Below are 46,490 nucleotides of genomic sequence, written 5' to 3'. Positions count from 1 at the left end.
GCCCACAACGGATCTCGGCGCACCCCGGACCGCGTGTCGTTTACATCATCGACAGGACGCTGAGAACCTCAGATAACCAATGCGATTTTCAAGACGGCGTCGGCTTTCTCCGCGGCCGAGCTCGACCTGCCAACACACTAATCACCCAGTTCATCGCCGATCATCACGGTCACCGCGATGGCCCTGATGGTTTGCGGTGGGGTGTCGAGTCGATCTGCACACAGCTGACCGAGCTGGGTATGCCGATCGCCCCATCGACCTATTACGACCACATCAACCGCGAGCCCAGCCGCCGCGAACGCCGTGACGACGAACTCAAAGAACAGATCAGCCGGCTCTACGCCGCCAACTACGGCGTGTACGGTGCCCACAAGGTGTGGCTGGCGCTCAACCGCGAGGGCACTCCAGTGGCCAGATGCACCGTCGAGCAGGGTTTGCCTACGTCGCTTTCGCCACCGACGCCTACGCGCGGCGGGATGCTGGGCTGGCGGGTCGCTTCCACGATGGCCACCTCGATGGTCCTCGATGCGATCGAGCAAGCCATCTAGAACCGTCAACAAGAAGGTGTACTGATCTCAAAGACGTTGTCCACCAGACGGATCGGGGATCGCAGTCAATACACCTCGATCAGGTTCAGCGAACGGCACGCAGAAGCGGGCATCCAGTCCTCGGTCCGAGCGGTCGGCAGCTCCTATGACTGTGAGAATGTTGGCGGCTGTCTGGTCGCCTGACTCGTGTTATGACTGACCCAGCGGTATGGGTGTCCTGGCTGTTGATCTGTCGTCCAACGGGCGGTCGTTCCACCTCGTGCTGACCGAGCGGGCAGTGACCTCATAGAAGCCTGACCACACCAGGTCCCATCGCAGTCCCGTCACCCGACCGGCCAGCCTCAACAACCCGCTGAAGGTCGCAATGACAAGCATGGCAACCACACCTCGCCGCGGTCGAGTCGTGATCGGTGTTGATACCCACAAGTTCGTTCATGTCGCCGCCGCGTTCGACGACTTCGGCGCGGTGCTTGACACCGGAACGTTCCAAGCCGACCGCGCCGGCTATGCCGAGCTGATCGAATGGGCTAGCCACCCGGGCCACATCCTGACCTTCGCCATCGAAGGCACCGGCTCCTACGGAGCCGGCCTGACCGCAGCCGTGCGTCGCAGCGACATCGGTGTCGTGGAGGTAATGCGCACCGACCGGCGCGACCGGCGGCTGCGCGGCAAGTCCGACTTCCTGGACGCCGAAAACGCCGCCCGTGCCGTGCTTGGTAGCCATGCCACCGCCACCCCGAAGACCGCCGATGACACCGTGGATATGATCCGACAGATCAAAATCGCCAAAAATATTGCGGTCAAAGCCCGTTCGGCAGCGATGATCTCGCTGAAGACGGTCATCGTTAACGCCCCAGACGAGCTGCGTGAACAACTGCAGCCCTTGTCCAAGATGGCCCTAATCCGCCGCTACGCCGGCCTGAGGCCAGCTGGCATCAGCACGGTCGAAGCCGCAACCAAGCACACCCTGCGCTCGATCGCCCGCCGCTGGCAGCATCTCAACGAGGAGATCACTGAACACGAGAAACTACTCGCCCAATTGGTCACCGAGATCGCGCCAGAGTTGACCGCAGCATTCGGCATCGGCGCCGACACCGCCGCCGAGATGCTCATCGTCGCCGGCGACAACCCCGACCGGATCCGTATTGAAGCCGCGTGGACCAAGCTGTGCGGCGTGTGCCCGATCCCAGCCTCCACCGGCAAAACCGTTCGCCACCTGCTCAACTGGGATGGCCACCGCCAGGCTAATGCGGCGATCTACCGCACCGTCATCGTGGGCATGCAACACCATCAACCCACCCAGGCGTACCTCGCAAGACGCACCGCCGAAGGCAAGTCCAAGGCCGAAATCATCCGGTGCTTAAAACGCTTCCTTGCCCGTGAGATATGGGCCTCGTGCATCCACTGCGCACCACTCCACAAGCCGAAAAACCAGCCGCTTGACGGATATAGGAGCATCAATGCACTAGCCGAGACGGTCAACGGCCTGTACAAGACCGAGCTGATCAAGCCCGGCAAGCCCTGGCGCTCCATCAAGGACGTCGAGCTGGCCACCGCACGGCGGATCGACTGGTTCAACCACCGTCGCCTCTACGAATACTGCGGCGATATCCCCACCAGTTGAACTCGAAGCCGCCTATTGCACTCCACGCCAGAGACCAGCCGCTGGCTGAAATCTCACATCAGAAAGTCTCCGGACTCACCGGGGCGATTCAGGTGGCGGACAGATCCCTGCCGCCGAACGCGGCGACTTCGTCTTGCCACTGGGCGGTCAGCCGGGTAATCGTGGCTGCCGACAACCCGGCCCCCGACCCAGGAACTGCTCCAGGGCTCCGGCCTGAAATCCCCGCTGGATCGCCCATGCAGGTACAGCAACGGCAACACCTCGGCCATCTGCGGCGACTTACGCGCTTACGCCGGCACGATCGTCGACGAGAACCGCTGCCGCTCAACGGTATCGGGATCAATACGTTTGTCATTGACCCGCGGGGCCTGCACCTTGACCGCCCCCCCGCGGTCAGCACGTCGCGGGGCTAGCGTTGCGCACCCTGTCGCTTCGCAGTACTGTAACGCCCGACACCCTGTACTGTCAGTATCCGAAACTAGAAGTTCGGGGAAAAGGTAACCTTCGTGGTCGACGGGGGCACAGGCTAGATATATAGGGGGTCGTGACCACTATGAGTGCACCGAGTGGGGTCTCGGTATCCGAGGACTCGGCGGATATGTTTCTCGGTGGGGGGAGGGCAGCAACTATTATCGTGGATGACGACATCATCTTCAGCCACTTTCTGGCGAACTTGTCGGGGTCGTTCCCGCCGGGGGAGGAGTTGTTCATTCGGTCGGTGCGCCGGTTTGCCGATGAGGTCACCGATCCTGGGTTGAAGAAGCGGGTGGCCGGGTTTATCGGTCAGGAATCGGTGCATGGCCAGCAGCATCGGGCGCTCAATGACAAGCTCGTTGACATGGGGTATCCGATTGGGTGGTGGGATTCCGAAAAGTTTGTTGATTGGGTGAAACGCATCGAGGAGGTGCTGCCGGCCCGGATTCCGCTGGCGGTGACAGCAGCCGCAGAACACTTCACCGTGGGTTCGCGACCTATGGATGACCCGGTGATCACGGCCAGAGTCATTCTCGTCGAAGACGTCCGGGATCAGACCTTTTCCAGCGTTGGGAGCTGGCGGCGTGTTTTCGCAGATGCCATTTCAATTCGGCAAAAGGCCGTGCTGAGAGGCCGTTCCAATGGTTTGAGTTCATCGTCCAAGTTGCGGTTTTTGATGCAGATGTCGACCCTGCCAACCATCGCAGCTTCTTCGTCCCTGGCGGCGCTAAGCATCTTCACGCTCAACGTGTTGTTGTGCAACGTCGGCACAACGGACATCTCTGGCGCGAGCGATGGGTTGAGCGCTACCACCCAGTATGGTCTGCTGGTCACGGTTTCGGCGGTCGCGCTGTACGTTGATCGGCTGCTGCAGCGCGACGCACGTGGTGCTGTTGTCGAGGGGCATCGGTGACGGCATCCAACGGTTTGTCGGTATACCTTCGTGAACAACTGCGGAAACCGCTAGGGCAGGTGGCCAGCTTCACTCAGATGTGTGTGCTAACCGGCAAGGCGCTTGCACGTCCGTTCCAATGGCGCGAATTCATCCTACAGGGTTGGTTTCTACTCGGTGTGTCGTTCCTGCCAACCGTTATGGTCGCAATTCCGCTCACCGTGCTAATCATCTTTACGCTGAATATCTTATTGGCCGAATTTGGGGCCGCCGACGTCTCCGGCGCTGGGGCTGCGCTCGGCGCCGTCACTCAACTGGGCCCCCTTGTGACGGTGCTCGTGGTCGCTGGCGCAGGTTCTACTGCGATTTGTGCGGATTTGGGCGCTAGGACTATTCGCGAGGAGATCGATGCGATGGAGGTGTTGGGCATCGACCCGATTCATCGACTGGTAGTTCCCAGGGTGGTTGCATCGACCATTGTAGCCCTGCTGCTCAATGGCGCGGTGATCAGTATCGGGCTGGTCGGCGGGTTCTTGTTCGGTGTGTATATCCAGAATGTTTCGGCCGGCGCATACGTTTCGACCCTAACCTTGATTACTGGATTGCCCGAGGTGCTGATCTCGATTGTGAAGGCCACCTTATTCGGGCTTATTGCCGGGCTGGTGGGTTGCTACCGCGGGTTGACAGCCGGCGGGGGAGCCAAAGGGGTGGGCACAGCAGTCAACGAAACGTTGGTTCTTGCGGTGGTCGCATTATTTGCGGTCAACGTGGTGCTGACTACCATTGGTGTGCGGTTCGGAACGGGGCGTTGAGATTGGCTTCCCCGACGGTCGTGCAATCACGTTTCCCACGCGCTTGGAAGCTAGGCGCCGGATGGGTCGGCGCTCCTGGCCGTGCGCTCGACGCCTCTGGTGATGTCGCGCTGTTCGTCGGCGAAGTGCTCCGTTATCTCGGGTTTACCCTAAAGAATTACCGAAAGGAAGTCTTGCGCCTGATCGCCGAGATCGGCATGGGCACTGGCGCAATGGCCGCCGTCGGCGGCACGGTGGCGATCATCGGCTTTGTGACGCTATCGGCCGGTTCGCTGATTGCGATTCAAGGGTTCGCCTCGCTAGGCAATATCGGCGTTGAGGCGTTCACCGGTTTCTTCGCCGCGCTAGCGAATGTGCGTGTGGTGGCGCCAATCGTAACTGGCACTGCTTTAGCCGCGACCGTCGGGGCCGGTGCTACAGCGCAATTGGGCGCCATGCGGATCAGCGAGGAGATTGATGCGCTTGAGGTGATGGGAATCAAATCAGTTTCGTATTTGGTATCTACCCGAGTTATTGGCGCCTTCATCGTCACTATCCCACTATATTCGGTCGCGGTCCTCCTCTCGTTCTTTTCCGCCCAGCTGGTGACAACTTTGTTCTATGCGCAATCAATCGGAACGTATGACCATTACTTCAACACTTTCCTGAGGGTTAACGACTTCTGGTACTCTCTTGCGGAGACGGTCGCCATTTCGGCAGTCGTGATGTTGAACCACTGCTACTACGGATACAACGCCAGCGGCGGTCCGGTTGGAGTCGGCGTGGCAGTCGGGAGATCGATGCGCGCATCGCTAATCGCCATCGTAATGGTCGTGCTAATGGCTTCGTTAGCGATTTACGGCGTCAACCCCAACTTCAATCTCACGGTGTAAATTATTATGGCAACCACAAGCAAGCGGCTACGGCGACTTATTTCGGTCCGAAAGTTAGCGGGGCTGGCTTTGTGGCTCATCACCGCGGTCGTGCTGATCGTCGTCTGGGTCCAGTTCCGGGGTGGCTTCACACCCAAGATAACCTTAACAGCATTGGCTAGCCGGTCGGGTTTGGTCTTGGATCGGGGGGCGAAAGTCACTTACAACGGGGTGGAGATCGGCCGGGTGGGCAGCATCAGCGAGGTGGAGCGTGACGGAAAGCCGGCGGCCAAGCTGCTGCTGGAAATTGCGCCAAAATACGCCGGGCTGATCGCGCTAAACGTAAATGCCGAAATTACAGCCACCACGGTGTTTGGCAACAAGTACGTGTCGTTGAGTTCGCCCAAACAACCTGTGGCCCGGAAGGTTACACCGGCTGACATAATTGTGGTGAGGTCGGAAACAACGGAGTTTAACACGTTGTTCGAGACGGTCATGCAGATTTCAGAGAAGGTGGATCCGGTCAAGGTGAACTTAACGCTTTCGGCGGTGGCTGCAGCGTTAAATGGGCAAGGCGATAAATTCGGGGCTTCGATCATCAATGGAAACACCATACTCGATGACATCAACCCGCAGATGCCTCAAATCCGCCATGATATTCAACGGTTGGCGGATTTAGCCGATATCTACGGGGATGCCTCGCCGGATCTTTGGAGCGCCCTCGATAACGCAGTCACCACGGCGCGTACCTTCAACCAGCAAAAGAAGGATCTGGACGCCGCACTCTTGGCCGCGGTGGGGGTTGGAAACACCGGTGCCGACATCATTGACCAGAGCAGATCGGACCTGCAGCATGCGGTCAGCGACCTGGTGCCGGTGACTCAACTGCTTGACACCTACAGTCCGGAGCTTTACTGCCTTTTTCACCATGGCGCTAATGTGCTACCGAAAGTGACGGATGGGGAGAGCGGCAACGGTTACTCGGTAAGGTTAACAGGCACGATCTTGGGAGGAACAAATGCGTACGTCTATCCTGACAACTTGCCGCGAGTGAATGCTCACGGCGGACCGGGCGGGAAACCGGGATGCTGGAAGACCATTACCCGCGATCTGTGGCCTGCTCCGTACTTGGTAACGGATAGCGGTTCCAGCATCGCGCCATACACCCACTTTGGAATCCCGCAACCGCAGGCCAATGAATACGTGTGGGGCCGCCAGTGGGGGGAGAACACGATCAACCCATGAAAAAAATCACCGCTACGGCAGTGAAGTTTAGTACTGCCGTATTAACTTTAATTGCCGTGACGGTCATCATTGTCGTGGTGTTCGCCCAGTTGCGCTTTAACAAGACCTCCAGCTACACGGCCGAATTCAGTACTGCGAGCGGCTTGCGCGCCGGCCAGTTTGTCCGTGCCTCCGGGGTGGAGATCGGCAAAGTAAGCAGCGTACGGATCACGGAGGGCGGTCATCGGGTGCGTGTGGACTTCGAAGTAGACCGTTCGGTGCCGCTTTATCAGTCGACGACCGCGTCCATTCGCTATGCCGACCTACTTGGGCAGCGCTACGTAGAACTTAAGCGCGGCGACGGTGAAGGGATGGATCGGGTGTTGCCGCCGGGTGGGTTTATCCCGCTGTCACGTACGGAGCCAGCCCTGGATTTAGATGCACTGATCGGTGGTTTCAAGCCGGTGTTTCGCGCGCTCGATCCCGACAAAGTCAATACGATTGCGACCGCGATCGTCACTGTGTTTCAGGGCCAAGGTGGCACGATCAACGATATCTTGGACCAGACGGCGCAACTAACCGCGCAGATCGCTGGACGTGACCAGGCAATCGGTGAAGTCATCTCAAACCTTAACGTCGTGCTAGAGACCACGGTCAAGCATCGCAAGGAATTCGACCAAACGATCGACAACGTCGATAAGTTGATCACCGGGTTGAGCAATCAAGCCGATCCGCTCGCGGCCAATGTCGCGCACATCGGTAATGTGGCCGGCACGCTGGCGGATCTGTTGTCAGACAATCGGCCACTGCTGCAGAAGGCCGTTGGCTATGTGCAGAATACCCTCCAACCGCTAATTGACCGGCTCGACTACGTCGACGGGGTGTTACGGGACGCCCCACAATCTGCGAAGCGTGTCGCGGGTATCGGGGGGCTTTATGGCGACTTCTTCAATTTCTACGCGTGCGACGTCACGCTGAAGGTTGATGGCCTGCAGCCTGGCGGGCCCGTCCGTACCGTGAAGCTTTGGAGTCAGCCGACGGGGAGGTGCACTCCGAAGTGAGAACCCTTCAAGCAATCAATCCGTATCGGATGGGGGCGATGGGAATCATCGTTGCAGCGGTGGTGACCGGAGTAGGGCAAAGCTTCACCAGCATTCCGATGTTGTTTGCCCAGGCAACCTATTACGGAGAGTTCAAAGACACAGGCGGGCTGAACAAGGGCGATAAAGTTCGCATCGCTGGGGTAAATGTCGGCGAAGTGCAGGGATTTACGATCAATGGCAACCATGTAGTCATGAAGTTTTCCATCGGCTCCAATACAATCGGATCTAAAAGCCGTCTTGCGATCCGTACCGATACCATCCTGGGGAAGAAAGTGCTCGAGATCGATCCCCAAGGCTCCCGCGTGCTCCAACCAAATGCGACACTCCCGCTTGGGCAAACCACCAGCCCGTACCAGATCTACGACGCGTTCTTCGACGTCACGAAGGCGGCTACCGGCTGGGACATCAATACAGTCAAACGCTCCCTGAATGTGCTGTCGCAGACAGTTGAGCAGACTTACCCGCATCTGAGTGCAGCACTGGATGGTGTGGCCAAGTTCTCTGACACGCTAGGGAAACGCGACGAGCAAATCCAACGGCTGCTTGCTGACGCTAGGAAGGTGGCAAGCATACTCGGTGATCGCAGCAAGCAAATCGATCGGATTTTGGTTAACACGCAGATCGTTCTGGCGGCGTTCAACGAGCGCAAGAGTGCCATCGACGGCTTGCTGGGCAATATCGCCGCCGTTTCCGCCCAGTTGAAGGGTTTGATCGATGACAACCCGAATCTGCATAACGTTGTCGAGCAATTGAGGACGATTAGCGATCTGCTACTCAAACACAAAAAAGATCTCGTCGAGTGGGCGCCTAACGTAAGCTATTATGCGTCGGCTTTGGCGGAGTCGGTAGCGTCGGGTCCCTACTTTAAGGTGGCTCTGCTGAATCTTGCACCTTTTTGGATGACTCAGCCTTGGGTCGACGCGGCGTTCAAGAAACGTGGGATCGACCCTGAACAATTCTGGCGCAGCGCTGGTTTGCCCGCCTACCAGTTCCCCGATCCTAACGGCACCCGGTTTCCCAATGGCGCGCCACCGCCAGCTCCGCCGGTAAGGGAGGGCACCCCGGACCATCCAGGACCGGCGGTTCCGCCAGGCGCGTCGTGCGCTTACACCCCCGCAGAGGACGGTTTGCCGCGGCCATGGAACCCGCTTCCCTGCATGGGTTTGGGCGCCGGCCCTTTCGGTGGCCCGTCGACGATCGCGCCGTTTGACGTCCAAACGTCACCTCCCGACCCTAATGGGCTGCCACCAACACCCGGTATCCCGATTGCCGGACGACCTGACGAGCCCCCGCCGAATGTGCCAGGCACTCCGGTGCGGCTTCCCGTAAAAGCTCCACCAGGCGCGCGTACCGAGAACCTGGCGCCGGCCGGCCCGACATCACCGCCGTCGACCTTCGCGCCAGGACTCCCCCCGGGACCACCATTCCCGCCGGGCCCGGGCCCGCAGCTGCCGGGCCCATTCATCACCCCGGGCGGAACAGGAGGCAGCGGCGCTGCGACGGGAGGCAGCCAGAATTGAGTACTGTTTTCGATATACGCAAAATTCAACTCCCGAAGTTTTCGCGAACTGCAATCATCGTTGGGTCCTTGGTGATACTGCTGGCGTCTATTACGACGCTGGCTGCTCGGGATTTCTACGAAAAAATGACCAATAACACGGTGGTTGCGTATTTCCCGGAGGCAAACGCGCTTTATGTCGGGGACAAGGTCCAGATAATGGGTGTGCGAGTGGGCGCGATCGACAAGGTCGAGCCGTCGGGTGACAAGATGAAGGTGACTTTCCACTACGAGAAAAAATACAAAGTGCCCGCTGACGCCTCTGCGGTGATCCTCAATCCCGCGCTGGTCGCCTCGCGCGTCATTCAGCTGGAACCGCCCTATGAAGGCGGCCCATCGCTAGGAAATCATGCGGTGATCCCCATCGAACGAACACAGGTGCCGGTGGAATGGGATCAGTTGCGCAATGGTATCACGGACATTATCTCGAAGCTGGGACCTACGCCCGAGCAGCCCAAGGGGCCTTTCGGCGAAGTCATCGAATCTTTCGCGGACGGCTTGGCCGGCAAAGGCAAAGAGATCAACAGTACTTTGACCGGGCTTTCGCAAGCGTTGACCGCGCTAAATGACGGGCGTGCCGATTTCTTTGCCGTGCTGCGCAGCATGGCCTTATTCGTCAACGCGCTATATAAAGATGATCGGAATTTCGTCGCTTTAAATAAGGACCTCGCCGTATTTACCAGTTCACTTACCAGCTCAGATCCCGGGCTTGCGAAGGCACTGCAACAGGTAGACGATATGCTTCCCGCATTGCGAAAGCTTCTAGCGGACAATCGTGATGGGCTAACCCACGACATCAACACCCTCGCCGATGTGACCACCGCGCTGGTTCAACCCGAGCCGCTGAATGCGCTTGAAACGGCGCTGCATGTCTTCCCCCATTTTGCCGCCAACGCCCTCGCAATCTATGAGCCGGCGCACGGCGCGCTGACAGGTGCAATAGCCCTGCCAAACTTTGCCAACCCATTGCAGTTCATCTGCAGCGCGATGCAGGCCGGCAGCCGTATGGGATACCAAGAGTCTGCCGAACTGTGCGCACAATACTTGACGCCGGTTTTGGATGCGATCAAGTTCAATGGACCCCCGGCTGGCATCAACCTGTACCAAACTCCTGCTGTACTGCCCAAACATATCGCATATTCCGAGCCTCGGTTACAGCCTCCGCCGGGGTTCAAGGACACCACGGTCCCCGGGATTTGGGCGCCGGACTCGCCGTTGTCACATGGTAACCACGAGCCCGGCTGGGTCGTAGCGCCCGGTGAGCAAGGCCTCACAGTGGGACCGGCTACCGAAAGCTTGCTGACACCGGACTCGCTCGCTGAGCTGATGGGAGGCCCGGACACGACACCGCCGCCATCAAGGTTTCAGACGCCGCCGGGGCCGCCCAACGCCTATTCCAATATGGGTCCACCGCCGCCGGGCCCGCCACCCGCCGCTGACGCAGCATCAGTCGCGACAGGATCCGGCCAGTGAGCATGCGGGCGGGAATGTCACGGTTCGTGGCGCTATTTGCGGCCGCTACAGTACTTACCTCGTGTGCTAGCTGGCGAGGTATCGCTAATGTGCCACTGCCTGGTGGCCCGGGAAGCGAATCCGGCTCTTATACGATTTATGTGCAGATGCCGGAAACGCTGGCTTTGAATGCCAATAGTCGGGTACGCGTCGCCGACGTTTTTGTCGGCAGGGTACGCGCAATCGGCCTGAAAAACTGGATCGCGACGTTGACCTTGGATCTAGAAAAGGGCGTCAAGCTACCGAAGAACGCCACCGCGAAGATCGGGCAGACCAGCCTGCTCGGCTCACAGCATGTGGAGCTGGCGTCGCCAGCCAACCCATCACCGCAACTATTGAAGAACGGCGACATCATCCCGCTGCAGAATGCGTCCGCCTATCCCACCACCGAGCGGGTCCTGGCCAGTTTTGCCGCGGTGCTGCGCGGTGGCGGCATCCCTAACGTCGAAGTGATCGCAAGTGAAGTCCGTAACATGCTGACTGGGCGGGCCGATCAGATACATGATTTCCTCAAGAAGCTCGACACCTTCACCGCCCGACTAAACGAGCAACGTGATGACATCACTCGCGCTATCGACTCCACAGACCGGCTGTTGACTTATGTAGCCAAGCAATCAGACACCCTGGACCACGTTCTCACCGAGTTTCCCCCATTGGCAAAGCATTTCGCTGAACAACGACAGCCGTTCCTCGATGCGACCAATGCGTTGGGCCGGTTTAGCGACGTCCTCAATCAGACCTTGACGGCGGCGCGTCCCGACTTGGATAAAGACGTGCGCCAACTGCAGCGTCCCCTGAAACAACTCAGCCGGGCTTCGATGGATCTGGTCGAGACGCTAAAGATTGCCTTGACCCTCCCGTTCAGCGCCGACGCCATCCCGAAGGTGGTACACGGCGACTCAATGAATGTTTCGATAACCTTGGACCTCACCTTGAGTGCAATCGATAATGCGCTCCTCACCGGAACCGGGTTCTCCGGCGCACTGCGAGCGCTTGAGCAATCGTGGGGCCGCGATCCGAACACCATGCTTCCCGATGTCAGGTTCGCACCCAACCCCGCCGACGAACCCCCCGAGCGTGACGAGGAGTAGGCAGCATGTTGACTCGACGCCTTCGCCTTCAGCTAACCGTGTTCACTATCGTCACGATGCTCGCCATGAGCGTTCTTGGGTGGCATTATCTGAGGTTGCCGAGCGTCGTTGGGATGGGCCAGTACAGTTTGGAGGTGGATTTACCCACGTCGGGAGGGCTTTATCCCACTGCAAACGTCACCTACCGCGGAATCACCGTGGGAAAGGTAACTCGGGTAGAGCCGACCGAACAAGGAGTTCGGGCCACATTGCGTATCAGCGACCAGTACAAAATCCCAATTGACTCCTCGGCGAACGTGCATTCGGTGTCGGCGGTCGGCGAACAATACATAGACCTAGTATCCGCGCAGAATCCGGCCAAGTATTTCTCGCCCGGCCAGACCATCACTAACAGCACGGTGCCTAAACGAATTGGCCCGACCCTGGATACCGTTAACCATACATTGGACGTCCTGCCCAAAGACAAGATCGCCGGACTACTCGATGAGACAGCTCAAGCGGTCGGCGGCCTGGGCCCAGCCCTGCAGCGGCTAGTCGACTCGACCCAATCGATCGTTGGGGATTTCAAAACAAACCTTAGCGACGTCAACGATATCGTCCAAAACGCAGCACCGATCATCGACAGCCAGGCCAACTCGCGTGATCCCATCGAGCGGTGGGCGCACAACTTAAATACTCTCGACGCGCAGGCCGCGGAAAAGGACAAACAGCTCAAGAGCATCCTGGGCCAGGTTGCGCCGACCGCCGATCAGATTAAAGCCGTGCTCGGCGACGTTCGCGAAACTTTGCCGCAGACCCTAGCAAATGTTGCGATTGTGGCCGATCTGCTCAAGCGGTACAACAAGAATGTAGAGCAATTGCTGGTCATACTTCCGCAAATTCCCGCATTCGGTGAGACAGTGACCGCTGCTTACCCACATACGTTTTCTCTTTCGTTCCAAACGCCAATAAATATGACCCCTGCTTGCCTGACGGGGTTCTTGCCGGCATCGCAATGGCGATCCTTTGTGGACGAGACTCCCGGGCTTTTGACCACGCGATACTGCAAGATTCCGATGGAGGCACAAAACGCGGTCCGCGGCGCGCGTAATTATCCCTGTGTCGATGTTCCCGGCAAGCGCGCGGCCACGCCGCGCGAATGCCGCAGCAAAGAGCCGTATGTCCCGCTGGGGACCAATCCTTGGTACGGGGATCCGAACCAGATTCTAAGCTGCCCCGCACCTGCGGCGCGCTGTGATCAGCCGGTGAAACCCGGCTTGGTCATACCGGCTCCGTCGGTCGATACCGGCATCAATCCGCTTCCTTCCGACCGGGTGACGGGGACGCCTCCTCCACGAAGCGATCCACTGCAACGGCCAGGTTCTGGGAGCGTCCAGTGCAACGGTCAGCAGCCGAACCCGTGCATTTACATTCCTAGCGGTGCTGCAGCTATCTATAGTCCGCAAAGCGGCGAGTTCCTAGGGCCCGATGGCGTCAAATACACCATCGAAGATTCGGCCAAAATAGGAGACGACGGTTGGAAGGAGATGTTAGGACCTCAACCTCGGTGAAGCGGCCGCCCATCGGTGGTGACATCGAACTGGAAGTCGACCGCCCACACCCGGTTGGCCGCATCGGCGACCGTGGTCGGCGCGGTGGAACTGCCGCGGCGGTTGCGTCGTCACCGCTGCGGTACGCGCAGTCCTTCTTCACGCCAAAGCGGCTCTTCGTAATTCAGAGTGCGTTGACGAGTGAGTGCAGGGCTCCGCTGTGCAGCAGTGAGCGTCATCGGTAGTGGGTTAGGTTTCTGAATCCCAGCGCGTTGCGGCGCAGTGCTTCCAGTCGGCCGTTGATCGCTTCGGTGGGGCCGTTGAGGCGTGGTGGTCGAAGAAGGCCAGGATGTCGTTGCGGCGGCGCCATAGAGTGCGGCCGAGTTGGGCCAGTTCCTCGAGCTCGTCGGGGACGCCATGGCGCAGGGTGTTGATGATCGTGGTCATCATGGTTTTGCCGCGGCGGCGGTCGGGGTGGGCGTAGGCGGCGATCAGGCGTTGGTAGAAGCTCCAGCACAGTTGGACCGCGAGGTGGGCCTCATCGGTGAAAACGGCTTCCAGTCGGGCTTTTTGGTGCGCATTGAGCAGCGGATAGCGGGTGCGCAACGTGCCCCGCACAAGGTAAGCGGGTCACCCGTGCGGCCGCGGTGCCCGCATGTCTGTTGTTGGATGCGCTGGCGGCACAGGTCGAGCTTGGCGCCGGCCAGCGCGACGACATGGAAGGGGTCCATGACCGCGGTGGCCTCAGGCAGCTGATCTGTCGCCGCGGTCTTGTAGCCGCCGAACCCGTCCATCGCCACGACCTGCACCTGTTCGCGAAACGCTTAGCTCTGCTCAGACAGCCAGCTGCTCAAGGCGGCTGCCGAACGTCCGGGGACCAGGTCGAGCAGCCGCGCACGGCCGGTGCCATCGAGCACGGGAGTCAGGTCGATGATGACGGTGACGTAGCCCTCTGAGTCGGGTCGACGCACATGTGACCAGCGATGCTCATCAACCCCGATGACCCGCACGCCGTCGAGTCGGCCGGTGTCGTTGGCCACGATCAGCTGGGTGGCGTCCATGGCGATGGTGTTGACAGTGTCCCAGGACAGGCCGAGCTCGCGGGCGACCGCGGCGACGGTGGCGTGGTCGATCATCAGCCGGTGACAGATGTAGCGGGCGCATCTGCGGGTGGTCGACCATCCTGGCCGCGCTAGCGCAGAGGTGTTGTGGGCGAACACTTCCCGCTCACAGGCGGTGTCGACACAGCGGTAGCGCGGCACCCGCAGGCGAAGTGGATGCCCGACCACCGGCACATCAGTCACGTTGCGGATCACAGTGTCACGGTTGACGTCTCGACGGCAGCCCGGACAATGCCGCTGGCCATCATCGAGCAAGTTGCAAAACACCACCGTGGCCTCGCCGTCGACAGCAGCATCGGTGATCGTCACCCCAAGTTCGACCGTGCGCACGATCGTGTCGGCAACAACAGCAGCAGAACAAGACGTAGGCTCGGACACAGGACTCCCCAGAAGGCAGACGACAAAGGTGTAGGAACCTGCATCCTCTGCCCGCCGCCCGTATTAGCTCACCGACACGACCCAATCAACAAGTCGCCGCAGCGTTTACCTGCACTCCATTTCCGGAAGAGCCGGCAAACGGTTCGCTGACCCCCAGCCGGCACCGACGATCAGAACGGTCGATTGATCGGTCACTTGGAAACCGGTTCGTATGTCATGTCCCCAGCCCAGGAGGGCAGTTTGCCGAACACCTGGACGGGGAAATGGTCGACAAGGGTACCTAGCCCCTGGGAAAAGAAATGGAAAGGTTGAGCGCGGTTGATAGTCGCAGACATGTGCGTCCGAAGGATGTGATAAGCGGGAATTCGGCGGGTGAACTCGCTTCGATCGCCGATATTCGAGTAGCGTGTGACCGCGTTGTATAGCTTCTCCTCCGAGAGGCCCCACGCAGTGAGGTTAGCCATCATCCTGGTGAGCAGCGGTATATACATTAGGGAGCCGAGGAGAATTCTCGGATCAATAATGGACCCCACCGTCTCGATCACGTGCACCCGCACCGGGCTGGCGCCGAGGTCATTGAGAACTTGGAAACCCACTGCAAGATGGCGAGATTCGTCACTATTGACCTTACTGAAGACCTCGCCGCACAACGGGTCTGCCACCTCGTCTAGAAGGAACTTCAGCAACGCGCCGTCGAGGGCGCATTCCAACGCCGGGATCGCAGAGCTCATCACCGTCAACGGGAGCGCATCGCTATAGTGGTCGATCCACTCGATCCCCAGCCGAATATTCTTATTCGGCACAGGTGTCTCTCCTGGCTCGAGCATTCCCCAGCGATGCATGAGGGCAAGTTCGGCATTAGCGTGCCGCTGCTCCTCGGCGTGGAAGTAGTGGTAGATCTCTCTTAACGCCTCGAACGGCGCCTTAGGCGCCATCGCCTCGAAAGCACGCGCTCCGACATGCTCGATCCACACCACATCTGACATGAATTGTTTGAGGTGGGGCCGTTGCTCGTCGGTAATCAACTCCGCGCCTGGGGCTTCCCAATCGATGTCGGCAAGCGCCCACTGTCGGTCTTTAATCGTTTGCAGCATATCGCTGTATTCGAACGCCATTTCCCTACTCCGATCTGGTTCTTCAAATCGCCCGGTGGCTATTTACCGCGCGACCCACTCGATGACACCAAGCCCACCGGTATAGCTCCTGGGCGCCATTCTCTCGGCCTGCCATCACAGGTAATGTCCGAACCTTGACCACCAGCTTGGACGACAAGTCCAACGGTCTCCTTAGCCCGTCCCGGATCGATATCGGCGCAGACACCCGCGCACCCCGACGAGCAAGCTCAACGCCAAAGCCGCGGCCAATGCCGCTGCCAGCTCTCGTGACTACAGCGACAGCACCATGAGTGAGCACATCTGAGCCGCCGAATGGCACCAGCCTCATCGGCGACCGCACGCGCGGGAGCCAGCAGGATCCGCAACCACAAACTGGTGGCACTGGCCCTAAGTGTGGGCGCATGACACCAGTTTTGTGCCGCTCCGGGCGCCTTGTCAAGACGCCGCCTGGACTCAGCAAATGCGTGGGTAGACCCGCTCGTCGCGTCAGCTAAGAATGCGCGCGTGCGGCGCACCTGATCAGCCAAGGATAACGCGCTGGATAGGCCCAGCTGGTGGTACTGAAGGTGAGTCAACGCAAGGTGGTGCTGAGGCGATCGTAACCGCTACGTGGGGACGGACAGGGCCGGCAATGGCCGGAATCTCGACCAGTTGTGCGCCATCACCGGCTGGCGTCGCAATCACGTGCGTAACGCACTCAAGGACACGCTGCGCCCGAAGGTCGTCACGAAAAGACGGCCGCAGCCGCCAAAGAATGGGCCGAAGTCCTTGCGGTGCTGACCTTTGCTGGGAATTGTAGGGCATGCTGGCGGCAGACGACTGCCGCCTTATGCTGGGCGGGTTAGACGGGTATGGGGGGCTGGGGCCTCCGCTCACATGTGAACGTGGGTTGCCGTCAGAAAGTTGGTCCTGGTCGGTAGAGCCACAGTTGTGGGAGGCCCAAGTGGTAGTTCAGCGGACGAGCCATTCTGACCTGGCGCTCGCCCTCAGGAGATGAAAATTATGCAGTGGTCGCCTGTCGACGCCGTCTAACAACTCTGGTCCTACGAGGCCGTGCATCGAGCCGGGCGTCGGATGCCGCTGTTGGGCCCTTCACTGTTGCCGCTAGTTGAGCACGAGGATCAGAATCGTTGTCCCCATGCGTTATCCGCGGGCGGCCGCACCTTGAGATGAACAGGTGTGAGTGTGCAGTGAGGAGATGATGGCGCGCGGATTCCCCGTTTCGCCGCGGCCCGCTGAACACCCTGTCCGACGTCGAACACGTCACCGCCGACTATGTCGCCTGGTACAACCAGCAGCGGCTCATGCACCGCCTCGGACGAGTCCCACGCGCCGAAGCCGAAGCCCAGTACTATTCCCAACACGTGACCGACCAACCGGCCGGCTCACAGAACCCCGAGGGTGCATAGGATGGTTCACTTCGGCCGCACTGCTTGAACACAGCGGCTGGAGCGTGCCTCGAGGACGCGACGAGCGGGATAGTGTACAAATTACTGATCGCTGATGCCCCCAACCTCGGCTCCGGCGACATCGGTGCCCGCGCCCCTGCCAAGCGAGCTAGGAGCGGGCGATATCGTAATGAAAATGACTTTCAATAGGCTCGTGGTGGCGTGGCTGCGCGACGGCCCGAACCTGTTGCGGCGGGTACAAGCCCTTAAATGGACAGGCTTTTGAAAAGTTGGCGATACCAGCGGTACCGTATCAGTAGCTTTTCTGATGTGAACTTTCGGTAGGAGGCTGGCGATGGCCCAGAAGATCGCTCGGACGAGGTTGGTGCGGCGTTGGCGCCGCAACATGGACGTGCTGGACGACGCCGAGTATGCCGACGTGCTGCGCGTCCTGTCTGAGGGCTCAGTGCGACGCAATTTCAACCCATACATCGACATCGACTGGACCGCACCTGAGTACGCGGTAGTCGACAACGACCCCCGCTGGAAGTTGCCGGCGACTGACCCGCTGGGCCGGCACCCGTGGTATCAGGCGCAGTCGGAGGAACGCCAAATCAGGATCGGCATGTGGCGTCAGGCCAATGTGGCCAAGGTGGGGCTGCACTTCGAGTCGGTCCTCATCCGCGGCCTGATGGGGTACGCGTTCTGGGTGCCGAACGGGTCCCCGGAGTACCGGTACTGCCTGCACGAGGCGGTCGAAGAGTGCAACCACACCATGATGTTTCAGGAGATGGTGAACCACATCGGCGCCGACGTGCCTGGGATGCGGCGGCAGCTGAAGTGGCTTTCGCCGCTGATCCCGCTGGTCGCTAGCCCTCTGCCGATCCCGTTCTGGTTCGGCATCCTCGCCGGTGAGGAACCCATCGACCACACTCAGAAGAACGTGTTACGTGAGGGCAAGGAACTGCACCCGATCATGGAGCGGGTGATGTCCATCCACGTGGCCGAAGAGGCTCGGCACATCTCGTTTGCTCACGAGTATCTGCGTAAGCGTGTGCCGCACTTACCGCGGCGTAAGCGGTTTTGGCTGTCGTTATACGTGCCGGTGATTATGCGGGTGGCATGCTCGGCGATCGTGGTCCCGCCGAAGGCCTTCTGGCAGGAATTCGACATCCCGCGCGAGGTCCGCAAGCAGGTGTTCTTCGGGTCCCTGGAGTCGCGCAAGGCGCTGCGTGACATGTTCGGTGACGTGCGGATGCTGTGCTACGACACCGGGCTGATGAACCCGATCGCGCGAATGGTGTGGCGGATCTGCAAGATCAACGGCAAGCCGTCGCGTTATCGCTGCGAGCCGCAGCGCCAGCACCTGGTCGCGGTCGCCTAGCGTTGTGAGTCACTAATTTGGAGCAGTAGTTAGCTGATGCTGCCAGGATTTGGTCGGCGGTTCTGATCCAGACGTAGGGTCGAGGATTGTCGTTCCAGATGAATCGTCCTGCAAATCCCGGAGGCTCCTGACCTTGGTAACGAGGATGCAGGTATGCCAACGTTGTGGCTCCACCAGCAAATCATTTCGCCAGTCGTCAGGGTTGGCTCTTACTACCTGGGCAGGCCGAGGCGTTCGGCGAGTCGACGCCCCGCACCGTAGCGCCCGGTGCGATAGAACGACGCCATGATGTCCTCGTAGCGAGGGCCGAGGATTCGGGGAATGGCATCGAAAACTCTTGCGTCAGGACCGATCAGCACCCGCGGCTTATTCTTCTTGACCCCACGCAGTATCGCCCTCGAGGCTGATTCGGGGCTGGTGAACGCGATCCTATGGAAAAGGCGGCTAAGCGTTTCGGGGTCCGAGCCGTCGGGCAGCCCTCGGGCGTGACCGGCGATGTTGGTCTTCACCCCGCCCGGGTGAACGCAGGTCACACCTACCGGATGCCTGGCGGCCCGGAGTTCTTGGCGTAGGGCCTCGGTGAAGCCGCGGACGGCGAATTTGGCGGCATTGTAGGCGCTTTGTGACGGAATCCCGACGAACCCGAAAACCGATGACACATTGACGATGTGGCCATCGCCGGACGCGATCAGGTGCGGCATGAATGCCTTGGTGCCATGGGCCACCCCCCAAAAGTTGATGCCCATCAGCCACTCGAAGTCGTCCCAATCCATGTCGGCCACGTCGGCCGAGAGTGCCACACCCGCGTTGTTGAAAACAAGGTTCACTCTGCCGAATTCACTGACGACATTCTTTGCGTGTTCGTAAACTGCCGGCCGTTGGGCTACATCGAGCTCGAACGGCACCGCCTTAGCTCCGACCTTCTCGCATCGACCAGCGGTATCGGCCAGCGCGCTCGTATCGATGTCCGACAGCGCCAGCTGCGCCCCCTGTTCAGCCAAGCTCAACGCCAGGTTACGGCCGATACCTGAGCCAGCGCCGGTGATTACTGCCACTTTATTGGTGAAGTCCTTCATAAACTGATCGCCTCCGAATGTATTTGGACTGGCCGACGGCCGGTTCCGCAGATCGTTGACACCGCCCCCATCCTCTTCTGTAACAACCAGAGTCCACTGCACTACACGGCATGGCGCTGGGTGCCAATCCCGTCCGGGATGTTCACCGTCGCCACAGGCGCCCGTAGAGCAGCTAGAACCGCTAGGTATCCCGGAACATGAAACGCGAGCCTCCCTGTTACGCGCCGTACGAGTGGTTGCTGAGAGCCTCGATGCCGGTATCCAGCTTGAACGCTCCCTGCTTCCGAGTAAGCAATTTTCCGAACAAACAGTATACGTAACGACTAGTACTATGTACTGCGGTTTGGGCCGATTGTCAAAACAGTTTAAAGGCAGGAGTCGTGGAGGTGACAGCGTACGCGGCGGTGTGATGCGGCTCTCAAACGCAGCGCTTCTACACGTCATTGCGGAGTCTTGCGCGCCCTGTCGATCCGCAGTAACGTCTCACTAAACACCTAGTACTGTCGGTATCGGAAACCGGGTGTTCGAGGAAGGGGTATCTTGTTATGACGAGCGACCACATAGTGCAAGAGGCAGCGACCACTGCAAATGCGGTGAGTGAGGGGTCTCGGTATCCGACGACCCGGCGGATACGTTTCCCGTTTGCCCAGGGCAGCAAGTATTTCGTTAACGACGACATCATCTTCAGCCACTTTCTGGCGAACTTGTCGGGGTCGTTCCCGCCGGGGGAGGAGTTGTTCATTCGGTCGGTGCGCCGGTTTGCCGATGAGATCGCCGACCCTGGGTTGAAGAAGCGGGTGGCCGGGTTTATCGGTCAGGAATCGGTGCATGGCCAGCAGCATCGGGCGCTCAATGACAAGCTCGTTGACATGGGGTATCCGATTGGGTGGTGGGATTCCGAAAAGTTTGTTGATTGGGTGAAACGCATCGAGGAGGTGCTGCCGGCCCGGATTCCGCTGGCGGTGACAGCAGCCGCAGAACACTTCACCGCCGTACTTGCTGAGCGGCTGCTCGGCGATGAGGAGATCCAGGCGATCCCGGGTGATGCGGAGGTGTGGAACCTGCTGAACTGGCATGCGCTGGAGGAACTTGAGCACAAGTCGGTTGCCTTTGATGTATTCCGCTCGGTGCGGGGTACCGAGCGGGTGCGTCGACGTGTGATGGCGGTAATGATCCCCCTTCTGCTCCTCCTCATAACCGCCGTACTGGCTTGTTCGGTGGCGCGGGATCCCGAAGCGCGCCGTCAGCCAGTGCGACTGGTGCGTGAGACCTATCGGCTCTACCGCGGCCCCATTCTTCGTGGCGTGATCCCAGAGCTCAGGCAATACCTGCGACCGGGATTTCATCCCGACGACATCGACACCAACGCGTTGCTGGAGCAATGGCAGGAGGAACTCTTCGGCACCGAGGGGGCCCTGGTCGGCTACCTGAAGTGACCGACCACCACACTCAAAACAAAGGAGAGTGTCATGGTAGCTAGTCACGCAGCAGTTGCGAACACAGGAATGGCACCGGAAAGACCAGCAAAAAAGGCGTATCCGAAAACTCGCCGGATTCGGTTCTCATTCGGTGATCCGCAGCCGATGCAGCGTCACTTCGTTGAGGGCGACATCGTGCTTAGCCACCTTGTGGCGTTGCTGTCGGGCATATTTCCGCCCGGCGAGGAATTATTTATCAGGTCGGTCCGGCGCTTCGCCGATCGGGTGACCGATCCGGAGTTAAAGAAGCGGGTGGCCGGATTCATTGGTCAGGAGTCGGTGCATGGGCAGGAACACCGCCGGCTCAACGAGCAATTGGTGGACAGGGGCTATCCCCTGGTCAGTTTTTTCATGTTCGATGCCAATAGTCGGCGGCAGCGGCTGTTGGTGCGGATCGAAAACCTGCTGCCCGCGCGGGTACCCCTGGCGGTCACTGCAGCGGCTGAACACTTCACTGCCACGCTGGCTGAGCGAATGCTAGGCGAGGAGTTACAGAAGATCCCTGGTGATCCCGAGGTGCGAAACCTGCTCAACTGGCACGCGGTGGAAGAGCTGGAGCACAAATCGGTTGCCTTCGACGTTTACCGGTCGGTCCGCGGGCCGGAGTGGCTTCGCATCGGTGTGATGGGGGTTTTATACGTTCTGGCCATCCCGGTGATAACGATCGGCGTGTTGCTGTCCATCGCGACGGACCCTAAAGGGTGGCATCCGATCAAAGTGACGCGTCAAGCGCGTGCTGTGTTTCGAGGCCCGCTGCTCAAGGGTTTGATGGCCGACCTGCGCATCTACATGAAACCCGGCTTTCATCCCGACGATGTCGACACCCGTGCGCTGCTGAACAAGTGGCAGCAGGAACTGTTCGGGACCCATGGCACCCTTGTGGGTTACCAAAAGTAGCAGCAAGTCCGGCGAGCCCGAATTGAGTACAAAAGTCGAGATTGAACAGTTACCTGCTGCCGAGCGTGTCACTCCTGACCATGACGTCGTCATTGTGGGCGCTGGGTTCGGCGGTATCGGCGCCGGTATCGCCTTGCAACGGAGAGGTATTCACGACTTTGTCATCGTCGACAAGTGGGATCGGGTGGGCGGCACCTGGCATGCGAACACATATCCGGGTGTGGCGGTGGATATTCCGTCGTTTGTCTACAGCTTTTCCTACGAGCAGCGCGGTGATTGGTCGCGGATCTTCGCTCCGGGTGACGAGCTTCGGGATTACGCCGATGACGTCGTGGACCAATACGGCCTGCGTGAGAAGCTTCGGTTGAACACCACCGTCGCCTCGGCGGTGTTTGATGAGCACAACAGTCTATGGCGATTGACCGCCGCCGGCAACCAGGAGATCACGAGCCGATATGTCGTAATGGCGGTCGGCGGCCTGGAACGCCCGAAGATGCCCGATATCCCAGGTTTGGACGAGTACGGGGGTGCGCTCGTGCACACCGCGCTATGGGATCACGACGTGGTGCTGGCCGGTAAGCGCGTCGCGGTGATCGGCACGGGCGCCACGGCGCTCCAGCTTGTCCCGGCCATCGTTGACGAGGTCGAACATCTGACCGTCTTCCAGCGAACGCCGATCTGGGTGTTCCCCAAACCGGATATGGAGATCAAGTCCGTCGGCCGATGGGTCCTGGGCCGTAAACGAATCCGCTCGGCTATCCGCACGGTGGGCACTGTCGCAACTGAGATCGGGATGGCGGGGATGTGGGTCGGTCCAGGGTGGCTAGTGAACGGGACTCGCCAGCTGCTCGAGCTAGCTACACGCCGCTGGATGCGTCGGCAAATCGAGGATCCAGTAATTCGGGAGAAGCTGATCCCACACTATGGCTTGGGCTGCAAGCGCCCATCGATGTCAAACGACTACCTCCGCACATTCAACCGCGAAGATGTCAGCCTGGTCACCGATGCGATCGAGTGCATAACCAGGAAGGGGGTGCGGACAGTGGATGGTGTAGAGCACGAGGTCGACGTGTTGATATGCGCGACCGGGTTCAAGCTGTGGGATACGGGTGCAGTGCCACCCTTTCCCGTCATCGGGCGCGACGGCATCGATCTCGGGCGGTTCTGGTATGAGCAGAGATACCAGTCGTATCAAGGCGTGTCTGTTCCCAAATTTCCGAACATGTTCTCCATCACTGGGCCTTATGGCTTCGTGCTGGGATCATATCTGTGGATGATCGAAGCGACGTCGGCTCATCTGAGCCGCGCTATAGCCGAGGCGAAGCGCTGCGGCGCGACGGTCTGCGAGATACGTCAGGAAGTCCACGACGAGTATTTCCGGAAGTGTTTGAAGCGCCAGGAAAAGAACTTTCTGTTCACTCCGACCTGCGCGGATTCGAATACCTACTATATCAACAGCCAGGGCGATTCACCGTTTCGGCCGTCGACGCATGGCGAAATGTATTGGCAGAACCGACATTACAACCTTGATGTCTACCGCTACAGTACGGGCGTTAAGCTTCCGGGTGCGATCGGGGCCATGAGGAAGGAGAACGCGTGAAGGTCAATCGGTTGCGTCCACGCGTGGTGGTGGTCACCGGGGCTGCAAGCGGTATTGGCCGGGCGACAGCGATCAGGTTTGCCAAGCTCGGCGCCCATGTCGTGGTGTCCGACATCGATCTGGATGCGGCACAAGCGACCACGGCGATGATCCGTGGTCATGCCCGCAGCGCGTCGGCGGCGCAATTGGATGTTATCGACCCCGATGCCTGGGAGGCGCTCGCTCGCAGCGTGTTAGCCGATTACGGATACGCCGATGTGCTGGTCAATAACGCAGGAATCTTGGTGGGCGGCCCGTTCTTAGAGCTGCGTCCGTCGGATTGGGAACGCCAACTCGGTGTGAACCTAATGGGCGTCGTTCATGGGTGCCGTTTCTTCGGCGCCCAGATGGTTGAACACGGCGGTGGCCATATCGTCAATATCGCCTCGGCGGCGGCATTCACGCCCACCCCGGTTATGTCGCCGTACTCGGTTTCCAAAGCGGGCGTGAAGATGCTGACCGAATGCCTGCGGCTCGAGCTCGGACCGAAAGGCATCGGCGTCAGCGCGATATGCCCGGGTGTGATCAATACCAATATAGGTGATCGCGCGGTGGTTGTCGGCGTCAACCACGAACTGATCGAACAAGGAAAACAGTTCACCAAGAAGCTCCAGGAATTTGGCGAGAAGTTTCCGATCTCACCGATGAGTCCCGACCTCGTCGCTCGCGCCGCCGTGCGTGCTGTACGGTTTGATCTCGCGGTCGTACCGGTGCGCACCGAGGCCTGGCTGGGCTATTTCATGCTCCGCATTGCCCCCGCTGTCAACCGCCGTATGACACAACCATTCTCAGTGGAGGCGTTGCAGCGGCTGGGCACTCGCCTGTTGAGCACCCAGCGCGCCACGAACCAGGACAAACTTGTCCCCCGTCGAGCCGATTCGGCGGCGTCGGTCGTCAGCACGGGAAAGTAGTCTGCTGACGATCAATGGCCATTCCGAAGTCGAGTGTTTCCGACATCATCAGTCCTTCCCGCCAAGCTCACGCCCGGCGTGTCAGACCAAGATCAGATCCACCGTTGTTCAGACAGTCCCAGGTATGGAAAATGACCCCGACGAAATCCTGCCCCACACCCGTAAACGGGTTTCAGACGCAGGACCCTAGTAGCGCAGGGCTTCAAGTGCGGCGCGGACCAAGACGCCGGTCGCAGCGACCAGGCCGACGCTTATCCGGCCCGTTCGAACATCTACGCTCGAGGAGCTTGATGTACGCCATACAGCTTGACGACTTGTCGACGCGCGTCAAACAACCAGCAGGTCAGTACGGCCCTCAGCCCGCAGCAGCTCCTCGTACCGCGGGAAAAGCTTCTTGGCGACGGGAATAAGCTTCAGGATCTTTGGAACCGGCCCCTTGGCGCGGACCTGGCCTTTGGCCAGCGCGACAGCGAGATTGAGGTTGCCCTGCCAAAACCGGTTGGCCATGTCAGAGGTCATGAACATCGCTACGGTAGGCTTGATGTCACAGTTCCCGGTGAACACCTTCTTATTAGGCATGTCGACCGTAACCTGGATATCCGGGTCAGAGCAGTTGAGCTGCAGCACAACACCGGATGCCGCTAGTTGATCGGCGATCGACTCATCGTCCACCGCCTCCTCGAAGATCCCGGCAATGTACTTCGTTGCCTCGACGCCGTCTTTGAAAACGCCCATGACACAACTCCTAGTCATTTGATGGGGTGGTGATGGTCGGGACGCCGCGAGGTCTGACCGAAAAACCACGATGATGATGTCGTGATAGATCGGCAAAGCTGACGGCGACGCGGCGGGAGCTCATGCGGCAGCTGACATTGTGGGTCGAAGCCACAGCTATCGCCTGTCCGAATTTTGGCAGAGAGGTCAGAATCAACCTCCGCGCCAAGCGGCCGCGCGACACGTGGCCCCGGCCACCAATCTGATGCCAATCCCTCAGCTCCTGGATCTTTTGATGTATCAGCTATCTTTGCGCGCTGCCCAGTCGTATAGCTTTCCGATCTTCGTGTAGCCATTGTCCGGGACAAATGCCGCCTCGACCCGCCCGTCGTGAATACAATCGACGGGGCACAGCGGGACGCACTTCCCGCAGTCGATGCATTCATCGAGGTCGATGACGAATCGGCCCAGGAAATCGTCGGCCTTCTTGGATATGGCATCGACCCGTCCCGGGCACGAGTGCTCACACGCTCCGCACCCGATGCACGTGTCATCGATGTAGAAATGGCCTCGCCGAGTGCCGCTCATGCTCTTTCCTTTTCTTCAGCGGCGACTCACAGCCGAGCGCTCTTGTTGATGAAATGCTGCAAACTCTGGTTGTAGCGGAAAAACATGTCCTTGCCCAGAGGATCAGATGACCAGACCCGTATCGGCGTCGACGCCATGCTCAAGGCGTTGAGGGTGTGATCGAGGTCCGGTCGGCCGTCTCCGGCGCGGATGTTGTCCACCATGTCCAGCCACGAATCACGGTCGGTTTCGATGACGAAATCCATCGACTCCAACCCTGTGTCGCTGATCTCTTTGATCTCGCTCACCTCGAAGCCGTCGAACGTGAGCTGGACAATCAACGCAGACCCATCTGGGCCGCCATCGAAGATGTTGACGGCAAACCGGCAGTCGACCTCGCCGAGTTTACGGAACTCGGCGAGGTCAGCCTTACTGACCTCCGCCAGCCTGGTGAACCACTCAACGGTAGGAAGATCTGCGCTCGTACTTACGCCGTCCACGGCATCTCCAAGGGGATCGTCACCTTCTCGCGACGGTCAAACCCGGCCCGCTCACAGCGCTGCAGGTACTCCTCAATAATCGTCCCCCACAGGAACGACACACCCTCCATACCTTCGTCGATCTTGTCCACTCCACCGCCCATAAGAACGGCCAGCGGTTCCAACAGCCCGGGACTGCTCAGTGCGGTGAGGATGATCTGCTCGCCAAGATCGGCGAAGCGATGCATATCCGAAAGCGCCTTTTCCCGATCAGTCGAGCTGTCGAGGAAGTTCTTCAATTCCAGGGTCCCGTACGACACGTGACGGGCCTCGTCCTGCATGCAGCGCCGGAAGATCTCCTTGTCGACATGCGTCTTGGACAGGTACTCCCCGGCCCGGAAAATCGTAAGGACAAGCCCTTCGCCCAGCACGTTCAGCAGGAACGTGCCCTGGGTGTGGCTCGGCGACTCGAGGATCGCCTTCAGTGCCCACTCCAGGGCCGGGCTGGCGTGCAACAAGCCTCCCCCGCCGGCGAGGGCACGCTTTCGGAACACCTCCATGTGGCGGGCCTCGTCCATCATCTGCGTCACGAGGAAGTTCTTAACCTCGTAGAAATCCGGTGAGGTGCGATACACCCACCGCGACGGAAAGTCACCGGCGACGAACTCAACCTCCGTCAAAGAGGTAGCCAGCTGGCACGCCGCCTTCTCCAGATCCTCACTGGCGGGCTCCAGCTCGTTCCACGGAATATCGCTGGTGGAGTTCCACTGCCGTGCCTTGGCCTCCTCATACAGCGTCATGACGTTGTCCGCCCAGGCCTCCTTCTTGTCGAGGATGTCATAAGCGTCGATGGTCGGCATCTGGTCAACATAGGGCTCACGCACAGAGCCGCGCGGGGCGAAGTTGCGCCACGTCGTGTGCTCGGGCAGCGTGCCGTAGGCTGGCGGGCGGTTGATGTCGGTATAGGTCAACCCCCGCGAACTCGGGCGCGCGCGAACACCCCAATTGGCCTTGTCGGTGTTCATCCAGTGCAGCGAAAACGAGCCGCGCCCGAGCCGGTCGAGGTTCTCCTGCAACAACTCAGCCCAAATCGTGTTGTCCTCCCGAAACTTCTTCTCGTAAGCCGCCAACGCCTCGTCTTCGAGCGGAGTTTCACTGGGAAGCGCCTGCATCTGGGTCAGCATCTCGGTCATGTGGTGATCCTTCACATTAGTGACCTAATCCATTCGTAGCGCCAGCGTATGGCGCCGCTCACATCGCGTGTAAGGTCCGGCAGGGTGTCAATGGCCAAGTAGAAGTCCCCGCTGGTGGCCACGTGAAGTCCCCACCCCGTTGCGGGTGATTGGCTAACTCTTGTTGGCTCCTTTCTTGTGGTCGGCATGACGCATCCGGTAGGACTCGCCGGAGGTGATGACGATGGTGGCGTGGTGCAGTAGCCGGTCGAGGATGCTGGCGGCGGTGGTGTGCTCAGGCAGGAATCGTCCCCACTGTTCGAAGGGCCAGTGCGAGGCGATGGCCAGCGAGCGGCGCTCGTAGCCGGCGGCGACGAGCCGGAACAACAGTTGGGTGCCGGTGTCATCGAGCGGGGCGAAGCCGATCTCGTCCAAGATGACGAGGTCCGCGCGCAGCAGTGTGTCGATAATCTTGCCGACGGTGTTGTCGGCCAGGCCGCGGTAGAGCACCTCGATCAGGTCGGCGGCGGTGAAGTAGCGGACCTTGAAACCGGCGTGCACGGCGGCGTGTCCGCAGCCGATGAGCAGGTGACTTTTCCCGGTGCCGGGCGGACCGATGACCGCTAGATTCTGTTGGGCCCGAATCCATTCCAGGCTCGATAGGTAGTCGAACGTGGCCTGGGTGACCGATGACCCGGTGACGTCGAAGCCGTCGAGGGACTTGGCGACGGGAAACGCGGCCGCCTTGAGGCGGTTAGCGGTATTGGACGCATCCCGGGCAGCGATCTCAGCCTCGACCAGGGTCCGCAGAATCTCCTCAGGGGTCCAGCGTTGCGTCTTGGCCACCTGCAGCACCTCGGCGGCATTACGACGCACCGTGGCCAGCTTCAGCCGACGCAGTGCGGCGTCGAGGTCGGCAGCCAATGGCGCCACCGAGGGCGGGTCCACCGGTTTGGCCGTGTTCGTGGTGGCGGTCATGATGCCGTCCCATCTGTCGACGTGCCGGCTATCTTGTAGGCGTCCAGAGATCGGGTCGGGGCGCTAGGCAGATCCAGGACCAACGCATCCCCGGCGGGCCGGGGTTGTGGGGTGCCGGTGCCGGCATCGAGGATGGAGCGCACGTCGGCGGCGCGGAACCGCCGAAACGCCACCGCCCGGCGCAGGGCGTCGACCAACGCCTGTTCACCGTGGGCGGCACCGAGCCCAAGCAGGGTGTCGATCTCGGATTTCAGTCGGGTGTTGCCGATCGCGGCGGCACCGACCAGGAACTGTTCGGCTTCGGGTCCAAGGGCGCAGAATTGTTTCTCTGCTTGGGTTTTCGGGCGTGGCCCGCGTGAGGGTGCTGGGCGGGGTCCGTCGTAATGGTCATCGAGGATCGAGACTTCACCCGGGCCGACCAACTCGTGCTCGGCCACGATGACCCCGGTCGCCGGTTCCAGCAGGATCAGAGCGCCGTGATCAACCACGGCCGCCACCGTGGCCCCGACGAGCCGCTGGGGCACCGAGTAGCGGGCCGAGCCGTAGCGGATGCACGACAGGCTGTCGACCTTGCGGCGCACCGACCCAGCCCCGATCTCGAGCCGCAACGACGGCAGAGCCTTGAGAACGGTGCGCTCCTCAACGAGTCGCTCATCAGGCACCGCGCAGATCTCCGAGTGCACCGCGGCGTTGACCTCGGCGCACCAGGCCGCGGCGTGGTCGTTGAGGGCTCGTAGATCGACCGGCTCCCCGGCGATGGCGGCTTCAGTCAGCAGCGGGACAGCCAGGTCGTCTTGGGCGTAGCCGCACAGGTTCTCCACGATCCCCTTCGATTGCGGATCCGCGCCATGGCAGAAGTCCGGGACGAACCGGTATTCTCTGAACTCAACGGCCCGTCAGGATTGTCTGAATTTTTCTGTGCGCCTTAGCTATTAACCTCACAGGCAGCCACCGGCCAGCATCACACCAGCTGGACGTTGATGAGTTCGGTCCTTGCGATAGCACGGTCGCGCTCGGACGCCAGCGCCGTTCGGCGCGAGTCTGCCATGTAGGCGTCAAACGCCTCAGCGGAGGGGAACTCGAATAACTGAATTTCCAGTGGGCGACCTTCGGCGCCGTCGCTCCGCGCGCGTTGCAGGACCTTGCCGCCGTGGTCGGCGACAAGGCAGAGGACTGTATCTTCGTAGGCGACCAGCGAGTCCTCGGTCCCGGGATGGGCCCACAACAGGACATAGAACGTCAGACTCACGGAGCTGTCTCCTTACGCTTGGGTGTTTTCGTTGGGAGGGTAGGTGTTCCGAGTTCCACGGGTGCCTGTTCGCGGCTGCGCCGGTCGACTTGGGCGAGCTTGTCTTCAGCGCCGGCGAGGCTGACTTGGAGTCCTTCGACCTCGCCGAGCCAGCCTTCGCGTTCGGCTTCGGCGATGCGAGCGAGCAGGTTGTCGCGGATCTCGAGCAGACGGTGCCGTTGGGTCGGGTCAGGCCAGAGCAGCGGGCATCTGACACAAGCGTGCTCGTGAACACAACTGCTGGCGAAGGCGCGTCCGCAGGTGCCAATGGAGACTTTGCGGCGTTCGAAGTGGCCCAGGAATTCCTGCCATTCCTCATCGGTGGGGGCGCGGTATTCGTCGGTGGGCCGCAGGTCGCGGCGGCGGGCGAGGAATGCCAGATGTGATTGGATGGCCTCGTCGGGATAGACGGCCTTATAGCCCATGGTGACGTTGATGTCGCGGTGCCCGGCGATGACCTGGGCGATGTGAGGCGGCAGCCCGTTGAGGACGGCGTCGGTGATGAAAAGCCTTCGGAAGTCGTGGGGCGTAAATCGCAGCGGTTGCCCTGTTGCTGGCTCGGTGAGTCCTGTGGCGGCGATGGCGTCATCGAGCATGGAGCGGATCGCCGAGGCGCTAATGGCGCGAGGCTCGCAGCCTCTGCGACGCTGAAACAGCAACGGTAGTGGTGGCAGCCAGATGCGTTCGTGGTGGTCATAGGCGGCGACAAGCGGAATCGCGCCGCTGGTGTCGCGGACGCGACAGATGACCGCGCTGAGAACCTCGGCGAGTTCGGGGCTGACCACCAGGAGCCGTTCGGCATCGATTTTCGACGGTGCGATTTGCAGCAACGGCACGAGTTCGCCGGTAGTGGGCAGCCGGTATTGAACCAGGCTGTGGTGTGAGAGCTCGGTGAGCTCTTCGATGCGGATGCCGGTCGCGCGCAACACCTCAATTGCGGCGTAGGCCCAAAAGGCCTGCTCTTCCTGCTTGACTAGATCATGGCGGGCGCCGGTGCCCACGTCTTGGGCCCAGACCTTGACCGCTGCCGCGCGGGGCGAGTCGATGCGCAGTAGGGTCCGGCCGGCCGCGGTGAAGGTCTGCCCGATCGGGGTGCTGCGAGCTGCATCGAGTACCTGGGCGGCGTCGCGGCGCTGCTGGTCGGCGGTGCGGCGCAGTGTCGGCAGCACCGGCAGCCGTTCACGGGTGCGTGCGTCCATGCGGGACTTGCGTTGCCGCTTGTCTTTTCGCCGATTGATCTCTTCACTCCCGACCGGGCAGGGCGCCACCCAGGCGGCCCAGCGGGCGGGGTCTTCGACGGCCCAGTGAGCGAGGTCGAGATAGAAGCCCCGCACCGGGGTGAGGCATTCACGGTAGTTGATCCGCGGCACCTGGGTCTGAGTCGCGCTGCCGTCGGATGCTCGGATGGTCTTGGGAACCGTGCGTAGCCGCTGTTTCCATGCCTCGGCGACCTCGGGCGGCAAGTGCAGGCTGTCGATGCCGGGGTGGTGACGTTCCAGGTCTGCCCAGAACAGGCCGCCGAGGAAATTGGCGAGGCTGTTCAAGCTGGTGTAGTCCAGGGCGGGCTGGCGTTCCTTGAGGTAGTCCACGAGCAGATTGCGGATGGGACGGCAGACCAGCCCGTACCGGTCGATCAACTGCTCAGGTGTGCGTTGCCCGACCGTGCGCAACTCCCGCAGAGTCGCCGGCGCATCGGCGCCGAAGACACCCATCGTGCGCAATACCCGGTAGAACAAATGCGTGGCGCCAGGAGCGGTGCTGAGCGTCACGGCCTCAGCGTCGAGCAGTTCGAGCATGTCGCCGATGGTGATGTCGGCAATGGCGCCGCCCTTGGCCGCCAGGATCAGCGACGCTCGGTAGGTCGTGCGGGTCACCGCGGCTGATGACACGTCCGGGTCGCCCGAACATAGTGCTTGCAGGCGTGTGAACCCGGCGGCATCGCGGCAGCGCGCCATAATGTTGGTCAGGATGCCGCGCCGGAAATGCGCTGCGGCAAGCCAACTCAACGAGGGTCGGATGAGATCGGCGCCGAAGGCGGTGAACAACGCCCGGAAGAACCAGTCATGTGCCCACGACTGGTCATGGCCACGCGCGGTCAGCCATCCCACGGGGATGTGCCGCCAGCGCCGTCCGTCGGCGTCCGCGCCGCTGGCCAGCCACCGGTCCTGCCAGGTACCTCCCGGCTGGTCCAGCAGCCAGTCCAACATCAAGCCGACTGCGACGTCGTAGGCGCCGGGGTGACGGCGGTGACGTTTGGGCGGCGCGAACGGCGGCTGAGTCAACAATGAGTCGATGCTCTGGCGGTCCTGCCGGGTCCGCGGCCATTCTGCACCGGGCGACCGGGCAGACGCGATCATCGCCACTGGCGCATCGACCGGCAGCGCCGCTGCGACAGCGGGCTGCTCGATGCTGGTCACCGTCATCGCGATTCACCGCCGAACAGCACCCGCAGTGTCTCAGGGCGGTAGCCAGGTGCCGGCGGTGCTTGCACTCGCTCGGCGGCCTTTTTCGTCTGCTGGGCATGATGGGCGAGGATTCTGCGGATTACGTCCTGCTTGCGCGGGGTCAGGTAAATCTGCGTGGTGGTCAGCAACGCATGACCCAGCACGAACTGAACATCGGTCAACGGAAGATCAGGGTCCTCGGCCATCCGATACGCCGCGGTATGCCGCAAGGCATGGAGTGTCGCGGTGCTTCCGGCGCCTTGCCCGGCCCGTTCGAACATCCGATGCACCGCATGATAGGTCAACGGCCGCAACGGAGTTCGGGACGTCCACCACAACGGCTGATGCCGACCCTGCGGAACACGGCCCTTCATCTCGACCTGATAAAGCCGCAACCACACGAAGGCATCCGAAGAAGCCGGCAGTTCCTGGATCGCCCGAGACCCCTTGCGAGTCAACGCAATCACGCCCCTGCCCGGGTCGACACCACCCTGAGTAGCCGAGAGCAGCTCCGAGGCCCTTGCCCCGGTGGAGACGTAGAACGCCACCAACGCCCGATCGCGCTGCGACGGCAGCCGCGCAAAGATCTCGTTGAACTCCTCGTCGGGGATGCTGCGAGGAATCCGCGACGGCGTCGACGGCCGATACAAGCCCTTGCGCTCATTACGGTGTGGTTCCATCGGATTGTGATGCGCGTGGGCCCGGCGCCCTCGCCGCGCCCGGTCCAGCGGAAAAGGGTTGACCAGCGGCCCCGTGCCGGCATCCAGATGGAAGTCGTAGAAGGACCGCAACACCGTTTCGCTATGCGCACGCACCGACGCCGAGTAGGACTCCTTGCGCTGCTTCGTCTTCGGAACGACCGTTGGTCGTCGCCAGTGCGGACGAGCTGGCTTGCCGGCCACCAGCATCCAGCGCGAAAAGTCGCGGGCCTCGACCCGAGTCGCCCGCTGCCACGGAACCTCGATCGCCCACAAAAACCGGAACCATCGCAGCAGATCCATCCCGTAAGACCGGATCGTCGCCTCCGATCTCCCCGCGGCCTGCAGATCACGGAAGAACGCCGACACCCCATCCACGACGGCACCGGTCGGGTCGACCAACCGGAACGGCTCCCACGAATCATTGGTCTGCACCAACGAGCCGAGCACCGGCACCGACAGGACCGCGATGTCGCGCTCTTGCTCCCCATCAACAGACACGGGCCCAGACGTTAACCCACAACACCGAAAAAGAGCGCCTACCAGCGGCTAGGCGTGTCGTAGTTCAGTCAACGGGTAATGGGAGGCAAACCGCACGTAATCCGGCGTCGGGACAACGACATTGGCGACCACACCACCTTTGAGGCAGCCCATCCGGTCGGCCAGTACCTTGGCCGGGACCCCGCCGATCGCCTCCAGGGCTTCGGCGACCATCGCCAACGTCGTCGAGGCTTTCTGATCGGCGGCAAACCGCACGAACCGCCACCGCGAATAGGCCAGGACCGCGCAGAACACCAACAACCCTGGCGCGGCTTCGGCCCAGTCCATCACCAGGTAGTCACCCGGTGACCACACTGCCGGCCTGCGTTGATGCTTGTTGGCTTTGCGCCACAACACTTTCTGCTCAGCCACCAACCGGCGGAAGTTTCGTGCCGAACCCTGATACCCCGCGGCGCGGGCCACCGGCAGCAGCCGCTTCGCCGAGATCTTGCCGTTCGAGCTCTTGACCCGGGTGGCGACCAGGTCGGTGAACGCGTCGAGGTTGCGGGGCCGTGGCTCCCGCGGCGGCGGCCCACCAGCCTCGGCCCGCTCGATGACCCGTTTGACCGTTTTATGGGTGGTGCCGCACAGCTCGGCCGCGCCGCGATAGGTGCCGACCTGGTGATACGCCGAAATAATGTTCATACGCTCCCTTGCAGACTTCAATAGAGCTCCCTGGGCGGTGTGGTGACAGTTGGCGCTATCACCGTCACCGCCCAGGCCCTCAGCTCCCGGAAAAGACACGACGAGCCCGCAAAGGAGTGGGGACTTCTACCTGGCCACCAGCGGGGACTTCCTACCGGCCACAGATGGGGACTTTCTCATGGCCACGGGCAGCAGGGTCAACTCTGACCCGAGTGGGCCATCCCACTATCGAAACTTTTGGCCCGCCGCCGTAGCGCGAGCCGATAGGCTGAAGCTCAAGCGCTCCGCGCGCAACTACCTGGGCGTCTGGTTCCATTCCCAGGTGGTGGTGGTAATCAGCAGCTGACGCGACGAACAGCGGTTCAACGTAGGGCTGAACGCCGCTCCCCGCCGAATTACGGGCGAAGCTCTGTCTTTGAATACCTCGCCCGCGGCAGTTCGCGGCATGTCGGGAACGAGATGCACACAGAATGCGGTCAGGGGCGGCGGAAGGTAAATCCCTCCCACGCCTGGCGCCGAACCGCAAGCGGGTCACACTCGACCCGCGATGTCCTGTCGAAGATCATCACCGCATGGTCGGCACTGACGTGGCTGGGCCAACCCGCGCCAGGCACGCCTGTGCGGGCGAAGGCGCACCACCGCGACTGGACATCCTCGGTAATGCGCAGCGCCGTATATTTGTCGCCTGCCGCGCTGAGCAGCCGACCCAACCGCGTTCTGTAGACGTCGAAAACTGCGAGCAATTCGGTAGCATGAGTGGCCCCCAGCCCGGACCATCGCAACGTGCGCGGAGCGTAGTCATAGCGGTACACGTATACCGGAGCGTGTGCGCTGTGCGCGTCGGCGATCTGCCATACGACCGATGCGAACGTGAAGTCGCCTCCCAATTCAATACAAGCAGCGGCTTTCGGATAAGAGGGGTACGCCGCCGTAATCCGCTCACGGTCAGCAGATTCCACAGTCGATAGCAGCAGCTCGATCTTGGGTTCGTTCGTTGGCAGTAGTTTCAGGAAGCGGGTGAACAGCTTGGCTTCTTCCGCATTGTTACCCACGACGAGAGGCACTCGGTGTGCTTTTCCCAAGCGCAACGAATCCATTGGATCCAGCGGCAGGTAGTCGGTTCCATATGTGGGACCGACCGGATATACGCCCGGCGCGTTGCGGCTTTCCTGCATGATCAGATGATCCAAAGTCGCTACGAGGTCGGTCGGCGGCGCGGTCAGCAAGACCGCGGCAGCGTCTCGCCTCCGAGCTCCGAGAATCGCCGCAAACCTTGCGGCGTATTCTTCAGATTGTTCACGGGAACTAGCCAAACCTCCCGCGGGGCTCTCAGAAATGGCTTGAGCGAACAGCCCTTTAGCAGCTGGAACAGCCAACAGCGTCGCCACTGCGTGTGCCCCTGCGCTCTCGCCGAATATCGTCACAGCGTCGGGATTGCCGCCGAAGCTTGCGATGTTGTCACGCACCCAACGGAGCGCCATAACCAGATCACGCAGATAAAGATTGTCGTCGATGCGGAAGGCGTCGGTAGACAGAGACGAGAGGTCAACTGCTCCAAGCGCGCCCAGCCGGTAATTAACTGACACGAACACGCACCCCTTGCGAGCCAACGATGCCCCGTCATATACCGGTGTCGCGGAGCTGCCGAGGAAGTATGCGCCGCCATGGATGAACACCATCACAGGTAACGGCCGCTCGTATCTGGTGTCGGGCGCGACGACGTTCAGCGTCAGGCAGTCTTCGCTCATCGGCTGATATTTGCCGAGGCCAACAAAAGTGTATTTGCGCGGCTGTGGTGCACAGTACCTGAAACGGTGACACGGCAAGACTCCCTCCCACGGCTCGATTGGCCGGGGGGCTCTTAGGCGCAACGCCCCGACGGGCGGCTCGGCGTAGGGGATGGATCGCCACCTGGTCACGCCGTCTCGGGAGAAACCCTCGACCAAGCCGGAAGTTACTGTGGTGCAGACGGTACGAAGGTGCATCGCTCGACTGTAGCTAATGGCCATTCACATCCTGCTTAAGTGGATGGATGTCACGCATATCTTGGTTTTGGTAGCTGTCGGCTGCCCTTAACTATGGCCAGCTTTGGGCTGCGCCACACAGCTCAGAGGTTCTCAGGCCGAATTGGCTATCGTGCGGTCGAGAAATCCGGCGACTGCTGCAGTGAAGGCGTCGTTGTCGTCGCCGGCCACCATGTGACCTGTGCCGGAAACGTCCACCGCTTCGGCGTGCGGGACAACCTGGAGGAATTCATCGACCGACTGCTGCGATGTCACATCCGAGAGGACGCCGCGCACCAGAAGCGTTGGTGCCTGCACGCGACGGGCCCCCTCAACAAGCAGTTCGCTGATCGCGTCGAACTGTTCGGCACCAGTGGCGGGGTCACCTTGCAGGAACTGAAAATTAGAGGTGATGAAAGCCGGATCCCATCGCCAAATCCACCTGCCATCGTCGCGTTGGCGCAACACTTTTCGCAGTCCGTCCAGGCTTTCGGGACGAGCGCGGTGCGGATTGTATTGGGCGATGACGTCGGCCGCGTCGTCGAGCGTGCCGAATCCGTCGGGATGGGCGGCCATAAATGACACGACGCGGCGTGCACCGTGGAACTCCATTCGCGGGGTGATGTCGACAAGAACGACTGCTGACCACAAATCGGCTGGTGCCAGCAGATGGGTTCCCAAAATGGTCATGCCACCCAACGACGCACCAACGACCACCGGCGGGCGGTCGTCACTCGCATGTTCGCGCACAGCCAGCAGATCGGATGTGAGTCCTGCGAGTTCGTATCGCCCAGTCGGGTCCCACCCGCTATCGCCGTGGCCTCGGGCATCGTAGGCGACGACGGTGTAACCGCGCGCATGCAACCGGCGCGCCGTGGTGGTCCAAGCGTGGCGATTTTGACCACCACCATGCAGGAGAAGTACGACGGCGCGGGCGGTGTCGTGCCGGTAGAAATCCGCCGTGAGGGTGACGCCGTCTTCGGTGCGGATTCGCTCGCAGGTAACAGTCATTTGATTAGGCCGCGATAGCCAATTCGGACGGCACTCGTGCTCAGTCTCGCCATCAACCGGAATACCCCCTCGGGCTAACCACCGTCACGGTTCCCTGCGCCGCGCATACCGCGCGCCCCGCGTTGGAGACATCGATTCTGGCGACACCGCTACGCTTGCCCAGCGCGATGATCTCGGTGACCGCAACGCACACTCCGCTCGACACGGGCTGCAGCAGATTTAGCTTGAATTCCGTTGTGGCCACCCATGATCCCGCTGGGATAACCGGATAGAACACCACGCCCAGACAGTGGTCTACCATCGCCGACAAGCATCCGCCGTGCAGGTTGCCGAACGGCGTCATCAGGTCGTCCCGAGCATCCATCTCCACAACCAGACGTCCCGCGGCGAATTCGGTGTGCCGAAATCCCAAGTAGCTGGACAGCCCACCCGCGGTTGCCGCCGCATTCTGCAACTCGTCGGCAATCTCTTGGCTGAACTGCTCGAACTTCATGTCTAGAGCCCCTCGTCGTTCACCGATACTGCTGCCACTAACGAGACATTACTCCGTACTTGTTGCATCAGCGCAAGACCGGGTGGTGGTGAGCAGAGGAGGAAGCAGGAATCTTCGTAGAAAAGCATCGAGGCCCTCCGGGCTGCGCTGCCTTGGGCCTTCGACCGTGAGTAGGCTGAGGATAGCCCGCAGTATCCACTCGGATGCATCGTCGACCGACACCCCACGCTCAAGTTGATCCCAGTGCGCGGCGAAGACAGGGCGAAGGAACTCGGCGACGAGTTCGAACAAAGCCACCGACGTACCCTTGGCCAGCCCTACGCCGGCGAGTTCGTCGTCACTGCCGAATAGCAATCCGATTATGGGTTCACGGTGGGCCGCACGGAGTGTAACCTCGACGAAATCCAGTATCGCCGAGCCTAAATCGGCATGCGCTGCGATCCGCGCACTAATGCGGCGGAGGTAGCGTTCGGCTGACCGCAAGATAACACCGGAAATGACGGATTCACGACTCGGAAAGTAGCGATACACCGTGGCGCGGGACACCCCGGCCTGCCTGGCGATGTCCTCCATCGTGGTGCCCGGTAGCCCCTTGTTCTCGAGGGACGTTGCGGCGGCATCGAGCAGATGGTCTCGGGCGATGTCGCGGCTCGCGGCGGTCGCCGTGCCCCATCGCAACGATTTTTTCGTCACCATTCAAGTATGCCGTCCCGTGCCGTTCGTGGGCTGACGATCGAAGCAGTTGTCGTATAGCACCTTATGTGACAATATCGCAGATATGTCGCAAAGGCGTCGACGATGACCGCGGCCTGACCGTTGCCGATTCCACGCCGCACTCCGGTCGTCGTCGCAGTTGGTGAGATCACGCACCGCGACGACGGTGTCGTTGACCCCATCGATTTGGCTTCCGAGGCCGTGCGTCGAGCATTGCAGGACTCGGGCGCTGCTATCGGGCATCGAATCGATATGGTGGCGACGCCCGGAATCTTGATGATTCCGCGTGACAATCCTGCGACGAGGATTGCCGAAGCGGCTGGGCTGGCGCCAATACGGCGCATCAGTTGTCCGGTTGGCGGTAATACGCCTCAGTACCTCGTTGAGGTGCTCGGCGCCCGCATCGCGCGCGGTGTCAGCGACGCGGTGTTAGTCGTCGGAGCGGAGAGCGGCGCGTCAGCTCGTAGGGTTGGATCGGGTCAGGTGCGACGAGACCCGAAACCCGTTGAGGGCCGGGATGAGTCACTTGGCGATACTCGCCCCGGTCTGAGCGCGGCCGAGATGTGTGCTGGACTGCGTTGGCCGCACCAGGTGTACCCGGTCTTCGAATCGGCGATTGCGGCTCGATCGGGCCGGACCTTCGATGAGCAGCGTCGCTGGCTGGGAAACCTGATGGCCCCCTTCACGCTCGAAGCATCGAGGCATCCCGGCCAGGCATGGTTTCCGCGCGCGCGCACTGCCAGTGAGCTCAGCTCGGTCTCGCCAACTAACCGGATGGTGTGCGAGCCATATCCCAAGATGCTCAACAGCATTATCACCGTCGATATGGCAGCCGCCTTCGTCATGATGGCTGCCGAAGTCGCCGACGAAATCGGTGTTCCTCGTGACCGATGGGTTTTCCCATGGTGCGCGGCCACTTGCAACGACGTGTACTTTCCGGTTCAGCGGCCCGATCTCAGTCGGTCCGCGGGAATTCGCGCTGTCGGACGGGCGCTCCTAGCTGCCTGCGACCTTTCCGCCGATGACATCGGATGGTTCGATTTGTACTCCTGCTTCCCTTCCGCGGTCGAAGTTGCGATCGAGGCGCTCGATCTCGATCCAGCGGATCCACGCGGGTTCACGGTGACCGGTGGATTGCCCTACCACGGAGGACCGGGTAACAACTATGTCAGCCACTCGATTGTGGAGATGGTTCGACGCTGCCGAAGCGAACCGGACGCCCTAGGACTGGTTTCCGGATTAGGTTGGTACATCACGAAGCACTCGTTGGGCCTATGGTCGGCGACGCCGCCGCCGACTGGGTGGCAGACACCGGACATGGCGGAAGCGCAGGCCGCGATTGATGCGACTGCGGTTCCAGTCGCTTCTGCCGCCGACACATCCGGTAGGGCAACGATCGACGGCTACACGGTGGTACACGACCGCGACGTTGGCCCTTCGTGGGTGCCTGTTCTCGCGCGTCTACCCGACGGCCGGCGCGTCGCGGCTCGCAACGACGATGCGAAGGTGGCGAAGGAAATGTCAAAAGAGATGATGGTCGGACGTCAGGTAACTGTGCGGCCCGCTGATCAGCGCGTCGAATTCGAACTGCCATGAAGGCCGATGCGCTCGTGCTGACCAAGCCGCGCGCCCTCGAGCGGCGCACTCTTGCGGTACCGCCCGTCGACGGCCACTCCGGAGTCCTTCGGATCGAGGCGTGCGGGCTCTGCGGAACCGATCACGAGCAGTACAGCGGTCACCTACCAGCGGGCTTCGCCTTCGTCCCGGGACATGAAATCGTCGGTGTCGTTGAGGCAGTCGGTGACGCCGCAAGCGCGCGTTGGGGTGTGTCGGCAGGTGATCGGGTTGCGGTCGAGGTTTTTCGATCGTGCCGGGAGTGCGACGCGTGCCGCCGAGGTGAGTATCGCAGGTGCTCGCGCAACGGACTGGCCACGATGTTCGGCTTCGTCGACGTAAACATCGATCCCGGCCTGTGGGGAGGGTACGCAACGCACCTGCATCTGCCCTTCGATTCCATGCTGTTGTCGATTCCAGACAGACTCGACCCGATTGTCGCTACGTTGTTCAACCCGCTGGGCGCGGGAATCAAATGGGCTGCCACGCTGCCGGAGACCGCGTCAGGCGACGTCGTCGCAGTCCTGGGGCCAGGCATCCGCGGCATCTGCTCGGCCGTAGCAGCGAAGGAATCCGGAGCGGCATTCGTCGCTATGACCGGACTCGGACCACGCGATCGACCACGGTTAGCCGCAGCGTCCAAGTTCGGCGTGGACCTGACCATTGACGTGACCCGTGAAGACCCGGTCAAGGCCCTGCAACGAGCGACCGGTCAACTCGCAGACGTCGTCGTCGACGTCACCGCCAAAGCGCCAGGTGCATTCGCTGACGCCGTCGCACTTGCTCGACCAGGCGGACGCGTGGTGATCGCCGGCACCCGCGGCGGCGGCGGAGCACCAGGCTTCGAGCCAGACCTCCTCGTTTTCAAAGAACTACGCGTCCTCGGCTCGCTGGGGGTCGATTACCCCGCCTATCAGAGCGCGATCGAATTGCTCGTCTCTGGGCGTTGGCCCTTCGATGAACTATCCCGGGACGTCGCCGGTTTCGCGGGCCTACCACGATTACTCGACGTCTTAGCCGATGGCGAGCCGGGCACGATTCCGGCCTTGCACAACGTCTTCGTACCGATGGCCTGACGTGCCAGCAGTGCCCAACTGAAAGGACTCTCAATGACGATGTCAAGCCGCCGACTGAGTGATCGGGGGTGAGTCGGGTTGCCAGGTGCGGTTGTCGCGGATGAGTGCGTAGAGGACGTTGGTGCGGCGTCGGGCCAGGCAGATGGTGGCTGGGATGGGTCGTTTGCCTTGGTTTCGTTTGCGTTGGTAGTAGGCGCGGGAGGCCGGGTCGCAGCGGATGGCGGTCAGTGCGGACATGTACATCACCCGGCGCAGCCGGCGGCTGTAGCGCTTGGGGGTGTGCAGTCGTCCGGTGCGTTTTCCCGAATCTCGAGATACCGGTGCGAGCCCGGCCCAGGCGGCGAGCTGGTCGGCCGAGCCGATCAGTTCGGGATCGCCGACGGCGGCCAGGAATTCAGCACCGAGCCGAAATCCCATGCCTGGGATGCTGGTGATCACTTCGGCCAGTGGATGGCGGCGAAATCGGTCCTCGATGTCGGCATCGGTGGTCTTGATGCGGTCATCGAGGGCAATCACCCCCTGCGCCAGATCAGCGATCAGTCCGGCGGCCACTTGTTCGCCGGGCAGTCGGACCGTTTGAGTTTTGGCGGCCGCCACCGCAGCCGCCGCAATGGCCGCGGCATTACGCACTCCGGCGTCGGCCAGGATCCGGGTCAGCCGCGAAATACCGGTCTGGCGGATGGCTTTGGGGCGCTGGTAGCGCGCCAGCAGCACTACCCAGCCCCGGTCAGCGCTGAGCTGGGCGGCCCGCTCCAGCGCCGGACACACCGCAACGAGTTGTTGGCGCAGTCGGTTGATCGTGCGGGTGCGGTCAGCGACCAGGTCGGCGCGATGAGCGGTGAGCAGCCGCAGTTCGGTGATCAGATCGTCGTCGGGATGCAGCAGTGGCAAGTCATCGCCGCGCATCCGCGACTGATCAGCGATCACCCGGGCGTCTTTGGCGTCGGTCTTGGCTTCACCACCTCGATAGACCGCCGAGGCTTGCCAGACCGCACGGCCCGCCAGGTAGCGCACCGACTTGCCGGCATCAGCCAACACGGTCAACAACAGGGCGGCATACACCGTGGTCAGGTCCACCGTCCAGGCAACCTGATCAGCCAACGAGTCAATCTCGCCGATCAGCGCACGGATCGGTTGCTCCTCGTTGCCGAGTCTGCGCGACAACACCACCGTGCCGCTGTTGTCGACCACGCACACCCAGTGATGTTCCTTGCCGACATCAACCCCAGCCCACAACTGGCCCGCTGCCATCGATCTCCTATCCGCTTGTCTGCCAACACGATCCCCACGGACAACCCCGCCAGCATTTCCTTAAACAAGCGATCACGTCGCAGATCTCAATCAGCGGCCCGAGGAAGTCCAGGAAGGCCGGGCGGCCAGTCCTTTCAAGCCGCACCACCAGGCCGGCAACCGACATGCCGCCTCACCCGACCCACCCGGGTCACAGCACAACGTAACAACACGAAGTAACTGCACCTACGAACTTAAGGACCGACTGTGGGCAGTGGAAACCGCGTCGAAATGCTCGGCCTGACAGACGCGCGCCGGCGCGCTGCTCAATGTGGCATCCCCGAAGCCATAGCGGAGTTGTCGATATTCCGAATCGCGCTTCACCAGCCTAGTGTGGCAATGGCCTTGAACGGACTGCTGGAGGCGTTGCTGTGGACCGGGGACCTCGACGCGCGGCTGCGAGAGCTGATCATCATGCGAATCGGCTGGGTCACCGGCTCGGTCTATGAATGGACGCAACATTGGCGACTCGCACGAATGCTCGACGTGTCCGAGCGTGACCTGCTCGCGGTGCGAGATTGGCAGAATGCTAACCACTTTGGCGATGCCGAACGTGCTGTACTTGCGGCGACCGATGAGACACTGCGTGACGGCACCATCTCGGATGGCACGTGGGCTGTGTGCCGAGATGCGTTGCAAGCAGACCCGGGGCTCCTTGTAGAACTTGTCGCGGCGATTGGCAACTGGCGACTCTTTTCTGCGCTCCTGCGATCTCTGGATGTGCCGCTCGAAGACGGCGTCGACGAATGGCCCCCTGACGGTGTTCGACCATCGTGACGCAGCGTGTCCAAAATGCCTGCGGTACCGTGCTAACGGTATCGCGCCGAAGCGGACCGTACTGGCGCTTGGATCGCCCGGCGCGGCTCGCCGTGACCATGAGCTGCACTTTGCCAGGTCGGCATACGCCAAGTTGCTGCGTTCGGCACCTTAATGCGGGATTTCTCGTCGTTTAAGGCCGCAATGGCCGAAGTTATCGAACACGTCCAACCGGAAACGAGGCCGCAACCTTGGATGCTCCAAATTCAACTGAACCGCAACGCCTGCCGTCACACACGCCTACCTGTATGGGTTGCGGGACCCGAGAATTCCAGTGGCCTGCAGCTAGAGGTCTATCGTCTGGACGATGAGGTATATGCCGATGTGGCATTCGATGAGCGTCATATCGGTGCGCCCGGCTTGGCGCACGGCGGGGCTATCGCGGCGGCGTGCGACGACCTTTTGGGCTTCACCCTGTGGATCGCCGGCACGCCTGCGGTCACGCGCAATCTCGCGATCGAGTATCTAGCGCCGGTTCCGCTACACCAGCCCCACCGCATTAGCGCACGTATCAGCGTGCGGCAAGGACGTGCCTTACACTGGCGAGGGGGTCGGTGAAGATGGCGTCATTCGTTTCACCGCAACAGCGGTTTTCATCACGGTAGAACCCGAACACTTCGCCGCCCACGGCGACATCGCCGGTTTCGGAGAGCTTCTTGACCAGCTCGTCCGCTTCGCTGGACCCAACACCGCTCATGACTCAGATGAAGGTGCGTAATCGTCGGTATTTTAGTCAAAATGCAAGAGTTTCAAGCGTCCTCACGTTTACGTTGCGGCCACCAGCTGGTCTCACGGAGCAATGTGGCGATCGCGGGAACCGTGAGAGTGCGGACAACAAAGGTGTCGAGTAGTAGGCCACAGCCGATGATGAGCCCGGCTTGGATCATGATCGCGACCGAACCGACCATAAGGCCGAACATGCTGGCCGCGTAGATGAGCCCGGCGGAAGTGATGACTGAGCCGGTGTTTGCGACCGTGCGCAGTACGCCGACGCGGATGTTGTGAGCGGATTCCTCGCGTAACCGCGAGATCAGCAGCATGTTGTAGTCGGCGCCCACCGCGATCAAGATGATGAACGCCAAAAGCGGTACCAGCCAAGCGATTTTCTTACCGAGGCCGTATTGGAAAACGAGCGTCCCGATGCCCAGTGCGGCTGCGTAGTTGAGCACGACCGTACCGAGCAGGTAGAGCGGGGCCACCAAGGCGCGCAGGAGAACGACGAGGATCAGTCCGACGATGACGAGCGTGGCAATGGCCAGCAGATGGAAGTCGGCCGACAGAAGGCGCTGGATATCGGAGTTGACGGCGGGGAATCCGGCCATCGATATTTTGGCGTTGGCCAAGGAGGTGTTGGGCGTGCAGCATCGGCAACTTGGGTGATCTTCTGAGCGAGATCCATCGCTTCGCTGCTGTAGGGGTTGTAGCTGGATTCGATGGCGAAGCGTGCGGTCTTGCCGTCAGCGGACAGGAAGTGCTTTGCCACATCGGAGAACTGGCGATTCTCGAAGGCGTTAGCCGGGAGGCAAAAGCCGCTGGAGTTGTCCGAACCGGCGCTGGACCGCGCGGAATTCTGTAGTTGGGTGGCGATCTGACTCATGCCGGACAACATTTCGATGTTGCTGTCGGCAAGGGTATGCACACCGGTGGCTAGGGCTTGTGCGCCCGATGCGAGCTGGCTGATGCCGTTTTGGAGGCGGCGGATGTTGCCGGCCATGTCGGCGGGGTCGCCGAGCGCTCCGAACGCCTTGTTCAGCGAGGTGACCGTGTTCTGCAGGTCTGCCATGGTGCCCCCCGCAGTATCGCCGCCCGGCTGGTACATGTCGCCGAGGTTGGCGAGCTGGCTGAAAAAGCCGCCATCGCGCAAGGTCACCAGAATCCGTACCTGGTCGCGGATCTGGGTGCACTCGGGTGTGGAGGCAAACCAGGGGGAGGTGTTGAGCGCACCGACCAGCGGGTCGATCGTGGCGATCGCATTCTGAGCTTGTTGAGCTTCTTGACGTAGCCCAGGTCCGGCTCGGATAGCTTGGTCGATGGTCGGTGTGGTAGTCGAAAGTTGCTGCAGCAGAGGGCGAAAGCGCTGAAATTGCGAGCCGCTGGACTGGGCTTGGTTAAGGATACCGGTCAGCGGAGTCAACGCTGTGCGAAGGGTGGTGTCAAGTTGCGCCAGGCCGCTGGCGAGTTGGTCGGCACCGCCGGTGAGTTTGGTGAGATCGGTCTTGTGGGCGTCTCCTTTGGCGACGGCATCGGCCATCTTGTTGCCGATCTGGACGTTTTGCCAAGAGAGCTGTGCCTGATCGAGTCGTGCCCCGGTGGGCCGGGTGACGCCGGATACTTTGGTGACGCCCGGCAATTGCGACACGCGAGACGCCATCTCATCCAGGTCGGCCAGGCCTTTACCGGTGTGCATATCGGTCCGTGATTCCACGACCATGAACTGGGTGATGACGATATCTTTGCGAAAGTGCCTGTCCAGCAGGTGATAACCTTCGTTGCTGGCGGTTGTGTCCGGCTCTCCTTGGCGGTCGTCGTAGCTCATGCGCATGGTCAGCGCGACAGCCGCTAGCCCTAATACAAGGGCCAGGCTGGCGGCCAGCAGTGGGGTGGGTCGGCGGACTACGGCCACGGCGATCCAGTTCCAGTAGCGGCGTGTGCGGTCGGCTTTGGGTTCGCCAATGCCGCCGTTTGGCGGCCAGCGCCAATACCGGAGGGAACAATGTCACGGTGGCCGCGACTCCGACGAAGACGGCTATCGCGCACGCTGGGCCCAGCGCGCCAAAAACGCTCAGCTTTGCAAAGAACCATGGCCAGAAATGCAAACGCCACAGTCGCGGCGGAGGCCAGGATCACCCGGCCGATGGTGGCGGTTGCGTTGATCACCGCGAGGTCAGCCGAGACGTCCTGGCGGCGCTGCTCGTGATACCGGCTGATCAAAAATGCCGAATAATCGGTGCCGGCGCCCAACAGAATCGCCGTCATGAACGCGATGGTGAATCGCGACACCGGCATTCCCGCTTCGCCCAGCGCCGAGAGCACTCCGCGCCCTACCGCAAGGCTGACCCCGATAACCAACAGAGGCAGCAACGCGGTAAACAGTGACCTGTAGATGACCAGCAAGATCAGCGCTATCAGCCCGGCGGTCACGACGGAGATGACAATCAAATCCTGCTCAGCCGAATCGATTTGATCGCTGAACGTCGCGGGAGGGCCGGTTACGCGGACCGTCGTGGATGTGCCGCTAAAGGACTGGGCGGCGATAGCGGTGATGGCTTAGTAGTGCGGTGAGGCCGCCGGGAACCGGTCGGTGGTCGCCGACTGCGGGTCATCTTGCCGGGGCAGCAGGTAG

General features: G+C 61.2%; 31 protein-coding genes and 13 pseudogenes. 22 read left to right on the top strand and 22 right to left on the bottom strand.

The window, feature by feature from the left end; genetic code table 11:
- Positions 1–78 precede the first annotated feature (78 nt).
- The 3 pseudogenes from AWC17_RS31845 to AWC17_RS31840 form a co-directional block, all read left to right on the top strand.
- Positions 79–698 (top strand): annotated as a pseudogene (locus AWC17_RS31845) (DDE-type integrase/transposase/recombinase); the annotation flags it as partial.
- A gap of 214 nt (positions 699–912) precedes the next feature.
- Positions 913–1,797 (top strand): annotated as a pseudogene (locus tag AWC17_RS03425) (IS110 family transposase); the annotation flags it as partial.
- A 210-nt stretch (positions 1,798–2,007) separates the two neighbouring features.
- Positions 2,008–2,221, top strand: a pseudogene (locus tag AWC17_RS31840) (integrase core domain-containing protein); the annotation flags it as partial.
- A gap of 42 nt (positions 2,222–2,263) precedes the next feature.
- Here the strand turns inward: AWC17_RS31840 and AWC17_RS03420 are convergent.
- A pseudogene (locus AWC17_RS03420) lies at positions 2,264–2,578 on the bottom strand (transposase); the annotation flags it as partial.
- 190 nt (positions 2,579–2,768) lie between these two features.
- On the opposite strand from AWC17_RS03420, the pseudogene AWC17_RS34095 reads away from it, so the two are divergent.
- The 9 genes and pseudogenes from AWC17_RS34095 to AWC17_RS03375 form a co-directional block, all read left to right on the top strand.
- Positions 2,769–3,130 (top strand): annotated as a pseudogene (locus AWC17_RS34095) (metal-dependent hydrolase); the annotation flags it as partial.
- A 506-nt stretch (positions 3,131–3,636) separates the two neighbouring features.
- On the top strand, positions 3,637–4,350 hold the full coding sequence (locus AWC17_RS03410) for an MlaE family ABC transporter permease (RefSeq protein ID WP_085981747.1): 714 nt from the start codon (positions 3,637–3,639) through the stop codon (positions 4,348–4,350).
- 110 nt (positions 4,351–4,460) lie between these two features.
- A complete protein-coding gene (locus tag AWC17_RS03405) occupies positions 4,461–5,222 on the top strand; it encodes an ABC transporter permease (protein WP_371869965.1) in 762 nt (253 codons plus the stop codon).
- A 6-nt stretch (positions 5,223–5,228) separates the two neighbouring features.
- Positions 5,229–6,446 (top strand): MCE family protein, encoded by a 1,218-nt coding sequence (locus AWC17_RS03400; protein ID WP_007172259.1) that lies wholly within the window; start codon positions 5,229–5,231, stop codon positions 6,444–6,446.
- Positions 6,443–7,486, top strand: coding sequence for an MCE family protein (locus tag AWC17_RS03395; protein WP_007172260.1), 1,044 nt, complete (start codon positions 6,443–6,445; stop codon positions 7,484–7,486). The genes AWC17_RS03400 and AWC17_RS03395 overlap by 4 nt, the downstream gene beginning before the upstream one ends.
- On the top strand, positions 7,483–9,048 hold the full coding sequence (locus tag AWC17_RS03390) for a virulence factor Mce family protein (RefSeq protein ID WP_007172261.1): 1,566 nt from the start codon (positions 7,483–7,485) through the stop codon (positions 9,046–9,048). Before AWC17_RS03395 ends, AWC17_RS03390 begins: the two co-directional genes overlap by 4 nt.
- Positions 9,045–10,559: a virulence factor Mce family protein gene (locus AWC17_RS03385; protein WP_007172262.1), complete on the top strand. Its 1,515-nt coding sequence runs from the start codon at positions 9,045–9,047 to the stop codon at positions 10,557–10,559. The genes AWC17_RS03390 and AWC17_RS03385 overlap by 4 nt, the downstream gene beginning before the upstream one ends.
- Before the next feature lie 2 nt (positions 10,560–10,561).
- Complete coding sequence (locus AWC17_RS03380; protein WP_033721559.1) at positions 10,562–11,689, top strand: virulence factor Mce family protein; 1,128 nt, start codon at positions 10,562–10,564, stop codon at positions 11,687–11,689.
- Positions 11,690–11,694: 5 nt separating this feature from the next.
- Positions 11,695–13,239, top strand: coding sequence for an MCE family protein (locus tag AWC17_RS03375; RefSeq protein ID WP_007172264.1), 1,545 nt, complete (start codon positions 11,695–11,697; stop codon positions 13,237–13,239).
- On the opposite strand, the pseudogene AWC17_RS03370 reads toward AWC17_RS03375, so the two are convergent.
- The 4 genes and pseudogenes from AWC17_RS03370 to AWC17_RS33960 all read right to left on the bottom strand — a co-directional run.
- Positions 13,239–13,388: pseudogene (locus AWC17_RS03370) on the bottom strand (IS3 family transposase); the annotation flags it as partial. The gene AWC17_RS03375 and the pseudogene AWC17_RS03370 sit on opposite strands and share 1 nt — an antisense overlap.
- 65 nt (positions 13,389–13,453) lie before the next feature.
- Positions 13,454–14,672, bottom strand: a pseudogene (locus AWC17_RS03365) (ISL3 family transposase).
- 236 nt (positions 14,673–14,908) lie between these two features.
- Positions 14,909–15,832, bottom strand: coding sequence for a ferritin family protein (locus tag AWC17_RS03360; RefSeq protein ID WP_007172267.1), 924 nt, complete (start codon positions 15,830–15,832; stop codon positions 14,909–14,911).
- Positions 15,833–15,945: 113 nt separating this feature from the next.
- Positions 15,946–16,160: pseudogene (locus AWC17_RS33960) on the bottom strand (SDR family NAD(P)-dependent oxidoreductase); the annotation flags it as partial.
- A gap of 877 nt (positions 16,161–17,037) precedes the next feature.
- Between AWC17_RS33960 and AWC17_RS03350 the strand changes: the two are divergent.
- Together AWC17_RS03350 and AWC17_RS03345 are read left to right on the top strand one after the other, a co-directional pair.
- Positions 17,038–17,241: pseudogene (locus AWC17_RS03350) on the top strand (IS3 family transposase); the annotation flags it as partial.
- A gap of 346 nt (positions 17,242–17,587) precedes the next feature.
- On the top strand, positions 17,588–18,604 hold the full coding sequence (locus AWC17_RS03345) for an AurF N-oxygenase family protein (RefSeq protein ID WP_033721575.1): 1,017 nt from the start codon (positions 17,588–17,590) through the stop codon (positions 18,602–18,604).
- Between the two features lie 212 nt (positions 18,605–18,816).
- On the opposite strand, the gene AWC17_RS03335 is transcribed toward AWC17_RS03345, so the two are convergent.
- Complete coding sequence (locus AWC17_RS03335; protein ID WP_007172270.1) at positions 18,817–19,680, bottom strand: SDR family NAD(P)-dependent oxidoreductase; 864 nt, start codon at positions 19,678–19,680, stop codon at positions 18,817–18,819.
- 545 nt (positions 19,681–20,225) lie between these two features.
- Here AWC17_RS03335 and AWC17_RS03330 point away from each other — a divergent pair.
- From AWC17_RS03330 to AWC17_RS03315, 4 genes are all read left to right on the top strand, one after another.
- Entirely contained in the window at positions 20,226–21,116 is an 891-nt protein-coding gene (locus AWC17_RS03330; protein ID WP_170826031.1) for a metal-dependent hydrolase, read from the top strand.
- Positions 21,117–21,185: 69 nt separating this feature from the next.
- Positions 21,186–22,055, top strand: a complete 870-nt coding sequence (locus tag AWC17_RS03325) for a metal-dependent hydrolase (protein WP_007172273.1) — start codon at positions 21,186–21,188, stop codon at positions 22,053–22,055.
- Positions 22,027–23,655 (top strand): flavin-containing monooxygenase, encoded by a 1,629-nt coding sequence (locus AWC17_RS03320; protein WP_007172274.1) that lies wholly within the window; start codon positions 22,027–22,029, stop codon positions 23,653–23,655. Before AWC17_RS03325 ends, AWC17_RS03320 begins: the two co-directional genes overlap by 29 nt.
- Positions 23,652–24,605, top strand: coding sequence for an SDR family NAD(P)-dependent oxidoreductase (locus AWC17_RS03315; RefSeq protein WP_007172275.1), 954 nt, complete (start codon positions 23,652–23,654; stop codon positions 24,603–24,605). The genes AWC17_RS03320 and AWC17_RS03315 overlap by 4 nt, the downstream gene beginning before the upstream one ends.
- Before the next feature lie 327 nt (positions 24,606–24,932).
- On the opposite strand, the gene AWC17_RS03310 is transcribed toward AWC17_RS03315, so the two are convergent.
- The 14 genes and pseudogenes from AWC17_RS03310 to AWC17_RS03245 all read right to left on the bottom strand — a co-directional run bounded on the left by AWC17_RS03310 (position 24,933) and on the right by AWC17_RS03245 (position 38,333).
- Positions 24,933–25,340: an SCP2 sterol-binding domain-containing protein gene (locus tag AWC17_RS03310; RefSeq protein WP_007172276.1), complete on the bottom strand. Its 408-nt coding sequence runs from the start codon at positions 25,338–25,340 to the stop codon at positions 24,933–24,935.
- A 279-nt stretch (positions 25,341–25,619) separates the two neighbouring features.
- Positions 25,620–25,907, bottom strand: a complete 288-nt coding sequence (locus AWC17_RS03305; protein ID WP_007172277.1) for an NADH-quinone oxidoreductase subunit I — start codon at positions 25,905–25,907, stop codon at positions 25,620–25,622.
- A 26-nt stretch (positions 25,908–25,933) separates the two neighbouring features.
- Positions 25,934–26,386: a hypothetical protein gene (locus AWC17_RS03300; RefSeq protein WP_007172278.1), complete on the bottom strand. Its 453-nt coding sequence runs from the start codon at positions 26,384–26,386 to the stop codon at positions 25,934–25,936.
- Positions 26,374–27,558 (bottom strand): ferritin-like domain-containing protein, encoded by a 1,185-nt coding sequence (locus tag AWC17_RS03295; protein ID WP_007172279.1) that lies wholly within the window; start codon positions 27,556–27,558, stop codon positions 26,374–26,376. Before AWC17_RS03295 ends, AWC17_RS03300 begins: the two co-directional genes overlap by 13 nt.
- 153 nt (positions 27,559–27,711) lie before the next feature.
- On the bottom strand, positions 27,712–28,515 hold the full coding sequence (gene istB, locus AWC17_RS03290; protein ID WP_042909844.1) for an IS21-like element IS1612/ISMav1 family helper ATPase IstB: 804 nt from the start codon (positions 28,513–28,515) through the stop codon (positions 27,712–27,714).
- A pseudogene (locus AWC17_RS03285) lies at positions 28,512–29,390 on the bottom strand (Mu transposase domain-containing protein); the annotation flags it as partial. The gene istB and the pseudogene AWC17_RS03285, both read right to left, overlap by 4 nt.
- A gap of 86 nt (positions 29,391–29,476) precedes the next feature.
- Entirely contained in the window at positions 29,477–29,764 is a 288-nt protein-coding gene (locus AWC17_RS03280) for a DUF1330 domain-containing protein (protein WP_042909843.1), read from the bottom strand.
- The gene (locus tag AWC17_RS03275; protein WP_046182709.1) at positions 29,761–32,226 is read right to left on the bottom strand and encodes a tyrosine-type recombinase/integrase; all 2,466 of its coding nucleotides are present in this window, start codon (positions 32,224–32,226) and stop codon (positions 29,761–29,763) included. Before AWC17_RS03275 ends, AWC17_RS03280 begins: the two co-directional genes overlap by 4 nt.
- Entirely contained in the window at positions 32,223–33,446 is a 1,224-nt protein-coding gene (locus AWC17_RS03270) for a tyrosine-type recombinase/integrase (protein ID WP_042909842.1), read from the bottom strand. The genes AWC17_RS03275 and AWC17_RS03270 overlap by 4 nt, the downstream gene beginning before the upstream one ends.
- 75 nt (positions 33,447–33,521) lie before the next feature.
- Positions 33,522–34,151 (bottom strand): annotated as a pseudogene (locus AWC17_RS03265) (helix-turn-helix domain-containing protein); the annotation flags it as partial.
- A 455-nt stretch (positions 34,152–34,606) separates the two neighbouring features.
- On the bottom strand, positions 34,607–36,115 hold the full coding sequence (locus tag AWC17_RS03260; protein ID WP_033721569.1) for a carboxylesterase/lipase family protein: 1,509 nt from the start codon (positions 36,113–36,115) through the stop codon (positions 34,607–34,609).
- Between the two features lie 132 nt (positions 36,116–36,247).
- On the bottom strand, positions 36,248–37,144 hold the full coding sequence (locus AWC17_RS03255; RefSeq protein WP_033721570.1) for an alpha/beta fold hydrolase: 897 nt from the start codon (positions 37,142–37,144) through the stop codon (positions 36,248–36,250).
- Between the two features lie 52 nt (positions 37,145–37,196).
- Complete coding sequence (locus AWC17_RS03250; RefSeq protein WP_007172283.1) at positions 37,197–37,637, bottom strand: PaaI family thioesterase; 441 nt, start codon at positions 37,635–37,637, stop codon at positions 37,197–37,199.
- Between the two features lie 48 nt (positions 37,638–37,685).
- Entirely contained in the window at positions 37,686–38,333 is a 648-nt protein-coding gene (locus AWC17_RS03245) for a TetR/AcrR family transcriptional regulator (RefSeq protein WP_046182710.1), read from the bottom strand.
- A 120-nt stretch (positions 38,334–38,453) separates the two neighbouring features.
- Here AWC17_RS03245 and AWC17_RS03240 point away from each other — a divergent pair, with 120 nt between their 5' ends.
- Together AWC17_RS03240 and AWC17_RS03235 are read left to right on the top strand one after the other, a co-directional pair.
- Positions 38,454–39,947 carry an acetyl-CoA acetyltransferase gene (locus AWC17_RS03240; RefSeq protein ID WP_007172286.1) on the top strand — a complete coding sequence of 498 codons (1,494 nt, stop codon included), beginning with the start codon at positions 38,454–38,456 and terminating at the stop codon, positions 39,945–39,947.
- On the top strand, positions 39,944–41,041 hold the full coding sequence (locus AWC17_RS03235; protein ID WP_007172287.1) for a zinc-dependent alcohol dehydrogenase: 1,098 nt from the start codon (positions 39,944–39,946) through the stop codon (positions 41,039–41,041). Before AWC17_RS03240 ends, AWC17_RS03235 begins: the two co-directional genes overlap by 4 nt.
- 42 nt (positions 41,042–41,083) lie before the next feature.
- Here the strand turns inward: AWC17_RS03235 and AWC17_RS03230 are convergent, their stop codons facing one another.
- Complete coding sequence (locus AWC17_RS03230; RefSeq protein ID WP_007172600.1) at positions 41,084–42,292, bottom strand: IS110 family RNA-guided transposase; 1,209 nt, start codon at positions 42,290–42,292, stop codon at positions 41,084–41,086.
- A gap of 246 nt (positions 42,293–42,538) precedes the next feature.
- Here AWC17_RS03230 and AWC17_RS03225 point away from each other — a divergent pair, with 246 nt between their 5' ends.
- Together AWC17_RS03225 and AWC17_RS03220 are read left to right on the top strand one after the other, a co-directional pair.
- Entirely contained in the window at positions 42,539–43,108 is a 570-nt protein-coding gene (locus tag AWC17_RS03225; protein WP_372457562.1) for a carboxymuconolactone decarboxylase family protein, read from the top strand.
- Between the two features lie 287 nt (positions 43,109–43,395).
- Positions 43,396–43,865 (top strand): annotated as a pseudogene (locus tag AWC17_RS03220) (PaaI family thioesterase).
- 31 nt (positions 43,866–43,896) lie between these two features.
- Here the strand turns inward: AWC17_RS03220 and AWC17_RS03215 are convergent.
- Positions 43,897–46,414 (bottom strand): annotated as a pseudogene (locus AWC17_RS03215) (MMPL family transporter); the annotation flags it as partial.
- Between the last annotated feature and the right edge of the window lie 76 nt (positions 46,415–46,490).

Source organism: Mycobacterium nebraskense, assembly GCF_002102255.1.
Classification (GTDB): domain Bacteria; phylum Actinomycetota; class Actinomycetes; order Mycobacteriales; family Mycobacteriaceae; genus Mycobacterium; species Mycobacterium nebraskense.
The sequence above is the reverse complement of the archived record's forward strand: the minus strand, read 5'-3'. Positions and strand labels throughout refer to the sequence as shown.

What these genes read in the sequence shown, in the direction of transcription:
- AWC17_RS03410 (WP_085981747.1), top strand. Translation starts at nt 3,637, where the DNA reads ATGTGTGTGCTAACCGGCAAGGCGCTTGCACGTCCGTTCCAATGGCGC.
- AWC17_RS03400 (WP_007172259.1), top strand. Translation starts at nt 5,229, where the DNA reads ATGGCAACCACAAGCAAGCGGCTACGGCGACTTATTTCGGTCCGAAAG.
- AWC17_RS03395 (WP_007172260.1), top strand. Translation starts at nt 6,443, where the DNA reads ATGAAAAAAATCACCGCTACGGCAGTGAAGTTTAGTACTGCCGTATTA.
- AWC17_RS03380 (WP_033721559.1), top strand. Translation starts at nt 10,562, where the DNA reads ATGCGGGCGGGAATGTCACGGTTCGTGGCGCTATTTGCGGCCGCTACA.
- AWC17_RS03375 (WP_007172264.1), top strand. Translation starts at nt 11,695, where the DNA reads ATGTTGACTCGACGCCTTCGCCTTCAGCTAACCGTGTTCACTATCGTC.
- AWC17_RS03360 (WP_007172267.1), bottom strand. Translation starts at nt 15,832, where the DNA reads ATGGCGTTCGAATACAGCGATATGCTGCAAACGATTAAAGACCGACAG.
- AWC17_RS03335 (WP_007172270.1), bottom strand. Translation starts at nt 19,680, where the DNA reads ATGAAGGACTTCACCAATAAAGTGGCAGTAATCACCGGCGCTGGCTCA.
- AWC17_RS03330 (WP_170826031.1), top strand. Translation starts at nt 20,226, where the DNA reads ATGACGAGCGACCACATAGTGCAAGAGGCAGCGACCACTGCAAATGCG.
- AWC17_RS03325 (WP_007172273.1), top strand. Translation starts at nt 21,186, where the DNA reads ATGGCACCGGAAAGACCAGCAAAAAAGGCGTATCCGAAAACTCGCCGG.
- AWC17_RS03320 (WP_007172274.1), top strand. Translation starts at nt 22,027, where the DNA reads ATGGCACCCTTGTGGGTTACCAAAAGTAGCAGCAAGTCCGGCGAGCCC.
- AWC17_RS03310 (WP_007172276.1), bottom strand. Translation starts at nt 25,340, where the DNA reads ATGGGCGTTTTCAAAGACGGCGTCGAGGCAACGAAGTACATTGCCGGG.
- AWC17_RS03305 (WP_007172277.1), bottom strand. Translation starts at nt 25,907, where the DNA reads ATGAGCGGCACTCGGCGAGGCCATTTCTACATCGATGACACGTGCATC.
- AWC17_RS03295 (WP_007172279.1), bottom strand. Translation starts at nt 27,558, where the DNA reads ATGACCGAGATGCTGACCCAGATGCAGGCGCTTCCCAGTGAAACTCCG.
- istB (WP_042909844.1), bottom strand. Translation starts at nt 28,515, where the DNA reads ATGACCGCCACCACGAACACGGCCAAACCGGTGGACCCGCCCTCGGTG.
- AWC17_RS03275 (WP_046182709.1), bottom strand. Translation starts at nt 32,226, where the DNA reads ATGACGGTGACCAGCATCGAGCAGCCCGCTGTCGCAGCGGCGCTGCCG.
- AWC17_RS03260 (WP_033721569.1), bottom strand. Translation starts at nt 36,115, where the DNA reads ATGCACCTTCGTACCGTCTGCACCACAGTAACTTCCGGCTTGGTCGAG.
- AWC17_RS03255 (WP_033721570.1), bottom strand. Translation starts at nt 37,144, where the DNA reads ATGACTGTTACCTGCGAGCGAATCCGCACCGAAGACGGCGTCACCCTC.
- AWC17_RS03250 (WP_007172283.1), bottom strand. Translation starts at nt 37,637, where the DNA reads ATGAAGTTCGAGCAGTTCAGCCAAGAGATTGCCGACGAGTTGCAGAAT.
- AWC17_RS03245 (WP_046182710.1), bottom strand. Translation starts at nt 38,333, where the DNA reads ATGGTGACGAAAAAATCGTTGCGATGGGGCACGGCGACCGCCGCGAGC.
- AWC17_RS03235 (WP_007172287.1), top strand. Translation starts at nt 39,944, where the DNA reads ATGAAGGCCGATGCGCTCGTGCTGACCAAGCCGCGCGCCCTCGAGCGG.
- AWC17_RS03230 (WP_007172600.1), bottom strand. Translation starts at nt 42,292, where the DNA reads ATGGCAGCGGGCCAGTTGTGGGCTGGGGTTGATGTCGGCAAGGAACAT.